57 protein-coding genes (1 of these 57 running past the window's edge) are annotated in these 54,437 nt (G+C 70.6%); 29 read left to right on the forward strand and 28 right to left on the reverse strand.

All coding sequences use genetic code 11. The features are described from left to right. The 4 genes from ACFOY2_RS52105 to ACFOY2_RS52120 form a co-directional block, all read right to left on the reverse strand. The coding region (locus tag ACFOY2_RS52105) for a heavy metal translocating P-type ATPase (protein ID WP_379535635.1) at positions 1-1,004 on the reverse strand (1,004 nt) is incomplete at its 3' end. Positions 1,005-1,034: 30 nt separating this feature from the next. Then, on the reverse strand, positions 1,035-1,991 hold the full coding sequence (locus ACFOY2_RS52110; RefSeq protein ID WP_379535636.1) for a hypothetical protein: 957 nt from the start codon (positions 1,989-1,991) through the stop codon (positions 1,035-1,037). Continuing rightward, positions 1,988-2,200, reverse strand: coding sequence for a heavy-metal-associated domain-containing protein (locus ACFOY2_RS52115; protein ID WP_379535637.1), 213 nt, complete (start codon positions 2,198-2,200; stop codon positions 1,988-1,990). Before ACFOY2_RS52115 ends, ACFOY2_RS52110 begins: the two co-directional genes overlap by 4 nt. 25 nt (positions 2,201-2,225) lie before the next feature. Continuing rightward, positions 2,226-2,507 carry a metal-sensitive transcriptional regulator gene (locus ACFOY2_RS52120; RefSeq protein WP_379535638.1) on the reverse strand — a complete coding sequence of 94 codons (282 nt, stop codon included), beginning with the start codon at positions 2,505-2,507 and terminating at the stop codon, positions 2,226-2,228. A gap of 274 nt (positions 2,508-2,781) precedes the next feature. Here ACFOY2_RS52120 and ACFOY2_RS52125 point away from each other — a divergent pair, with 274 nt between their 5' ends. The 6 genes from ACFOY2_RS52125 (at position 2,782) to ACFOY2_RS52150 (ending at position 10,208) form a co-directional block, all read left to right on the forward strand. After that, a complete protein-coding gene (locus ACFOY2_RS52125; RefSeq protein ID WP_379535639.1) occupies positions 2,782-4,386 on the forward strand; it encodes an ABC transporter substrate-binding protein in 1,605 nt (534 codons plus the stop codon). After that, positions 4,383-5,381: an ABC transporter permease gene (locus ACFOY2_RS52130; RefSeq protein ID WP_379535640.1), complete on the forward strand. Its 999-nt coding sequence runs from the start codon at positions 4,383-4,385 to the stop codon at positions 5,379-5,381. Before ACFOY2_RS52125 ends, ACFOY2_RS52130 begins: the two co-directional genes overlap by 4 nt. Beyond that, positions 5,381-6,229 carry an ABC transporter permease gene (locus tag ACFOY2_RS52135; RefSeq protein ID WP_379535694.1) on the forward strand — a complete coding sequence of 283 codons (849 nt, stop codon included), beginning with the start codon at positions 5,381-5,383 and terminating at the stop codon, positions 6,227-6,229. The genes ACFOY2_RS52130 and ACFOY2_RS52135 overlap by 1 nt, the downstream gene beginning before the upstream one ends. Next, complete coding sequence (locus ACFOY2_RS52140; protein WP_379535641.1) at positions 6,226-7,947, forward strand: ABC transporter ATP-binding protein; 1,722 nt, start codon at positions 6,226-6,228, stop codon at positions 7,945-7,947. Before ACFOY2_RS52135 ends, ACFOY2_RS52140 begins: the two co-directional genes overlap by 4 nt. Beyond that, on the forward strand, positions 7,947-8,699 hold the full coding sequence (locus ACFOY2_RS52145; protein ID WP_379535642.1) for a (2Fe-2S)-binding protein: 753 nt from the start codon (positions 7,947-7,949) through the stop codon (positions 8,697-8,699). The genes ACFOY2_RS52140 and ACFOY2_RS52145 overlap by 1 nt, the downstream gene beginning before the upstream one ends. A 90-nt stretch (positions 8,700-8,789) precedes the next feature. Continuing rightward, entirely contained in the window at positions 8,790-10,208 is a 1,419-nt protein-coding gene (locus tag ACFOY2_RS52150) for an MFS transporter (protein ID WP_379535643.1), read from the forward strand. 141 nt (positions 10,209-10,349) lie between these two features. Here the strand turns inward: ACFOY2_RS52150 and ACFOY2_RS52155 are convergent, their stop codons facing one another. Continuing rightward, on the reverse strand, positions 10,350-11,654 hold the full coding sequence (locus tag ACFOY2_RS52155; RefSeq protein WP_379535644.1) for an aminotransferase class V-fold PLP-dependent enzyme: 1,305 nt from the start codon (positions 11,652-11,654) through the stop codon (positions 10,350-10,352). Between the two features lie 207 nt (positions 11,655-11,861). On the opposite strand from ACFOY2_RS52155, the gene ACFOY2_RS52160 reads away from it, so the two are divergent. The 9 genes from ACFOY2_RS52160 (at position 11,862) to ACFOY2_RS52200 (ending at position 20,560) form a co-directional block, all read left to right on the forward strand. Beyond that, entirely contained in the window at positions 11,862-12,320 is a 459-nt protein-coding gene (locus ACFOY2_RS52160) for a hypothetical protein (protein ID WP_379535645.1), read from the forward strand. Positions 12,321-12,382: 62 nt separating this feature from the next. Next, on the forward strand, positions 12,383-13,471 hold the full coding sequence (locus ACFOY2_RS52165; protein WP_379535646.1) for a PLP-dependent cysteine synthase family protein: 1,089 nt from the start codon (positions 12,383-12,385) through the stop codon (positions 13,469-13,471). Continuing rightward, positions 13,468-14,709, forward strand: coding sequence for an MFS transporter (locus ACFOY2_RS52170; RefSeq protein WP_379535647.1), 1,242 nt, complete (start codon positions 13,468-13,470; stop codon positions 14,707-14,709). Before ACFOY2_RS52165 ends, ACFOY2_RS52170 begins: the two co-directional genes overlap by 4 nt. Before the next feature lie 37 nt (positions 14,710-14,746). Then, positions 14,747-15,106 carry a BlaI/MecI/CopY family transcriptional regulator gene (locus tag ACFOY2_RS52175; protein ID WP_379535648.1) on the forward strand — a complete coding sequence of 120 codons (360 nt, stop codon included), beginning with the start codon at positions 14,747-14,749 and terminating at the stop codon, positions 15,104-15,106. Continuing rightward, a complete protein-coding gene (locus ACFOY2_RS52180; RefSeq protein ID WP_379535649.1) occupies positions 15,103-16,029 on the forward strand; it encodes a M56 family metallopeptidase in 927 nt (308 codons plus the stop codon). The genes ACFOY2_RS52175 and ACFOY2_RS52180 overlap by 4 nt, the downstream gene beginning before the upstream one ends. Before the next feature lie 136 nt (positions 16,030-16,165). Beyond that, entirely contained in the window at positions 16,166-17,128 is a 963-nt protein-coding gene (locus ACFOY2_RS52185; RefSeq protein WP_379535650.1) for a coiled-coil domain-containing protein, read from the forward strand. A 149-nt stretch (positions 17,129-17,277) separates the two neighbouring features. Then, a complete protein-coding gene (locus ACFOY2_RS52190; RefSeq protein ID WP_379535651.1) occupies positions 17,278-19,236 on the forward strand; it encodes a cytochrome c oxidase assembly protein in 1,959 nt (652 codons plus the stop codon). 56 nt (positions 19,237-19,292) lie between these two features. Beyond that, the gene (locus ACFOY2_RS52195; RefSeq protein WP_379535652.1) at positions 19,293-19,973 is read left to right on the forward strand and encodes a DsbA family protein; all 681 of its coding nucleotides are present in this window, start codon (positions 19,293-19,295) and stop codon (positions 19,971-19,973) included. Beyond that, positions 19,970-20,560, forward strand: coding sequence for a vitamin K epoxide reductase family protein (locus tag ACFOY2_RS52200; RefSeq protein WP_379535653.1), 591 nt, complete (start codon positions 19,970-19,972; stop codon positions 20,558-20,560). The genes ACFOY2_RS52195 and ACFOY2_RS52200 overlap by 4 nt, the downstream gene beginning before the upstream one ends. A 67-nt stretch (positions 20,561-20,627) precedes the next feature. On the opposite strand, the gene ACFOY2_RS52205 is transcribed toward ACFOY2_RS52200, so the two are convergent. Both ACFOY2_RS52205 and ACFOY2_RS52210 read right to left on the reverse strand, forming a co-directional pair. Beyond that, positions 20,628-21,248, reverse strand: coding sequence for a DUF305 domain-containing protein (locus ACFOY2_RS52205; RefSeq protein WP_379535654.1), 621 nt, complete (start codon positions 21,246-21,248; stop codon positions 20,628-20,630). 55 nt (positions 21,249-21,303) lie between these two features. Beyond that, positions 21,304-21,693, reverse strand: a complete 390-nt coding sequence (locus ACFOY2_RS52210) for a DUF6153 family protein (RefSeq protein WP_379535655.1) — start codon at positions 21,691-21,693, stop codon at positions 21,304-21,306. A gap of 455 nt (positions 21,694-22,148) precedes the next feature. Between ACFOY2_RS52210 and ACFOY2_RS52215 the strand changes: the two genes are divergently transcribed. Further along, a complete protein-coding gene (locus ACFOY2_RS52215; RefSeq protein ID WP_379535656.1) occupies positions 22,149-23,813 on the forward strand; it encodes a VanW family protein in 1,665 nt (554 codons plus the stop codon). A 75-nt stretch (positions 23,814-23,888) separates the two neighbouring features. Here ACFOY2_RS52215 and ACFOY2_RS52220 read toward each other — a convergent pair whose 3' ends face one another. Further along, on the reverse strand, positions 23,889-24,320 hold the full coding sequence (locus tag ACFOY2_RS52220) for a VOC family protein (protein WP_379535657.1): 432 nt from the start codon (positions 24,318-24,320) through the stop codon (positions 23,889-23,891). An 89-nt stretch (positions 24,321-24,409) separates the two neighbouring features. Here ACFOY2_RS52220 and ACFOY2_RS52225 point away from each other — a divergent pair, with 89 nt between their 5' ends. Next, positions 24,410-25,078: a GntR family transcriptional regulator gene (locus ACFOY2_RS52225; RefSeq protein ID WP_379535658.1), complete on the forward strand. Its 669-nt coding sequence runs from the start codon at positions 24,410-24,412 to the stop codon at positions 25,076-25,078. Between the two features lie 285 nt (positions 25,079-25,363). Here ACFOY2_RS52225 and ACFOY2_RS52230 read toward each other — a convergent pair whose 3' ends face one another. The 8 genes from ACFOY2_RS52230 to ACFOY2_RS52265 all read right to left on the reverse strand — a co-directional run bounded on the left by ACFOY2_RS52230 (position 25,364) and on the right by ACFOY2_RS52265 (position 32,636). Next, positions 25,364-26,161: a carbon-nitrogen hydrolase family protein gene (locus ACFOY2_RS52230; protein WP_379535659.1), complete on the reverse strand. Its 798-nt coding sequence runs from the start codon at positions 26,159-26,161 to the stop codon at positions 25,364-25,366. A 17-nt stretch (positions 26,162-26,178) separates the two neighbouring features. After that, positions 26,179-26,826, reverse strand: coding sequence for an RraA family protein (locus ACFOY2_RS52235; RefSeq protein ID WP_379535660.1), 648 nt, complete (start codon positions 26,824-26,826; stop codon positions 26,179-26,181). A 25-nt stretch (positions 26,827-26,851) separates the two neighbouring features. Beyond that, positions 26,852-27,643: an ABC transporter permease gene (locus ACFOY2_RS52240; RefSeq protein ID WP_379535661.1), complete on the reverse strand. Its 792-nt coding sequence runs from the start codon at positions 27,641-27,643 to the stop codon at positions 26,852-26,854. A gap of 11 nt (positions 27,644-27,654) precedes the next feature. Continuing rightward, on the reverse strand, positions 27,655-28,515 hold the full coding sequence (locus ACFOY2_RS52245) for an ABC transporter permease (RefSeq protein WP_379535662.1): 861 nt from the start codon (positions 28,513-28,515) through the stop codon (positions 27,655-27,657). Continuing rightward, on the reverse strand, positions 28,512-29,564 hold the full coding sequence (locus ACFOY2_RS52250) for an ABC transporter ATP-binding protein (protein WP_379535663.1): 1,053 nt from the start codon (positions 29,562-29,564) through the stop codon (positions 28,512-28,514). Before ACFOY2_RS52250 ends, ACFOY2_RS52245 begins: the two co-directional genes overlap by 4 nt. A gap of 9 nt (positions 29,565-29,573) precedes the next feature. Then, positions 29,574-30,644, reverse strand: coding sequence for an ABC transporter substrate-binding protein (locus ACFOY2_RS52255; RefSeq protein WP_379535664.1), 1,071 nt, complete (start codon positions 30,642-30,644; stop codon positions 29,574-29,576). 8 nt (positions 30,645-30,652) lie between these two features. Continuing rightward, complete coding sequence (locus tag ACFOY2_RS52260; protein ID WP_379535665.1) at positions 30,653-31,336, reverse strand: GntR family transcriptional regulator; 684 nt, start codon at positions 31,334-31,336, stop codon at positions 30,653-30,655. A 139-nt stretch (positions 31,337-31,475) separates the two neighbouring features. Then, the gene (locus ACFOY2_RS52265) at positions 31,476-32,636 is read right to left on the reverse strand and encodes an acetamidase/formamidase family protein (RefSeq protein ID WP_379535666.1); all 1,161 of its coding nucleotides are present in this window, start codon (positions 32,634-32,636) and stop codon (positions 31,476-31,478) included. 241 nt (positions 32,637-32,877) lie between these two features. Between ACFOY2_RS52265 and ACFOY2_RS52270 the strand changes: the two genes are divergently transcribed. The 4 genes from ACFOY2_RS52270 to ACFOY2_RS52285 all read left to right on the forward strand — a co-directional run bounded on the left by ACFOY2_RS52270 (position 32,878) and on the right by ACFOY2_RS52285 (position 38,144). Beyond that, positions 32,878-34,146 carry a helix-turn-helix domain-containing protein gene (locus ACFOY2_RS52270; protein ID WP_379535667.1) on the forward strand — a complete coding sequence of 423 codons (1,269 nt, stop codon included), beginning with the start codon at positions 32,878-32,880 and terminating at the stop codon, positions 34,144-34,146. A 126-nt stretch (positions 34,147-34,272) separates the two neighbouring features. After that, positions 34,273-36,054 carry a bifunctional metallophosphatase/5'-nucleotidase gene (locus tag ACFOY2_RS52275; protein ID WP_379535668.1) on the forward strand — a complete coding sequence of 594 codons (1,782 nt, stop codon included), beginning with the start codon at positions 34,273-34,275 and terminating at the stop codon, positions 36,052-36,054. A 148-nt stretch (positions 36,055-36,202) separates the two neighbouring features. Further along, a complete protein-coding gene (locus tag ACFOY2_RS52280; protein WP_379535669.1) occupies positions 36,203-37,012 on the forward strand; it encodes an alpha/beta fold hydrolase in 810 nt (269 codons plus the stop codon). A 112-nt stretch (positions 37,013-37,124) separates the two neighbouring features. After that, a complete protein-coding gene (locus tag ACFOY2_RS52285; protein ID WP_379535670.1) occupies positions 37,125-38,144 on the forward strand; it encodes a DNA-binding protein in 1,020 nt (339 codons plus the stop codon). Here ACFOY2_RS52285 and ACFOY2_RS52290 read toward each other — a convergent pair. The 3 genes from ACFOY2_RS52290 to ACFOY2_RS52300 form a co-directional block, all read right to left on the reverse strand. Then, positions 38,122-38,913, reverse strand: a complete 792-nt coding sequence (locus ACFOY2_RS52290) for an alpha/beta fold hydrolase (RefSeq protein ID WP_379535671.1) — start codon at positions 38,911-38,913, stop codon at positions 38,122-38,124. The two genes, ACFOY2_RS52285 and ACFOY2_RS52290, sit on opposite strands and share 23 nt — an antisense overlap. A gap of 89 nt (positions 38,914-39,002) precedes the next feature. Beyond that, entirely contained in the window at positions 39,003-39,416 is a 414-nt protein-coding gene (locus ACFOY2_RS52295) for an ArsR/SmtB family transcription factor (protein ID WP_379535672.1), read from the reverse strand. 214 nt (positions 39,417-39,630) lie between these two features. Then, positions 39,631-40,038 carry a PaaI family thioesterase gene (locus tag ACFOY2_RS52300; RefSeq protein ID WP_379535673.1) on the reverse strand — a complete coding sequence of 136 codons (408 nt, stop codon included), beginning with the start codon at positions 40,036-40,038 and terminating at the stop codon, positions 39,631-39,633. Between the two features lie 164 nt (positions 40,039-40,202). On the opposite strand from ACFOY2_RS52300, the gene ACFOY2_RS52305 reads away from it, so the two are divergent. Continuing rightward, the gene (locus ACFOY2_RS52305; protein WP_379535674.1) at positions 40,203-41,348 is read left to right on the forward strand and encodes an aromatic ring-hydroxylating oxygenase subunit alpha; all 1,146 of its coding nucleotides are present in this window, start codon (positions 40,203-40,205) and stop codon (positions 41,346-41,348) included. A gap of 88 nt (positions 41,349-41,436) precedes the next feature. Here ACFOY2_RS52305 and ACFOY2_RS52310 read toward each other — a convergent pair whose 3' ends face one another. Next, entirely contained in the window at positions 41,437-42,417 is a 981-nt protein-coding gene (locus ACFOY2_RS52310) for a cation diffusion facilitator family transporter (protein ID WP_379535675.1), read from the reverse strand. Next, on the reverse strand, positions 42,414-42,542 hold the full coding sequence (locus ACFOY2_RS52315; RefSeq protein WP_379535676.1) for a hypothetical protein: 129 nt from the start codon (positions 42,540-42,542) through the stop codon (positions 42,414-42,416). The genes ACFOY2_RS52310 and ACFOY2_RS52315 overlap by 4 nt, the downstream gene beginning before the upstream one ends. A gap of 58 nt (positions 42,543-42,600) precedes the next feature. Here ACFOY2_RS52315 and ACFOY2_RS52320 point away from each other — a divergent pair, with 58 nt between their 5' ends. Together ACFOY2_RS52320 and ACFOY2_RS52325 are read left to right on the forward strand one after the other, a co-directional pair. Further along, the gene (locus ACFOY2_RS52320) at positions 42,601-42,819 is read left to right on the forward strand and encodes a hypothetical protein (protein ID WP_379535677.1); all 219 of its coding nucleotides are present in this window, start codon (positions 42,601-42,603) and stop codon (positions 42,817-42,819) included. Between the two features lie 40 nt (positions 42,820-42,859). Continuing rightward, positions 42,860-43,675, forward strand: a complete 816-nt coding sequence (locus tag ACFOY2_RS52325) for an SDR family NAD(P)-dependent oxidoreductase (protein WP_379535678.1) — start codon at positions 42,860-42,862, stop codon at positions 43,673-43,675. Here ACFOY2_RS52325 and ACFOY2_RS52330 read toward each other — a convergent pair whose 3' ends face one another. The 5 genes from ACFOY2_RS52330 to ACFOY2_RS52350 form a co-directional block, all read right to left on the reverse strand. Further along, a complete protein-coding gene (locus tag ACFOY2_RS52330; RefSeq protein ID WP_379535679.1) occupies positions 43,676-44,686 on the reverse strand; it encodes a 3-oxoacyl-ACP synthase III family protein in 1,011 nt (336 codons plus the stop codon). A gap of 158 nt (positions 44,687-44,844) precedes the next feature. Further along, entirely contained in the window at positions 44,845-46,152 is a 1,308-nt protein-coding gene (locus tag ACFOY2_RS52335; protein WP_379535680.1) for a cytochrome P450, read from the reverse strand. Positions 46,153-46,163: 11 nt separating this feature from the next. After that, on the reverse strand, positions 46,164-47,369 hold the full coding sequence (locus tag ACFOY2_RS52340) for a beta-ketoacyl-[acyl-carrier-protein] synthase family protein (RefSeq protein WP_379535681.1): 1,206 nt from the start codon (positions 47,367-47,369) through the stop codon (positions 46,164-46,166). Beyond that, complete coding sequence (locus ACFOY2_RS52345) at positions 47,366-47,599, reverse strand: acyl carrier protein (RefSeq protein ID WP_379535682.1); 234 nt, start codon at positions 47,597-47,599, stop codon at positions 47,366-47,368. The genes ACFOY2_RS52340 and ACFOY2_RS52345 overlap by 4 nt, the downstream gene beginning before the upstream one ends. Before the next feature lie 29 nt (positions 47,600-47,628). Beyond that, positions 47,629-48,861, reverse strand: coding sequence for a wax ester/triacylglycerol synthase domain-containing protein (locus ACFOY2_RS52350; RefSeq protein WP_379535683.1), 1,233 nt, complete (start codon positions 48,859-48,861; stop codon positions 47,629-47,631). A gap of 74 nt (positions 48,862-48,935) precedes the next feature. On the opposite strand from ACFOY2_RS52350, the gene ACFOY2_RS52355 reads away from it, so the two are divergent. Beyond that, positions 48,936-51,059: an MMPL family transporter gene (locus tag ACFOY2_RS52355; protein ID WP_379535684.1), complete on the forward strand. Its 2,124-nt coding sequence runs from the start codon at positions 48,936-48,938 to the stop codon at positions 51,057-51,059. Further along, positions 51,059-51,616 (forward strand): hypothetical protein, encoded by a 558-nt coding sequence (locus ACFOY2_RS52360; protein WP_379535685.1) that lies wholly within the window; start codon positions 51,059-51,061, stop codon positions 51,614-51,616. Before ACFOY2_RS52355 ends, ACFOY2_RS52360 begins: the two co-directional genes overlap by 1 nt. A gap of 41 nt (positions 51,617-51,657) precedes the next feature. Here ACFOY2_RS52360 and ACFOY2_RS52365 read toward each other — a convergent pair whose 3' ends face one another. Beyond that, entirely contained in the window at positions 51,658-51,858 is a 201-nt protein-coding gene (locus ACFOY2_RS52365; RefSeq protein WP_379535686.1) for a hypothetical protein, read from the reverse strand. An 18-nt stretch (positions 51,859-51,876) separates the two neighbouring features. After that, complete coding sequence (locus ACFOY2_RS52370) at positions 51,877-52,146, reverse strand: GlsB/YeaQ/YmgE family stress response membrane protein (RefSeq protein WP_379535687.1); 270 nt, start codon at positions 52,144-52,146, stop codon at positions 51,877-51,879. Between the two features lie 197 nt (positions 52,147-52,343). On the opposite strand from ACFOY2_RS52370, the gene tatA reads away from it, so the two are divergent. The 3 genes from tatA to mgtA form a co-directional block, all read left to right on the forward strand. Beyond that, a complete protein-coding gene (gene tatA, locus ACFOY2_RS52375) occupies positions 52,344-52,631 on the forward strand; it encodes a Sec-independent protein translocase subunit TatA (RefSeq protein WP_379535688.1) in 288 nt (95 codons plus the stop codon). 76 nt (positions 52,632-52,707) lie between these two features. After that, a complete protein-coding gene (locus tag ACFOY2_RS52380; RefSeq protein WP_379535689.1) occupies positions 52,708-53,055 on the forward strand; it encodes an ArsR/SmtB family transcription factor in 348 nt (115 codons plus the stop codon). Next, positions 53,039-54,437, forward strand: partial view of a magnesium-translocating P-type ATPase gene (mgtA, locus tag ACFOY2_RS52385; protein ID WP_379535690.1) — the 5' portion only. The gene runs 1,073 nt beyond the window's last position; the window shows 1,399 of its 2,472 coding nt (coding positions 1-1,399); its start codon is at positions 53,039-53,041; its stop codon lies beyond the right edge, outside the window. The genes ACFOY2_RS52380 and mgtA overlap by 17 nt, the downstream gene beginning before the upstream one ends.

Consider the following 54,437-nt stretch of genomic DNA (forward strand, 5'->3'; position numbering starts at 1 on the left):
ACCAGCTTGGCCATCTGGGCGAGCTGAGTGTCGGCACCCACCCGGGTCGCCTTCACGATCAACCGGCCGCCCGCGTTCACCGTCGCCCCGGTGACCGCGTCGCCCGGCTTGACCTCCACCGGCACGGACTCGCCGGTCAGCATCGAGGCGTCCACCGCCGAACTGCCCTCGGCTATCACCCCGTCGGTGGCGATCTTCTCACCGGGCCGGACCACGAAGGTGTCGCCGACCTTAAGCTGGTCGGTGGGGATGCGGCGGCCGTCGGCCAGCTCCACGTCCTTGGCCCCGAGTTCCAGCAACGCCCGCAACGCCGCGCCCGCGCGCCGCTTGGAGCGGGCCTCGAAGTAGCGGCCCGCCAGGATGAACGCCGTCACCGCCGCAGCGGTCTCGAGGTAGATGTTGCCCGAGCCGTCAGTGCGCTCGATGGTGAACGCGAACGGGTGGGTCATGCCCGGCGTGCCCGCGGTGCCGAAGAACAGCGCCCACAACGACCAGCCGAAGGCTGCCAGCGTGCCGCCCGAGATCAGCGTGTCCATGGTGGCGGCGCCGTGCCGCAGGTTCGTCCAGGCGGCCTTGTGGAACGGCCACCCGGCGTAGACGACCACGGGGGCGGTCAGCACCAGCGACAACCACTGCCAGTTGGTGAACTGCAACGGCGGGATCATCGCCATCGCCACCACCGGCACGCTCAACACGAGTGAGGTGATCAGCCGCTGCCGCAGCGGGCGCAACTCATCCTCCGGCTCAGCCCCGGAGCCGGCCTCGTTCTGGGCGGGCGGGGCGGGCAGTTCGGCGGTGTAGCCGGCCTTCTCCACCTCGCTGATCAACTGCTGGGGGTCCACCCCGTCGGGGAAGGTGACCTTCGCCTTCTCCGTCGCGTAGTTGACCGTGGCGGACACACCGTCGAGTTTGTTCAGCTTGCGCTCGATCCGGTTCGCGCACGACGCGCACGTCATACCGCCGATCGAGAGTTCAACAGCCCGGCCTTCCGTCAGAGAAGACATCACCACTCCTTTCCTTCGTCGTGCTGCGGATCAGTGCGAGTCGTTGTGACCGGCGCTGGGCTCGGCCGTCGGCTTGGGCTGTCCGGGACCGGCTTTGGCGGTGAAGTCCGCGGTGCGGACCTTGCCCTCGTGCTGGAAGTCCAGGAACAACCGGTAGTCGCCGCCGCTGGGCACTTCCGCGTAGAAGGTGATCTCCGGGCCCGCCGCCGTCTTGCCGTCTCCCGGCTCGCCGTCCGGATGCACGTGCAGGTAGGCCAGATCGCCGCCCCGCAGCGCGACCAGATGGCCGTAGGCGCCCAGATACGGCTGCAGATCGGTGACCGGCTTGCCGTCCTTGCTCACCGACAGCGTGAGTTTGCTGGACTGTCCCGGTACCAGATCGCCCTTCAACGCCACCTTATAGCCGTCCACGGTGCTCTCGCGGCCGGTCCCGGGCAGCGGCTTCGGCTTGTACTCGCCCGCCACCAGCAGGTCCGTGCCCAGCGTCAGGCCGCTTCCGCCGGCGGGCGCGAAGTCCGCGAACGCCCGGTACGCGCCCGGGTCCTGCAAGGTCAGTTTCACCGACCACACGCCGCCCCCGGCCTCGACCGGGTGCACGTGCTGGAAACTGCCCAGATCCCGCGACACCACGATGAAGTGCAGCTTCTTGTCATGCTGCACCTGGAAGTCGGTCACCGGCCGGCCGTCCGGGCCGGTGACCGTGAACCGGAAATCGGCGGGCTCGCCCGCCTTGAGCGTCGTCAACGGATTGAGGGTGTAGCCCTTCTCTGACACCTGAAGCCCCCCAGGGGTATCGTCCTTCGCCGCCGCAGCGGTCTCTTGATGGCCGCCGCCATGCTCCCCAGCGGTAGGCGTCGCATGGGTCGCACCGTGCGTCGGGGCCGGAGCGGGGGCGACCTCGCCCACCGCGTTCCCCACCCCCAGCGCGCCGCCGAACACCACGGCCAGCCCCGCCACGTAAGCGCCCAGCCTGGTCGCCGTGTTCATGACGGATTCACCACCTCGTAGCCGGCCTCCTCGACCGCGGCGGCGATCTTCGCCGCGTCGAGGGGGCCGTCACTGTCCACGGTCAGCAGGCCACTGGCCAGATCCACCTCCACCGAGGTGACCCCGGCGACCTCGCCGACCTCCTCCTTCACCGAACTCACGCAGTGCCCGCAGGTCATCCCGGCCACGGTGTAGGTCGCGGTAGCCATATCGATCAAACCCTTTCTGCCGATGTCAGGACCGCACGAGCCGCGCGATCGCGTCGGACGCCTCTTTCACCTTCATCTGCGCCTCAGGGCCGCCCTTCGCGGCGGCCTCCGCCACGCAGTGGGCCAGATGATCCTCAAGCAGCGAGATCGCCACCGACTGCAGCGCACTCGTCGCCGCCGACACCTGCGTCAGGATGTCGATGCAGTACTTGTCGTCCTCGACCATGCGCTGCAGGCCCCGCACCTGACCCTCGACCCGGCGCAACCGGCGCAGCTGATCCTGCTTGCTGCCGCTGTATCCGACCATCTCTCCCCCTTCCGACACCCTCAACGTACCATACCCCCCTACCGTATTCCAATCGCCTATTAGACCGGATAGTAGAGCGGGCCGGCACAGCGCCAAGAAGCCCGGCGGACCAAGCTCACGCCAGGCAATTACTCCAGGTCAGACCGGGGAGCGGAATCACGTTGTTTACATGATGAACCCTTGCATCTACGGGGCGGACCTATAGAGTCACGGGCAAACGCACGTCCTCCTCGATGGGGTGACCCTGAACCTCTCATACCCCCCGGAGGTTTTCTTGTACCACAGAATCCCGGCCGCTCTCCTCTCCCTGGCCCTCCTCACGGCATGCGGATCCAGCCCCAGCACAAAACCCTCGGCGGCGCCCGGCGCCAAGAGCGTCACCATCGCCATCTCCTCGGACGAGGGCACGCTCACGCCGTTCACCAACCAGACCGGCTATCCAGGCGACAACCTGGTCAAACTGATCTTCGACACCCTGGTTGTCGCACGCGGAGACGACGTCGCACCGCTCCTGGCCAAGGAGATCAGGACGTCTGACAACAAGACCTTCACGATGCCGGTCAGACCGGGCCTCACCTGGCACGACGGCAAGCCGCTCACCGCCGACGACGTGGTGTTCAGCGTCGAGTTCTACCGCGAGAACATGGAGGGCGACTCCGCGATCGACGTCCGCCCGGTCGAGAAGGTGAGCGCGAGCGGCGACACCGTCACCATGACGCTCAAGGCGCCCGACCCCGAATTCCCCCGCCGGATCCTGGCCGACATGGCGATCCTGCCCCGGCATCTGTGGGAGTCGGTGGAGAAGGTCAGCACGGCCGGGGCCGACAAGGCCGTGGGCAGCGGGCCGTACAAGCTGACGACGTACGACAACGCCCGCGGCTACACCCTCACCGCCAACCCCGCCTACGCCCTGGGCAAACCCAAGGTGGACACGGTCAAGGTGGCGGTGATCCCGGAGGAGTCCACGCAGTTCGCCGCCCTGCGGACCGGAGAGGTGCACATGTCGGCCCGCGTCGTGCCGCCGCAGCAGCTCGCGACGCTGGAGCGGCAGCCGGACGTCGGCGTGGTCAAGGGCACCGAGTTCGCCTCCACGCTGCTGGTGTTCAACACGACCAGGCCGCCGTTCGACCGCCCCGAGGTGCGGCGGGCGCTGGCCAAGGCCGTCGACACCGGTGACCTGGTCAAGACCGCGCTGCTCGGCCAGGGCACGCCGGGCGACCCGGGATTCATCCACGCGCAGTCGCCGATCAAGGGTGATCGGCTTGCGCCGGTCTTCGACGCCGAGGCGGCCAGGCGGGAACTCGACGCCCTGGGCGCCAAGCCGGGCCCCGACGGGATCCGGGTGCTGGACGGCGTGCCCATGTCGTACGAACTGCTGGTCCAGAGCTCCTCCACCGACCGGCTGCGCAGCGCCGAGTTGATCCGCGACATGCTCAAGAACGCGGGCGTCGCGGTGAAGGTCACCGCGCTCGACTCCGACTCGCTCGACGCCAAGGTGTGGCCCGACTACGACGTCCGCAAGGGACGCAACTACGACATGTCCATGTGGGGCTGGTCCGGCCCCGTCATGCTCAGCAGCGGCAGGATCGCCCAGCTCCTGGCCTCCGACCCGGACGACGGCAGCCTGAACGTCGTCGGCTTCAAGAACCCGGCCGTCGACGACATCATCGCCACCATGACCGCCGCCCCGACCATGGAGGCCAGGACGGAGGCCGCCAGGAAACTCCAGGCGCAGATCGTGGAGCAGATGCCGTTCCTCACCCTGTACTACCGCAACGGCGCCTACGCCTTCCGCAAGGACGTCTACAGCGGCTGGACCTGGCAGAACGGCGCCGGGGCGCTGAACAGGTTCTCCCTCGTCGACTACAAGCTCGGATGACGGCCGTACCAGCCGTCCGCCGCGGCTATCCCCGCTACATCGCCGGCAGGCTGGCTGAATATCTCACGGTGCTGATGGTCGCGCTCACGCTCAACTTCGCGCTGCCCCGCGCGCTGCCCGGCGGCCCGCTCAAGCTGTTCGGCAGCCCGGAGGCGCTGGCCAGGCTGACCGCCGACGAGCGGGCGCAGATCGCCACGGAGTACGGCTTCGGCCGGCCGCTGCACGAACAGTTCCTCGACTACCTGACCGGCGTGTTCACCCTGGACCTCGGCACCTCGCTGACGGACGGCCGCCCGGTCGCGCAGGCGCTGGCGGAGGCGCTGCCGTGGACGCTGCTCCTGGTGGGCACCAGCACTGTGGTCACCGCGGCGCTGGGGGTGACGCTGGGTGTCGCGGGCGCCCTGCGGCGCCGCCGGGGCAAGGGGTCGGGGCTGCTCGGCGCGGCCGTCGTCGCCGACTCGATCCCGCAGTTCTGGCTGGGCATGCTGCTGATCGTGCTGTTCGGGGTGAAGCTCCAACTGCTGCCCACCTACGGCGTCGCCGGGCCCGACGGGATGAGCGTCGGCGGCGTGCTCCAGCACTTGGTCCTGCCGGTGACGACGCTGACCGTGACCGGCATGGGCTATCTGTTCCTCTACACGCGCTCGTCCCTGCTCACCGTGCTGACCAGCGAGCCGGTGCAGCACGCGCACGCCCGCGGGGTTCCGCACGGCCGGCTCGTGCGCCGGCACGCTTTGCGCCCTGCGCTGCTGCCCGTGCACACGATCCTCATGCTGGAGATCGGTTTCCTGGCGGCCGGGGCGATCGTGGTCGAGACCGTCTTCGCCTATCCGGGGCTCGGGCGGCTCACGTTCGACGCGATCACCGCCCGCGACTACCCGCTCATGCAGGGCGCGTTCCTGGTGCTGACCGTGCTGGTGGTGGTCATGAACGCGCTGGCCGACGCGACGTACCCGCTGCTGGATCCGCGCGCCAGGACGGGAGGGCACTGGTGATGCTGCTCAAAGCCCCACGCAGAAAACTGCTCGGCAGGCAGGGCCTGATCGGCTGCGGCGGCCTGCTCGCCGTCGCGGCCGTCGCGCTGTACGGGCTCGCGCTGCCGGAGGAGGCCGGGCGGGAGCGGGTCGCGGAGCCGTACGCCGCTCCCAGGGCGGGGCTGCCGCTCGGCTCGGACGATCTCGGCCGGGACCTGCTCGACCAGCTCATCGTGGGCGCCGGCACGTCGCTGAGCCTGGCCTTCATCGTGGCCGTCGCCACGACGCTGCTCGCCGCGGTGATCGGCGGCGCCGCCGGGATCGGGCCGCGCTGGTTGTCGGTCACGCTGATGCGCGGGGCGGACGTGCTGCTGATCCTGCCCGAGCTCATCCTCTACATCCTGGCCGCGGCCTTCCTCGGCCAGTCGTTCGGCGTCAGGGCGGCCATCCTGGCGCTGATCCTGTGGCCGGTCCCCGCCCGGGTGCTGCGGGCCGGGGTGCTCACGGCCTGGTCGCGCGGCCATCTGGAGGTGTCGCGGGCCATGGGCGCCCCCGCCTGGTGGCTGCTGGCGCGGCACGGCACGTACCTCATCGGGCCGCTGCTCATTCCGGTCTTCGTGCGTACCGCCAAGGTCGCCATCGTCTACGACGCCACCCTGTCGTTCCTCGGGCTCGGCGATCCGACCTCGCCGAGCTGGGGCACCACGCTCTACTGGGTGCAGACCAACGGCGTCTTCCTGTCCGACGCCTGGTTGTGGTGGGCGCTGCCGCCGGGCGCCGCGATCATGTTCACCGTGCTCTGCCTCGCCCTCATCGGCGTCGCGGTGGAGGAACGGCTCAATCCGGCCCTGCGGGAGGCGGCCCGATGACGCTGAACGTCCGTGATCTGACCGTCCGCTACAACGCTCCGGCGGCGCTCTCACAGGTCAGCCTTGACATCGCCGACGGCGAGATCCTGGCGCTGGTCGGCGAGAGCGGCTGTGGCAAGACCACGCTGGCCCGTACGCTGCTCGGCCTGCTGCCCGCCACGGCGCGGGCGAGCGGGTCCGCGCTGCTGGGCGGGGACGAACTCGTCGGGCGCACCGACTGGGCAGGGGTGCGCGGCGCGCGCGTCGCCACCGTGCCGCAGGGCGCGATGAGCGGGCTCAGCCCCGTGCACCGGATCGGCGCCCAGCTCAAGGAGATGCTCCTCCTGCACGGTGGCACCGCGGACCCCACCGGCCTGCTCGACCGGGTCGGGCTCGCGCGGGCCATGCTCAGGTCCTATCCGCACGAGCTGTCCGGCGGCCAGCGCCAGCGGGTGGCCATCGCGCTCGCCCTGGCGGGCGAGCCGGAACTGCTCGTCGCGGACGAGCCCACCACCGGCCTGGACGCCATCACGCAGCGGCAGGTCCTCGCCCTCCTGGCCGGCCTCGGCACCAGCATGCTGATCGTCTCGCACGACCTGGCCGGACTGCGGCCCTACGCCGACAGGATCGCCGTCATGTACGCCGGTCGTCTCGCCGAGGTGCGCCCCGCCCGCGCGCTGTCCCCCGCAACCGCCCACCCGTACACGGCGGGGCTGCTCACCGCGACCCCGGTCGCCGACCGCGACGTCGCGTGGGGCAGCATCCCCGGCTCCGCCCCCGCCCTCGGCCACGCCACGTCCGGTTGCGCGTTCGCGGCGCGCTGCCCGCTCGCCGCCGACCGCTGCCATGAGGAGCGGCCCGCGCTGGTCGCGTTCGGGCAGGCGCAGATCGCCTGCCACCGTCACACCGAGCGGGACCGCCCGTCCTACCCGAACGTGCCCCGCGCCGACGGCCTGTCCGGGGACGTCGTCGTCTCCGCCGCCGGGATCCGGCACACCTACCGGAGCCGTTCGCGGGTGGTGGAGGCGCTGCGGGACGTCGATCTCGAGATCCGCGCGGGCGAGATCGTCGGGCTCGTGGGCGAGAGCGGATCAGGCAAGAGCACCCTCGCCCGGATCCTGCTCGGCCTCATCAGGCCGACCGCGGGCCAGGTCACCCTCGAAGGCAGGCGGCTGACGGCGGGCCGCGCCCTGCGGCTCCTGCGGCGCCGGATCGGCTTCGTCCACCAGGACCCCTACGACTCGCTCCACCCGGGCATGCGGGTCGCGGCCCTGGTGGCCGAGCCGATGGCGGTCGCGGGGGTGCCCCGCGGCGAGCGACAGGACCGGGCCCGTGAATCGCTGACCGCCGCCGGGCTGCCGGACGATCCCGAGTTCCTCGGCCGCTTCCCCGGTCAGCTCTCCGGCGGTCAGCGGCAGCGGGTCTCGATCGCCCGCGCGCTGGCCGGCGGCCCGGCGCTGCTCATCGCGGATGAGGCCACGTCCATGCTGGACGTCTCGACGCGGGCGGGCATCGCCACCACGCTCAGGGCCCTGGCCACCGGCCGCGGCCTGGCCGTCCTGCTCGTCACCCACGACCTGGGCGAGGCCGTGCAGTCGTGTGACCGCATCCTCGTCCTCCAGGCCGGGCAGGTCGTCGAGCACGGCCGTACGGACGACGTGGCCAGGGCTCCCGCGCACGCCTACACCACCCGCCTCCTTGAGGCGTCGGCATCTCTACCTGATAGGGGCTCGTTGTGATGGATGTGTTCTCCCGGCTGGAGTCGTTCGGGGAACGTTTCCGGTTGGAGCGCGGCCTGGCGCCGCGGGCGGACTGGATCGCCTGCGACCGGCTGCTCGACCCCTCCTCGGAGGAGTTGTCGCGGGTGCTGGAGGCCGAGCGCGTGGCCAGCGGCCAGAAGTCGGAGCACGCCACGGCGTTGACCGTCATGGCCGTGTACGCGGGCACGGTGACCGCGTCCGCGCTGCTGGCCTGGGCGCTCGACCGGGTGGTCGTGGACATGCGGGCGGGCAACGTCGCCATCCGGCTCTCCGAGCATCACGGGTTCGAGGCGGTGGCGCTGCGCGAGCCGCACGCGGTGGAGGCGCCCGTCGAGACGCTCGTCACATGGGTGCTCGACGGGCATCTCCTCCCCCTGGCGCGCGCCATGCGCACCCGTACCAGGGCCGGGCTGCGCCAGCTCTACGGCGGGGTGGCGCATGGGTGCGCGGCGGCGTTCTGCATCGCCAGCCGGCGCGGCGGCGACGCCGATCTGCTCGAAAGCGCCTACGGGGAGTTCCTGGCGGCGGCCACGGGCGGGCTGGAGAAGCTCGGCCAGGTGATCAGGTTGCGGGAGGGCGATCGCGAGGGGCTGTTCTACCTGCGTAACACGTGCTGCTTGTACTACACCTCGGACGAGGCCGTGAAGTGCTCGAGCTGCTGCCTGGACAGCGTCGAGGACCGCGTCACCGCCTACCGCCGCGTCCTGGCCGCCGGAGTGGTGCCCCACTGAACCCTTTGACATAAACCCTGGGGGGGTATATATCTTTTCCACTATACCCCCTGCGGGTATTTACATACCCTACCTAGGTAAGGTTTCGCCATGTCAGCACCATCCCCCCGGCGTTGGGCCGCTCTGGCCCTGATCGCCACCGCCCAGTTCATCGTGATCATGGACACGTCGATCATCGGCGTGGCCCTGCCCCGTATCCAGGCGGACCTCGGCTTCTCCCAGGAGAACCTGTCCTGGGTCTTCAACGCCTACGTCGTGGCCTTCGGCGGGCTGCTACTGCTCGGCGGCCGGTTGTCCGACCTGTTCGGCGCCCGCCGGCTGTTCGGCGCGGGCTGGTTCATCCTGCTCGCCGGCTCCCTGGTCGCCGGCGTCGCCCCCGAGGTGTGGGTGGAGCTGGCAGGGCGCGTCATTCAGGGCGCGGGCGCCGCGTTGATCGCCCCGTCCGCGCTCACCCTGCTCATGATGCTCTTCGGCCACGACCCCAAGGAGCTCACCAAGGCCATGGCCCTGTACGGGGCCGCCGCCCCGGCGGGCGGCACCGCGGGGGTGTTCCTCGGCGGCGTCATCACCGAGTACCTGAGCTGGCCATGGGTCTTCTACATCAACATCCCCATCGCCGTCGTCGCCCTGCTGGCCAACAAGTCCCTCATGCCCGACGCCCAGTCCCAGCGCGGCTCCGTGGACGTGACAGGCGCGCTGACCGTCACCGCCGGGCTCGGCGCGGCCGTGTACGCGATCGTCCGGGCGCCCGAGGCAGGCTGGGGTTCGGCGCAGACGTGGCTCGCCCTGGCAGGTGCCGTGGCCCTGCTCGGCGCGTTCGTCGCGGTCCAGGCCCGCCGGCGCGAGCCGCTCATGCGGCTGTCGATCCTCCGCACCCCGAACCTGGCCGCCGCCAACCTGGCGCAGCTCCTGCTCGGCGGGGCCTGGATCCCGATGTGGTTCTTCCTCAACCTCTACCTGCAGCAGGTCCTCGGCTACAGCGCCTTCCCCAGCGGTGCCGCCCTGGTGCCGATGACCGTGCTCGTCATGGTCGGCATGATCGTCCTCGCCCCCAGGGCCATGGCCCGGTTCGGGCCCAAGGCGATGATCGTCGCCGGCCTGGCCCTGCTCGCCGCCGGGATGGGCTGGCTGTCGCTGATCAGCCCCGAGGGCAGCTTCGTCGTGGACGTCCTGCCTGCCAGCCTCGTCGCCGCCCTGGGCATGTCGCTGGCCTTCATCCCCTCCCTCGGCACCGCCATCTCCTCGGCCCGGCCGCAGGAAGGCGGCCTCGCCTCCGGCATCGTCAACACCAGCTACCAGGTCGGCAGCGCGCTGGGGCTGGCCGCGATGACCGCCGTCGCCGCCGCCAACGGCGCCGGCCGGCTCGGTGACCTGCCCGCCCTCACCGACGGGTTCTCCGCCGCGTTCGTCGGCGCAGCCGCCATCGCCGTCGCCGGCGCGGTGCTGGCCGCGACGACGCTGCGCTCCCACAGGACGGAGGCCGAGCCCTCCGCGGTCCACAGCGCCTGAAGACAGAACCGCAGGAGAGCCCTCCGCCGTTCACAGCGGCTGAAGAAACGCGCTCGCCCGGCCCCGGAACCGTTCCGGGGCCGGGCGAGCGGCATGTCGGCCGAGGTCGTAGCCCACCGGCGTCCCACCTGGTCGGCGTCTTCAGGCGATGTCGCGCAGGGTGTCCACGAGCCTGTCGATGTCGGAGGCCGAGGTGAACAGGGCGGGTGTGACGCGGACGGCGTCGCCGCCGGACATGCCCGTCCTGGCGACGGTGAAGATGCGGTGGTCGCGCATGAGGCGGTCGGCGATGGCGGTGTTGTCGGCCTCCGTGGTCCGCCCGCGCAGGCGGAACGCGGTGATAGCGCCGTACATGCCCGGCTCGTCCGGAGTGAGCACGTCCATGCTCCCCGCGTCACGGAACCGCCCGACCCAGCGATCGCGCAGGTAGCACAGGCGGGCCTGCTTGGCGCGGGCGGTGAGCGACTCGTGGAAATCGAGGGCGGCGTCCACGGTGAGGAAGGGGGCCACGTTCATCGTGCCGGAGTGCACGCGGGAGCGGATGTCGGTCGCGGGGTAGGTCTCGTCGGCGTACAGGGGGTCGATGTCGGCCAGGCGATGCTCGCGTATCACGAGGAACCCGGCGCCCAGCGGCACGCCCATCCATTTGTGCAGGGAGAAGACGGCGAAGTCCGCGTCGAGGTCGGCGAGGGTGAAGTCGAGTTGCCCCCACGAGTGCGCGGCGTCCACGATCACGTCCACGCCCCGCTGCCGGGCCATGGCGACGATCTCGCGGACGGGCACGACCAGTCCTGTGCGATTGTTCATGTGGCTGAGCAGGAGCAGCCTGACCTTCGGGTGATCGCGCAGGGCGCGCTCGTAGGTGTCGAGCACCGCGCGGCGGGTGGCCGGCTCGGGCATGACGATGCGCACGACGTGGACGCCGCGCCGGGAGCGGAGCCAGTTCATGGCGTACTGGCCGCTGTGGTAGTCGAGGTCGGCGTACATGACGCCGTCGCCCGGGCGCAGCCGGCGGTAGCCGGTGATGAGGTTCTGCAGGGCCTCGGTGCCGCCGCGGGTGAGCGCGATCTCTTCCCTGGTGACGCCGAGCAGGCCGGCGATGCGGTCGCGGACCTTGTCGGCCTCGGCCTTGTACGCGGTGCGCAGCAGGTGGGAGCTCTGCTCGTTGAGCCGGTCGACGTTGTGGTGGTACGCCCGGCGCACGGGCTCCGGCATGATCCCGTAGTAGCCGTTCTCCAGGTTGACGAAGTCGGGGCTCACCCTGAACTGCCGGGCGACGGCGGCCCAGAAGTCCTCGTCGCGGGCCAGCCCTGCGGCGCTGACGCCGGCAGGCGCGGCCGGCACGGCGCCCGCGACCACGGGGCCGGCCGCCCCAGGGCCGGCGACCATGGGGGCGGCGGCCAGGGCGCCGAGGCCGGTGACAATCCTGCGTCTCGACAGGGTCATGGACGACACCACCTGAGTTCCAGCGGGATACGCGGATGCCCAGTGTCGCGGAAATCGCGCGCGGCATGGCGTTCATTTGGCCGTGTCGGCGAATGGCATGGAAAATCGACGATCGCCGCCAATCAGGCCGATGAACGACGGGAGCTTTACCGGAATCTTTGACTTCACCGGGCGCGTCCGGTGCCCTCGCGGGCATTATCAGCAGTGATGCTCACGACACGAACGACCCGTTTCAGCCGTCCGGCCCGTCGGCCGATGACGCATGCGGTGCTCGTGCTCGTGCTGCTCGTCTGCGCGGTGTTCACCCACGGCGGCGCGTGCGCGGCCGTGGAACTGTCCGAACCGACGGCCCACGGCGCCGGCCTGGGGGGCCGCGCCGCGCACAGCGCCGGCTCGGAGAGCGGCGCCGCACATGGCGTGAGCTCGGAGGATGACGCCGCGCACGGCGTGGGCTGTCTGCATCACGGGCTGCCCGTTCGTCATCAGCACGGCACCGAGCAGGACTGCTCGGCGATCAGCCCGGTCCACGTTCCGATGTGCGTGACCATGGCGGCGGCGTGCTCGCTCTCGGCGTCCGAGAGCACCGCCGAGGCTCCGGCGAGCCAGGCGCACCTGTCCCCGTTCGCCCCCTCCTGCCGGGAAAATCTCTGCGTGATGCGCCTATAGGACCGGCGACGCCACAAGTCGCCATAAGTCCATCTGACGCAATTCATTCGGGGATTTCACCAATGTCATCTCAGGTTACTGTCGCGCGCCCGCAAGAGGCGCCGATCACCGGTTACTCGTCGCTTTCCCTGGCTGTCGGAAATACACCGCTGGCCTATATTTCCGAGCCGTTCGTACCAGGCGGAGGAGGATTCTGGGCCAAGCTCGAAGGGTTCAACCCGGGCGGGATCAAGGACCGTCCCGCCCTGCACATGGTGCGTCAGGCGCGGGCGCGGGGCGAGCTGCGGCCCGGCGCCACGATCGTCGAGTCGACCAGCGGCACCCTGGGGCTCGGCCTGGCCCTGGCCGGCATCGCCTACGGCCACCCGGTGGTGCTGGTGAGCGATCCGGGGATGGAGCCGCTCATGTGCCGGCTGCTCACCTCGTACGGCGTCCGCCTGGAGATCGTCACCGAGCCGCACCCGGTCGGCGGCTGGCAGGAGGCCCGCAGGGAGCGGGTGCGACGCCTGCTCGCCGACGTCCCCGGCTCCTACTGTCCCGACCAGTACAACAACCCCGACAACGTGGACGCCTACGCCGGCCTGGCGCACGAACTGCTCGGCCGGCTGCCGCACATCGACACGCTGGTGTGCTCGGTCGGCACCGGCGGGCACAGCGCGGGCATCCACAACGTGCTGCGCCGCCACTTCCCCGGCCTGCGACTGGTCGGCGTCGACACCATCGGCTCGACCATCTTCGGCCAGCCCGCCCGCACGCGGCTGATGCGCGGCCTCGGCTCCAGCATCCACCCGCGCAACGTCTCCTACGACGCCTTCAGCGAGGTGCACTGGGTCAGTCCCGCCGAGGCGGTCTGGGCCTGCCGCACGCTGGCCGCCCGCCACTACGTCTCCGGCGGCTGGAGCACCGGCGCCGTCACCCTGGTGGCCCGCTGGCTGGCCCGCACCTGTCCCGGCGAGACCATCGTCGCCGTGTTCCCCGACGGGCCGTGGCGCTACTGGAACACCATCTTCGACGACGACTACTGCCAGGCTCACGACCTGCTGGGCACGGTCCCGGCCGAGGAGCCCGACCGGCTGTTCGCCCCGTCCGAGCGCGAGGTGCACCGCTGGACGCGCTGCGCCGACGTGCGCGACCCGCTGGCGGGCCGATGAGGGGCGTGCTTCGGGAGTTCCGCTCGTTCGAGCGGCCGATCCAGCTCCTGCAGATCAACCAGGCGGGCATCAACCTGGGCTTCTACATGCTCATGCCCTACCTCGCCCAGCATCTGTCGGCCGGGGCGGGGCTGGCGGTCTGGGCGATCGGGCTCGTCCTGGGGCTGCGCAACATGAGCCAGCAGGGCATGTTCCTGATCGGCGGCACGCTGGCGGACCGGGTCGGCTACAAGCCGATGATCATGCTCGGGTGCGCCCTGCGCACGGTCGGGTTCGCGTTGTTCGGGCTGACCACGGCGCTGCCGCTGCTGATCGTGGCGGCCGTGGTGACGGGCCTGGCGGGCGCGCTGTTCAATCCGGCCGCCCGCGCTTACCTGGCCTGTGAGGCGGGAGAGCGCAAGGTCGAGGCGTTCGCCGTGTTCAACGTCTTCTACCAGGGCGGCATCCTGCTCGGCCCGCTGGTCGGCATCGCGCTGCTGAAGTCGGGTTTCACCGCCGTCTGCCTGGCGGCCGCGGCGATCTTCGCGGTGCTGACCGTGCTCCAGGGTCTGTGGCTGCCCGCCAGGCGCGGGTCCGCGGGCAAGGAGCAGCCGGTGCTGCGTGACTGGCGGCAGGCGTTCGGGGATCGGGCCTTCGTCTCCTTCGCCGCTGCGATGATCGCCTCGTACGCGCTGTCGTACCAGATGTATCTGACGCTGCCGCTTGAGGTGCAGCGCCTGGGCGGCGGCGAGACGGGGGTGATGGCCCTTTACGCGATCTCCGCGGTGCTCGGCATCGCCGGACAGGTGCGCCTGACCGACTGGTGCGCGCTGCGGTGGAGCCGAGGTCAGGCGATCAGCCGCGGCCTGGCGCTGATGGGGGTCGCGTTCGTGCCTCCGGCCGCGACGGCCGCCCTGGCGCTCCCGCCGGTGTGGGCGATCGTGCCGGTGGTGGTGTGCACGTTGCTGCTCACGCTGGGCACGCTGGTCGCCTTCCCGTTCGAGATGGCCACCATCGCCGACATGGCGGGAGATCGGCTGATCGGCACCTATTACGGGCTGTACAACCTGCTGTCCGGTGTCGGCATCCTGGCCGGGAACCTGCTGTCGGGCGCCCTGGTCGACGTGGCCCGCTCATCCGGGCTCGCGGGGCTGCCGTGGGTGCTGCTGGCCGCCGCGGGGCTGGCCTCGGCGGCGGCCGTCGGACGGCTGGACCGGCGCGGCCGACTGGCTCCCGCGGCCCGGGCCGTCGCCGCATGAGGGCGGCGGTAGCCTTCTTCCAAAGCGGAGGAGGGCGATGGTGCAGCTCGGCAACCTGGAGCGCTCGGTCATGGATGCTCTGTGGCAGCATCCTGAGGGCATGTTCGCCCACGTCCTGGCGGCTGAGCTGCCGTCCCAGCCCGCGACCACGACGGTACTGACCGTGTTGATGCGACTGTCGAACAAGGGCATGGTCTCGCGTGAGCGCGTCGGACGGGCCCACCTCTACAAGGCCACCGCCGGCAAGGACGCGTTCGTCGCCGAGGCCATGCGCGCCGCCCTCGACGAGGCGGGTGACGTCGCGGCGGCCGTGCAGCGTTTCGTCGGAACGGTGACGCCGGAGGTGGCCGCCGCCCTGCGCGAGGCGCTGGGCGAGCGGCACGGGTCCGCGCCGTGATCGCCTGGCTGGTCGCGGCCGGGGTGGCGCTGCTGCCGGTGGCCCTGGGCGACCGGGCCGCCCGCAGGCTGGCCGGGGCGGCGTGGACGCACCGCTGCCCGCGCGCGGCGCTGGCTCTGTGGCAGGCGATCGGGCTGGCCGCCGGGCTCGGCGCGGTCGGTCTCGGGTTGGTGGGGGCCGTGGCGCCGCTGGCGGCGGTGTTCCCCCACGGGGTGCACACGCTGGTGCGCCAGATCATCGGCGGGCACGGCCTCCACGGGCTCGGGCCGGCGCACCTGCTGGCCCTGGCCTGGTCGGCGGGGCTGATGAGCTGGCTGCTCATCCACACCGCGCGCACCACCGCCAAGACCATCGGGGAACGACGGCGCCAGCGGCTGCTGGTCGACGTGGTCGCCGATCATTCGCCCGCGCACGACGCGTACGTGCTGCCCGTGGCCGAGCACGTCGCCTACTGCGTCCCCGGACGGCGGCGGCGGATCGTGCTCAGCCGCGGCACCCTGGACCTGCTGGCTCCCCAGGAGTTGCAGGCCGTGCTCGGGCACGAGCGCGCGCACGCCCGCGGCCACCACGATCTGGCTCTGCTCCCCTTCGTGGCGCTGGCGCACGCCTTCCCCTGGCCGGCCTGCGTCAGGACGGCGCGGCAGGCGGTCGTGGTGCTGGTGGAGATGATCGCCGACGATCACGCCCGCCGGGCGCACGGCGCGCTGCCGCTGGCCCGCGCCCTGGTTCGGATGGCGGCCCCGGAGCCGGCCTCCGGCGCGCTCTGCCTGGCCGACACCGGAGTCGTCGAACGCCTGCAACGGCTGCTCACCGAACGCCGCGCGCCCCGCTGGGTGCCCGCCGCCGCCTACTCGACGGCGGGCCTGCTGCTCGGCGGGCCGGTGGCGGTGCTGATCGCGCCGCTGGTGTGCATCACCCTCTGAGCAGCTGACGCAACAGTTAATGCGCGGACGGTACGCCAGAGCGATCGTCGCGGGAACCGCCCCCGAGCGCCGTCCCGCCCCGTAGACTCCCCCATACTTCTACGACACGTAGAAGAAGTTGGGAGAAGGGACACGCGTGACGGCTGGATGGATGAGGTTCGTGTGCGTCACGGCGGCTCTCATGACGGCCGCGCTCACCGCGACACCGGCGACCGCCGAGCCCAAACCCACCGCGAAGCAGTTGCGCGAGGAGTTGAACCGGCTGCGCAAGGACTTCGACGGCGCGGCGGCCGGATACAACGCCAACCGGGTCGCCCTGGCCGCGGCCCAGCGCGCGGAGCGGACGGCCACGGCCCGGCTGAAGAGCGCGGAAAGCGCCCACGACGCCGTCCGTGAGGAGCTGGTCAGGCTGGTGGCGCTCAGCTACCAGAGCCCGCCGATGAACCAGACCGTGCCGCAGGACCTCCAGGAGCCGGGCTCCGCCCTGCACGGAGCCGCGATCCTGCAGCAGCTTGCCCAGACCCAGCAGGCGATCATCGGCCGGTACGCCGCCGCGCGCCAAGAGCGTCAGCGGGCCCAGGAGGCGGCCACCGCGAAGACACGCGAGCTACGCGACCGGAGTGACCGGCTGCGCGCGGAACGCCAGAAGGCCGACAAGCTCATCGACCAGATCACCGAAAAGATCGACCGTTTGATGGTCGCTCCGGGCGTACGCAGATCCGACGGGTCCTGGACGCCCGAGCTGCCGTCGGGCCCCGACAACATCACCCCGCGCACCCGCCTGGTGCGCGACCAGGTCAAACAGCGCTTCAAACTGCCCAGCATCGGCTGCTACCGCTCCCTGCAGGACGGCGGCGAGCACCCGCAGGGCCGCGCCTGCGACTTCATGATCACAACAGGCGGCAGGCTGCCCTCCCCCGCCCAGGCCACGACGGGCGACGCACTGGCCGCCTGGGCCATCAAGAACGCGAACCGCCTGGGCATCAAGTACGTGATCTTCAACCAGCGGATCTGGCAGGGGTCGGGCTGGAAGGCCATGTCCAACCGCGGCGGAATCACCGCCAACCATCAGGACCACGTGCACATCTCCATGCGGTAGCCACCTCTTGTGGCCTCTATATTCGACGCGACGTAGAAGTTCACGGTGGGAGGTACTCCGATGGGCGGCCCCGGTCCCGACCAGGTCAGCGGCGACAGCCCACCGGCAAAGAGCCCAGCAAGTAACGGCAGTGGAGGAAAGAGCACAATATGACCGCGCGTACCGGCCGCCTGTTCCTCGCGGCGGCGGGCGCCGCCGCGGCCGCCCTGACGATCGCCATGCTGGCGGGCGGCGCGGCCGTCACGGCCGTGATCGCCGGGCTCCCCGACGCCGGGGCGCTCACCCGCTGGGGGCTGCCGGCCGCCAAGCTCGGCGCGGACCTGTCCGCGGTGGCGACGGTGGGCCTGCTCCTCATGGCCGCCTTCCTGCTCCCCTCCGCCAAGGGGCTGTTGTCCGCCGAGGCGAGCCGATACGCGCGCATGGCGTCGTGGGCGGCGCTGGCGTGGGCCGTGACGACCGCTCTGACCATGGTGTTCACGCTGTCGGACCTCCTGGCGGTGCCGGCGGCGGGCCTGTCCGGCACGGCGGTGCTCAGCTTCCTCACCAGCGTGCCGCAGGGCACCACGCTGCTGCTGGTCCTGATCCTGGCCGCCTGCGTCGCCGGGTTCGGCAGGGAGGTGGTGAGCGCGTACAGCGCCGCGGGCCTGCTCGGGCTGGCCCTGCTCGCGCTGCTGCCGCCGGTGCTGAGCGGCCACTCGGCCAGCTCGCCGAATCACTCGATGGCGATCACCGGGCTGGGGCTTCACCTGGTGGTGCTGGCGCTGTGGGTCGGCGGCCTGCTCTCCGTCACCGTGCACGCGCTGCGCGGCCACCCCGATCTGCCGCTCGTGGCGGGGCGCTTCTCCCGGCTGGCGCCGTGGTGCCTGGCCGGCGTAGCGGTCAGCGGGCTGGCCAGTGCCGCGGCCCGGCTGACCGAGATCGGGCAGCTCGTGACCTCCTCGTACGGATGGCTCGTCCTGGCCAAGACCGCCGCCCTCGGCGTGCTGGCCGGAATCGGCTGGCTGCACCGCCGCCGCACGCTCGCCGCCCTGCGGGACGGCAGGCCGCGCGCGTTCGTACGACTGGCGGCCGGCGAGGTGGTCGTCATGGCGGCGGTGATCGGGCTGGCGGTGGCGCTGTCGCGGACCTCGCCGCCGGTGGTCGTGCTTCCCGTCGATCCCGTACGCGACCTGCTGGGGTACGCGATGCCGCCCGAGCTCACCGCGTCCCGGCTGACGTCCCTGTGGCGACTCGACCTCTTCTTCGCCCTGCTGGCGCTCGCCGGGGCCGCCGGATACGCGGCCGGTGTCGTCCGGCTGCGCCGCCGGGGCGATTCCTGGCCGCTGGGCCGCTCGATCGCGTGGGCCGCCGGGATCGTCCTCATCGTGGTCCTCACGCAGAGCGGGATCGCGACGTACGCGCCGGTGCTGTTCAGCATGCACATGATCCAGCACATGGGCCTGGCCATGCTGGCCCCGATCTTCCTGGTGCTGGGCGCGCCGGTGACGCTCGCGCTCAGGGCGCTCAAGCCGGCCGCGCGGCGCGGTGACCGCGGCCCTCGGGAGTGGATCACGGCGGTGCTGCACAGCCGCTTCGCCGAGATCGTCTCGCATCCGGCCGTCGCGATGGTCATCTTCATCAGCGGCTCCTACGCGCTGTACTACACCTCGCTGTTCGAGAACGCCATGCGCCAGCCGGTCGGCCACATCCTCATGAACACGCACTTCCTGCTGTCCGGCGTGCTGTTCTTCTGGGTGGTCATCGGGGTGGACCCGGCGCCGCGCCGCCTGCCCCACATCGCCAAGCTCGGCACCCTCATGATGACCATGCCGTTCCACGCGTTCTTCGGCATCTCGATGATGATGATGGGCAAGTCGATCGCCTCGTCCTGGTACGAGCAGCTCGCCCGCCCATGGGGCGCCGACGTGCTCCAGGACCAGAACGTCGCCGGGGGCATGGCCTGGGCGTTCGGCGAGATCCCGACCATGATCGTGGTGATCACCATCGCCGTCCAGTGGGCGCTCAGCGACCACCGCCAGTCCCGGCGGATCGACCGCCGAGGCGATGGGGAGCTGGATGCCTACAACGAGTACCTGACCCGCCTGAACAGGCGAGCTCACGACCAGTAAGCTTCTACACAAGGTAGAAACACTTGTTCGCCTGCCACCGTCCCGAAGAGCGGAAGATGACGACGAACCTCAAGATAAGCCTCGGCATCGGCGCGGTCATCGCCGTGATCGTCGCCCTGATCGTGGCGGCGGTCGCGATGACCGGCCAGAACACGCCCGCCGCCGCGCCGGCGACCGCCTCCGGCCCGCCCACCGTGCCGTCGGAGTTCCTGGTACGGGAGGACAGCCACCGGCTCTCGACCGCCTCCGACGACAAGGTCACGCTGGTGGAGTTCCTCGACTTCGAGTGCGAGGCCTGCGGCGCGGTCTTCCCGCACATGGAGCGCGTCAAGGCCGAGTACGCCGGGCGGATCAACCTGGTCGTCCGCTACTTCCCCATGCCCGGCCACCGCAACGCCGACCTCGCCGCGCGCGTCGCCGAGGCCGCGGCGCGGCAGGACAAGTTCGAGGCGATGTACCTGCGGCTGTTCCAGACACAAAAGCAATGGGGCGAGGCGAGCGAGTCCAAGGAGAAGTACTTCCTCGACCTGGCCGAAGAGGCCGGCCTGGACATGACCGCCTTCAAGCGCGACCTCGACGCCGCAGAGACGGCCGAGCGGGTCAAGAAGGACCAGGGCGACGGCCTGGCGCTGGGCGTTCAGGGCACGCCGACGATCTTCTTCAACGGCGCGCCACTGGACGTCGAGCCCAGCTACGAAAACCTCAAGGCGAAGATCGACGCGGCTCTGCGGTCATGACGGCGGGTTCCATCGCCGGCCGTTCGCTGCCGTACGTGCTCCTCGCCTGCGGCGGCCTCGGTTTCCTTGCGGCCTTCGTGCTCACGCTCGAGCGGCTCGAACTGGCCGCGGACGACTCCTACGTGCCCACCTGCAGTATCAACCCGATCGTCAGTTGCGGCTCGGTCATGAAGAGCGAGCAGTCCTCCCTCTTCGGCTTCCCCAACCCGCTGATCGGCATCGCCGCCTTCGCCGTGCTGCTCACCGTCGGCATGGCGCTGCTGGCGGGGGCCCGGTTGCGTCCCTGGTTCTGGCACGGCCTGCAGATCGGCGCGCTGCTGGGCGTCGTCTTCGTCCATTGGCTGATCTTCCAGTCGCTGTACCGGATCGGCGCGCTGTGCCCCTACTGCATGGTCGTCTGGGTCGTCACGGTCGTCGTGTTCTGGTACGTCAGTCTGGCCAACGTCGAGGCCGGCCGCATCAGGCTCCCCGAGAGGCTGGGGCGCGTGGCGGTCCGGTACCACACGGTCGTGGTGATGCTCTGGGTGCTCATCGTCGCCGGGCTCATCGTGGCGCGGTTCTGGACGAACTTCTCCATGATGATCTGAACAGATCAACTACGCCGCATAGCAGGGCCGCCGGGCGCCCGGGATGGGCGCCCGGCGGCATGCGGGATCAGAGGCGGTCGATGATCTTCCGCATCTGATCGATCTCACCCTGCTGCGCCGTCTCGATGGTCTTGGCCAGTTCCTTGGCCTCAGGGTTCGTGCCCTGCGCCTGCTCGGTCTTGGCCATCTGGATGGCGCCCTCGTGGTGGGCGATCATCAGCCGCGCGAACTGTTCGTCGAACGCGGCGCCCTTGGCGTCCTCCAGCTTCTTCATGTCCTCGGCGGACATCATCCCGGGCATGCCGTGATCCATCCCCTGCATGTCACCGGCGGGCTTGCCCCACTCCTTGAGCCAGCCCCGCAGGGTCTCGATCTCCGGGTCCTGGGCGGCCTTGATCTTGGTGGCGAGCTCCTTGACCTCGGGGTCGGCGGCCCGCGTGGCGGCCAGGTCGGCCATCTCGACGGCCTGCTGGTGGTGCGGGATCATCATCTGCGCGAACATCACGTCCGCGTCGTTGAACGATGCCCCCGGCTGCGCGGTCGCCGGCGCCGTGGCGGCACTGGAGGTGGGCTTTTCGTGTCCGGTCATCGAGTCGCCGCCACCACCGCAGGCGGTGAGCAGGACGAGCGCGCCGGTTCCTGCGGCCACGGCGGCCGAGAGTCGCTTGCTGAGGGTTCGGGTGAACATGTGTAGCTCCTGGTTTCGGATGTCGTGCATGGGCGTGATCGCAAGAGCGATCGGCCTATATGCGCAGCACCGAAACGCGAGCCAGCCGAAGCGCGATGAGCCGGGGCGGCGGTCGGGGGACCCGCCCCGGATGCAGCCCGGCCCCGGCAGGCGACTCCCCGTCACGCCACGCCCGCGCGAGCAGCGCGACCAGGAACAGCACCAGCAAGGAGGTCAGCACGGCCAGGCATACGGCGCCCGGGTCGAGATCGGGCAACTCCCCCCGAGCGCTCCCCACGACATGCTGGCCCATCTGGGCCGAGGGCATCGAGACCGTCGCCGTGCCGCCGTGCTCACCGGGGCCGCCGTGAGAGGCGAGGTGGCCCAGGGTGTGCATGCCGCACACGCCGACCACGAGCAGCACGAGCAGCGCCCACCGCAAAAAGCGGCACCACCGTTCGACCACTCGCCCATCCCTCGCACTCATATGTCCTGCCCAGGATAGTAGAGGCGCCCTCCGCCCGAGCACTCGGCCACTCGGCAATCCGGGGAAGAGATCCTTCTACCTGGTCATACGGAACCGTTGAAATTCGGAAATCCGAACTACAACTCATAGTAGGAACCAGTCGCGTCCCTTCGGTGGGCCGGGAACCGCCGCGTCACCGGCACCGACGTGGGGCCACGATCCCGTTGTGGGCGGCCGAGCAGGGGCATCGCCGGCGCTCAGCGCGATGAACACAAGCCACAATCGCGACATTTCGCGCGGATACTACGACACCTAGTAAAGTCTGCCATTATGCGCGATTCACTCCTTCGCGTCGCGGCCGGCGCTTCGCCCCTCGCCGTGCCGGCCTGCGGACAGCCAAGGCCCTCCGAGCCCCGCGTCGGCTCCCCGGCCGCGATCTTCCATCCCGGGGCGTCATGAGGGTTCCCCGTTCGCGGCGGTGGATGTTCATCCCGGCCGGCGTCATCCTCGCCGCGGTGCTCGCCTACACCGTGCCCGCCATCGCGCTCGGCGGAAAGGTCCCGCCCGGCACCCAGGTCGACGGCGTGGACATCGGCGGCCTGCAGCCAGAGGCCGCCAGGGCCCGTCTCGAACAGGAGCTGAACGAGCGGGTACGGCAGCCGATGACGCTGATCGCGGCCGGCAAGCGCAAGAAGCTCACCCCGGCCGAGCTCGGGTTCGGTTTCGACGCCGGGGCCACGATCGAGGCCGCGATGGCCGGCGCGACCACGCCCACGGGCATCGCCCGCTCGCTCTTCGGCAGCCGCCGGCTCGCGCCGACGATCACCGTGGACGAGCAGCGGCTGACCGCCGGGCTCACCGCCCTGGCCAAGTCCGTGGACAGGAAGCCGACTGAGGGCGGCATCCGGTACAAGGGGCTGGAGCCGCAGGCCAAGCTGCCCAAGGCGGGCCGCGCCCTCGACCTCGAGGCGGCGGCGCGGTCCGTGCGCACGGCGTTCGCGGCCGGTGGCGCCTCCGCCGAAGTGGACGTGCGGGTGAAGCCGCCCGCGCTGACCGCCGAGGTCGTCCGCGAGGCCGTCTCGACCACCGCGCGCACGGCGGTCGCCTCGCCCGTCACGCTCGCCAGCGGCGGCAAGAAAGCCACCGTCACCAGGGAGCAACTGGCCGCCGGTCTCCGCTTCGTCTCCGACGGCAAGGGCGGGCTGCGCCCGTCGTTCGCCTCCTCCGAGGTCCCTGCGGAGCTGGCCAAGACGCTGGTGACGACCCCGCCGAAGGACGCCTCGTTCAAGATTGTCGGCGGCAAGCCGAGGGTCGTCCCGTCCCGCCCGGGTCGCGGCGTCGAGGTCAAGGCGCTCGGCCCGGCGCTCGCCAAGGCCGCCGTGGCGGACGGCCGCCGCGTCGACCTGCCCGCCGCGGAGCGTCAGCCCCGGGTGACCACGGCCGCGGCCAAGAAGATGGGCGTCAAGGAGAAGGTCGGCTCGTTCACCAGCCAGTTCCCGTGTTGCGCCCCGCGCGTGACGAACATCCACCGCATCGCCGAGATCGTGGACGGGTACGTCGTGCGGCCCGGCGAGACGTTCTCGCTCAACGACGTGGTCGGCAAGCGCGACAAGGCGCGCGGCTTCGTCGAGGCGCCGATGATCCTCAACAACCGGTTCGTCAACGACGTCGGCGGCGGGGTCTCGCAGTTCGCCACGACCATGTTCAACGCGGTCTTCTTCGGCGGCTTCGAGGACGTCCAGCATCGGGCGCACCAGTTCTACATCTCCCGCTATCCGGCCGGGCGGGAGTCCACGGTCTCCTTCCCGCAGCCGGACTTCCGCTGGCGCAACGACTCCTCGCACGGCGTGCTGATCAAGACCTCGTATACGTCGACCTCGGTCACCGTCGACTTCTGGAGCACCAAGCGGTACGAGATCGAGTCGCAGAGCTCCGAGCGCTACAACGTCAAACCCATCAAGAGCATCAAGGACTCCGGGGACGAGTGCATCCCCATGGAGGGCGTGGAGGGCTTCACCATCGACGTGTGGCGCATCTTCAAGAAGGACGGGGAGGTCGTGCGCAAGCAGCGTTTCAACACCGTCTACGACCCGGAGCCCCGCCTCACCTGCGAAAAATAACGTGATTTGTCCGCGGAGCCCAAGGCGGACGCGTCCGACGGGTTCCAGCCCGCCGGACGCGCCCCACCGCAGGGATCAGACGGCGAAGACCTGGGAGTCGTCGGCGAACGCCTTGAACTCCAGGGCGTTGCCCGCCGGGTCGAGCAGGAACATCGTCCACTGCTCCCCCGCCTGCCCCTCGAAGCGCACGTACGGCTCGATGACGAACTCGACGCCCGCCGCGCGCAACCGGTCGGCGAGCTTGTGGAACTCGGGGATCGTCAGGATCAGGCCGAAGTGCGGCACCGGGACGTCGTGCCCGTCGACCGGGTTGTGGATGCGCCGCGTGCGTTCCCGCGCCAGGTGCGTGACGAACTGGTGGCCGTGCAGGCTCCAGTCCACCCAGGTGTCGGAGCTGCGGCCCTGCTCCAGGCCCAGCACCTCGCCGTAGAAGCGGCGCGCGGCGGCGAGGTCGTCGACCGGCATGGCCAGGTGGAACCGGGGGATCGGGGAGTCGAGAACGGTCATGAGGGGGCATTCCTCTCTCTAGCGATGTATGAATGTTAACAATTAGACAAGATGCACGACAGAGGGCGCGGTCATGAGAGGCTGGAGCCATGAGTGAACAGGGCAGGGTGGCACCGGCCCGCCGCCGGGGTCTCGCCGACGAAGTCGCCGACCGTATCAGGGAGGCCATCTTCGCCGGCACCTACGGCCCCGGGGCGCCGTTGCGGGAAGTGGAGCTGTCCGGCGCGCTCGACGTCAGCCGCGGCCCCGTACGCGAGGCGTTGTTGCGGCTGGAACGCGAGGGCCTGGTCCGCAGCGAATGGCACCGCGGCGCCACCGTCACCACGCTCTCCCCCGATGACGTCGCCGAGCTCGACAGCCTGCGCGCCGCGCTGGAACACCTCGCCGTCCAGCAGGTCGTCGCCCACGCCTCCGACGACGACGTCGCGGCCGTCGAGAAGGCGGCCGACCTGATGGACCGGGCCGAGGACGCGCACGAGATGGTCCGCCGCGACATCGCCTTCCACGACGCCGTCTACGCCGCCGCCCGGCACCGGCGTCTGGAGGAGGCGTGGCGGGCCATCCGCTCCCAGGTGCACCTGTTCCTGCTGACCCGGGTCGGCCTCGCCGCCGCGGGCTACCTGTCGCACATCCCCGAGGAGCACCGCGAACTGGCCGCCGCCCTGCGCGCCCGCGACACCGGACGCGCCCTGGAACTCTTCGCCACCCACCGCCGCCACGCTTTCGACGTGCTCACCGGCCCCGCCGCCACGCAGTGACCGGACGCCCGCCGGTCGCTCGCAGGCTTCTCACGCGGCAGCCGGATCCGGGCTGCCCCGCATCGGTTGTAGATCCACCAGGCTGAGTAACCTGCGGCATCGGCAGCAACGACATCCTGCACACCACCGCGCGCCGTCGCGGCCTGGGGGTCGCCGAACTGTCCGCCCACTTCACACCACCGTGGACGGACAAGTTCGCCGCCGACCTCTTCCACCCCAGCGTGGCCGGCTACCGCGACTGGAGCGAGGCCCTGTTCACCGTTCTGGAAGCCCGAACCCGCTGACTCAGCGGGCCGAGACGGTGAACCTGCGGTTGGCCAGGCTCGGGTTCTTGGCGCGTACCTGGTCCACGCGGTCGGCGGTCACGGTGGCCGAGGCGATGCCCGGCGCTTCCCCCGCCGACGCGGCGATCACGCCCATCGGGTCGATGATCATGCTCTGCCCGGTGCAGGACGGCCCCGTCTGGCCGGAGACGACCAGGTAGGAGGTGTTCTCGATGGCGCGGGCGCGGGCCAGCGTGGTCCAGTGGTCCTCCTTGGCCGGGCCGACCACCCACGCCGCGGGCACGATGATCGCGTTGGCGCCGGCGTCGACCAGCAGCCGGGCGATCTCGGGGAACCTCAGGTCGTAGCAGGTCATGACGCCGAAGGTGAGGCCGCCGAGCTTGAAGGTGAGCGGCACGAAGTCGGCGGGCTTGATGCGGTCCGACTCCCGGTAGCCGAAGGCGTCGTACAGGTGCACCTTGCGGTACACGCCGACCAGCTCGCCGCCGGCGTCGGCCGCGATCACCGTGTTGGAGGCGCGCCGGTCGTCCTGGAGCCGCTCGGTCATGCCCGCGACGACGGCGATCCCCAGCCGCTTGGCGGCCTCGCGGACGCCGGAGGCGAACGGGCCGTCCAGCGACTCCACCGCGCCGGAGATGTCCGCGGTCGGGTCGGGGTTGGAGTACATGCTGTTCTCGGGCAGCACGACGAGTTCGAGCCCGTCGGCGGCGGCCCGCTCGATCAGCTCGATCGCGGTGGCGAGGTTGGCCTGCTTGTCGGTGGTGGCGTCGAACTGCGCGACGCCGATCTTGATGCTCATCAACGGCTCCAATCGATTCAGAGGTAGTGCTTGGCCGCGCCGGAGAAGTCCGAGATCCGCGCGCCCGCGGCGATCTTCTCGCGGGTCGGGATCTCGGCGTCCTCCTTCCGCTTGAGCACGGCGGCCAGGTCCAGCGCTTCGGCCGGATCGATGATCGCGATGCCGTCGGAGTCGGCGAACACGACGTCGCCCGGCTTGACCACCACGCCGCCGACCGAGACCGGCACGTTGATGGCGCCCTCGATGCCGGCGATCCTCGTGGTCAGGGCGGAGATGCCGCGCGAGTAGGCGGGGAAGCCGTACCCGGACATCTCCTCGATGTCGTTGATCTGGCCGTCGATGACCGCGCCGACGGCGCCCCTGGTCTTGGCCGTGAACGACACCAGCCCGCCGAAGCAGGACCTCTGCTCGTCGCCGCTCTGCTCGACCACGAGGACGTCACCGGGGCGCAGATCGTCCACGGCCACGTGGACGGCGGTGGAGTCCAGGTGCGGCAGCCGCACCGTCACGGCGGTGCCGACGAACTTGAGCGGCCGGACGTTGGGCGTCAGACCCCGGGGGAAGCCGTAGTCACGCAGGTGGCCCAGCGTGGAGGTGCAGACCTGGCTCAGTGCCTCGACGATCCGTGGATCGATCGAGGGCGCGGAAGGATGGCGGATGAACATGGAACACTGCTCCAGATAGGTGTTGCTAGCGAAGGACCTTCTTCAGACCGGCGACTCGTTCGATGACCACCACGAACACGATGCTGATGGCGATCAGGACGACGGACAGGGCCGCGATCTGGGGGTCGGTCCGTTCCTCCACGTAGTGGAAGATCTCGACGGGCAGGGTGGTGGCCTGGGGGCCCACCACGAAGAGCGAGATCACCGCTTCGTCGAAGGAGATCAGGAAGGCGATCACGCCGCCGGCCAGGACGCCGGGCGCGATGAGGGGCAGCGTCACGCGGCGGAAGGTGCGCCAGGGCGATGCTCCGAGCGTGCGCGCGGCCTCCACGCACGACCTGTTCATGGTCATCAGGCTCATCGAGGTGGTCCTGATCACGTACGGGACGGTGATCGCCAGGTGGGCCACGATCAGCCCGCCGTACGTCCCGGTGATGCGCATGGGGGCGAGCACCAGCAGCAGCGCCAGGCCGAGCACGATCGCGGGCACCATCAGCGGTGAGAGGAAGAAACCCGACAGCACCCCGCGGAAGGGGAACTCGTGCCAGGTCAGCGCCACGGCGGCGGGCACCCCGATCAGCAGCGCGAGCAGCGCCACCCCGGCGGCCACGACCGCGCTGACCTGGAAGCCGTGGATGAACTCCGCGTTCTCCGCCAGGCGCGCGTACCACTGGAAGCTGAACCCCTGCGGCGGGAAGGCCATCGTCGACTGGGTGTCGAAGGAGATGACCACCACGATGAGGATGGGCGCCAGCAGGAACAGGTACAGCAGCGTCACCAGGATCCGGGTGGGCCAGCCTCTGAGTTTCGATGTCATATCCGGCCTCCCTACTGCGCCTCGATGCGCCGAAGTGCCCTCTGGTAGAGGACGATGACGATGGCGAAGAGCCCGAGCAGGATGAAGGCCATCGCGGCGGCGAACGGCCAGTTGAGCGTCTCGGTCGCCTGGTCGTAGATCTCGGTGGCGAGGTAGAAGACCTTGCCGCCGCCCACCAGCCTGGGCGTGACGAACGCGCTGATGGTCAGCACGAACACCAGCAGCGCCCCGGTGAGCACGCCGGGCATGCTCAGCGGCCACACGATGCGCCAGAACGTGCGCCACCGGTTGGCGCCCAGGCTCTGCGCCGCGTGCTCCAGCTCGGGGTTGAACCGGCCGAAGCCCGCCAGCAGGGCCAGGATCATGTACGGCATCATGATCTCGACGAGCGCCACGTAGACGCCGAGCTTGTTGTTGATCAACGCCAGTGGCCCGTCGATCAGCCCGGTCGCCAGCAGGGCCTGGTTGACCACGCCCTGGTTGCCCAGCAGCACCAGCCAGCCGTACGTCCGCACGACGGAGCTGGTCAGCAGCGGCGCCACGGCCAGCGCGATCAGCACGCCCTTGAACCTGGACTCGGTGCGCACCAGGAACAGCGCGATCGGATACGACACGACGAGCGTCAGCACCGTGACGCCGAGCCCGAGGATCGTGGTCTCCCAGACCATGTCCCAGTAGTAGGAGTCGCCCAGGAACTGCGCGTAGGAGTCGAAGGTGAACGTCTCCTCGATCAGCCCCGAGGAGTCTCCCCTGTTGAAGCTCATCCGCAGCAGCCACAGCAGCGGCAGCAGGAACGACACGGCCATGCCGATGAGCCCGGGTACGGTCAGGCCCAGCACCGTCAGCCGGTTCGATCGGGTCGTCCCGGTCATTTCAGCACCAGGGCGTCCTCGGCCCGCCAGGACAGCCGCACGCGCGCGCCCTGCTCCAGCCGGCCGTCCCTGCCGGCCACGGACTGGACCGACACCGTGGAGTCGCCGACCCGCACGCCGTACTCGATGGAGTCGCCGACGTAGACGACCGTCTCGACCGTGCCGTGCGCGTCGTCGTCGGCGGCGCTGATCCGCAGCCGGTGCGGACGGACCAGGACGGTCGCCGCGCCCGGTGCGCCGTGGTCGTCGATGGCGTGCATCGGGCCGAGCCCGGCCACCTGGAGCTCGGCGACGCCGCCGGAGGTGCGCTTGATCTCGCACTCGAACAGGTTGGCGCGGCCGATGAACCCGGCCACGAACTTGTTGGCCGGGTGCTCGTAGATCTCCTCCGGCGTGCCGACCTGCTCCACCACGCCCTCCGACATGACCACGATCCGGTCGGACACGGCCAGCGCCTCGTCCTGGTCGTGGGTGACGAACACGGTGGTGATGCCGAGCTTGCGCTGGATGGCGCGGATCTCCTCGCGCATCGTGTCACGCAGCTTGGCGTCCAGGTTCGACAGCGGCTCGTCGAGCAGCAGCACGGACGGCTCGATGACCAGGGCCCTGGCCAGGGCGACCCGCTGCTGCTGGCCGCCGGACAGCTGCTTGATGCGCCGGCTTTTCAGGTGGCCGAGCCTGACCAGGTCGAGCGCCTCCTCGACGCGCCGCCTGGCCTCGGACTTGGTCACGCGGCGCATCTCCAGGCCGAAGGCCACGTTGCGTTCGACGTCCAGGTGCGGGAACAGGGCGTAGTTCTGGAAGACCAGCCCCATGCCGCGCTGGTGCACCGGGGCCCTGGTCAGCTCGCCGCCGTCCAGGTGGATCTGGCCGGAGGTGGGCTCGATCAGGCCCGCGATCATCCTCAGGGTGGTGGTCTTGCCGCAACCGGACGGGCCCAGCAGGGAGATGAACTCGCCCTTGTCGATGTCCAGCGTGAAGTCGGCGACGCTGGGCCGATCGGTGCCCGGATACTTCTTGACGATGTTGGAGAGCTGGAGGAATGCCATGCCGTCCCCTCAGCCGGCCAGAATCTGGCGTCGCCAGAGCTGCGTCCAGGCGTCGCGGTTGGCCGCCACCTGCGACCAGTCGACGTCGAGGATCTTCGCGGACTTCTTCGGGTCGAGCGAGGTGCGGGCGAGCGCCTCGTCGCTGGGCTTGGCCTTGGTGTTGGTGGGCGCGTAGAACATCGTGTCGGTGAAGGAGGCCTGCGCCTCCGGGCTGAGCGCGTAGTTGAGGAACGTCTGCGCGGCGGCCGGCGAGGGCGAGTCCTTCACCAGGTTGATGGTGTTGATCTGGAAGATCGTGTCCTCGTCCGGGATGGCGGCCTTCATCTTGCCCTGGCTCTGGTCCTGGTAGTACTGGGCGCGCGCGTTCCAGCCGATGGCCAGCGCGGCCGTGTTGGACTGCACGAGGGTGTACTGGTCGGGCTGCGGATCCCAGGTCTGCACGTTGGGCGCGAGCTGCTTGAGCCGCGCCACGCCCGCGTCGACCGACTTGGTGTAGTCGCCGCCGCCCTTCTGGTTCTCGACGAGCATGAGCGCGGTGCCCTGGATGTCAGGCTGAGCGGGGACGACGACCTTTCCCTTGTATTTGGGGTCCCACAGGCTCTCCCACTTGGTGGGCGCGGGGCTGACCGAGTCGTTGTAGATCAGCACGAGGCTGTCGAAGGTGAGCGCGGGGCCGAAGTTGCCCTCGACCTTGCCACGCGGGTCTATGTCGGCCATGTTGGGCACTTTGGCGGGGTCGAGCGCCGCGAAGAGCTGCGACTTGTTGGCGGTGCCCGAGGTGGAGATGTCCATGATGGACACGTCGGTGTCGGGGGTGTTCCTGGCGGCGCGGAGCGAGGCGAGGTTCTCCGCCGAGTTGGCGGAGCCGACGTACTTGACCTGGATCTTCGGATATTTCTTCTTGAACGGCTCGATGACGGCCTTCTGGAAGTTGTCCTCGAACACTCCCGAATAACCCTTGACCGTGATGGTTCCCGAGTCCGCCGAGTCGTTGGCGTTGGTGGCGGTGCCGTTGCCACATCCTGCGACCGTTACCAGGGCAAGAGCGAGCATGCCCCCGGCCAACGAGGTCTTTCTCATGGTATTTCCTAGGGAGGGGTGATCGGCGTTGGCTTGTAGGTGCTGGTGTCCAGCTTCTGGAGCTCCATCTGCCGGGCGTACGACGTGTCGATGTGCTGGCTGACCAGCGACGCCGCCTTGTCCGCATCGCGCTCCACGAGGGCGGCCTTGACGGCCCGATGACCCTCGTTGACGGTCTCCATGCCGAGCCTGCTGTGCGCCAAATACCAGATCCGCAAGGATCCGCAGTTCAGCTTGTTCACCGACTCGGCCAGGAACCGGTTGTCCGTCGACTTCGCGATCTCCAGGTGGAACTCATGGTCGTACTCCACGGCCTCGTACGGATGGCCCTCGGCGATCTCCTCGTCGATGCGGTCGCAAATCCAGTCGAGCCGATCGAGCTGCGCCGATGTGACTCGCCGTGCGGCCAGACGCGCCACCGGCTCCTCCAGGAGGTGGCGCGCCTCGTACAACCTGGACAGATCTCTGAGCTTGATCCCGCGCACATACGGGGTGCGGTGTGGCGGGTAGGTGATGAACTGCTCGTCGGCCAGCCGTTTGAGCGCCTCCCTTATGGGGGTGCGCCCATAGCCATAGCGCGTCAGCAACATTGCGTCGTCCAACGGCGCGTCTTCGGCGAGGTCACCTACGACGATCGCGCGCCTGAGCGCGAAATACGCCTGCTCGGTCTTGGTTCGTCCAGGGGGGGTCATGGAGTGTTGTATACCTTCGATATATTTGAGGTACATCGAAAATATGAGACTGTTGGGACAAAGGTCAAGGGGTTGTCGCCATCGTTTTACTCGACGGCCACCCGCCTACCCTGCGAAAACCCCCGCAGTCGCTCCCCTGTCAGCGGGGCAGGATGTCGCGCTCGAAGATGTCGACCGGCAGGTAGAGCGTGACGGTCGGGTTCGGGATCGTGACGATGCAGCTGATGCGGATCTGGACGGGCGCGACGCTCAGGATCACGTACGCCTGCTCGCCGCTGTACCCCAGCCCCATCAGGTAGTCCACGGCCCGGAACACCGCCTCGCGCGCGGCGTGACCGGCGTCCTGGTAGCCCTGCTCCTCATCGTCGAAACAGAACCCGTTGAAGCCGAGATAGCGGTCGGCGCCGAACTGCGCGACCAGCGGCGCGGGCCGGACCAGCGGGGTGGTGATGCGGTGACGGGCCATGCCGTCCTCGATGACGTGCAGCCGCAGCCAGGTGCGGCCGTCCATCTCCATGGCGTTGAAGCTGCACTCGCCGTCCCCCGCCGACAGATGGTGGTCGCCGAGCGACAGCAGCCCGCCCGCCACGAACACCGGGAAGTAGACCATGGACCCCGGGCCGAGCTGGTTGATGTCCATGTTGCCGCCGTTCTCCCGAGGCGGCTGGGTGCGGGCCGCCACCCGCGCGGCCCGCTCGCCGAGGCCACGCAGCAGCGCGTTGCGCGGGTCGGGGGCGAAGGCCCTGCCGTCGGCGTACAACGGCTGTTCGCGCTCATGCCAGCGGCGCATCAGCTCATGGGACGGCGCCACCCCGATCGTCCCGACGTGCGGCTGAGCGGGGATGCGCACACCGGGCACCTCGGGCGACTCGGCGATGCCGCCCCTGGCGTGCCAGGTCGAGCGGTAGCCGTCAGGGAAGATCTCACCGAGCAGGCCCGGCGTGCCCGGCAGGATGTTGGAGAAGGCGATGCCGCTCAGCGGCTCGACGCCCAGCACCTCCGCCACCAGCACATCGCCAGGACGGACGCCGTTGACGCGCACCGGGCCGGTGAGCGGATGCATGCGCGACAGGTCGACGCGCCGCAACTCCTCCAGGTCGCCGTCGTCGTGGATCTGGTAGTCGTCGTAGGCGGCCGACTCCAGGATCACCTCACCGCCCGGATCCACCTCGACGGCGGGCGGGATGTCAGGGTGCCAGCGGTTGTGGCCGATCTCGGGCTGGGCCGCGAGAGGGACGCCGACCTTGCAGGTCAGGCGGGGCACGTCCAGGTAGCGGTCACTGAAGCGGGAAACGTTCATGATCCTCCCTGGTGCGGGGCGGCGGGCGACTGGCCGCCGACCTCGCGCGTCAGGCGCTCGCCGGCGGCCGACACCCAGGGACGGGGAAAGCGGGCACGCATCACGATTGGTCATCTCCCTGCTCAGAGCTCGTTCCGACGGTAGGCGGCAGGACGCGCTCGACGCATCGGACCAGAGCCGAGACCACGCCCGTGCCGCTTCTCCATCTGTCGCAGAAGAAGGCGCGGGGAAGGAATCGTGCATGCCTGACGAGATGGTGCAAGACCTGCTCGACGACCTCGCCGGACAGCTCGGGCACGGGCTGTTCGTCGACTCCGTGGACGGACGGCTGATCGCCTACAGCAGCCAGGACACCCACCCCGATCCCGCCCGTGTCGCCGCGATCCTGGCACGCCGGGTCGCGCCCGAGATCCGCCGATGGCAGAACCGGCACGGCATCGCCCGCGCCACCGCCCCCGTCCGGCTGCCCGCCAACCCCGGCCTCGGCTTACGCGGCCGGCTGTGCGTCCCCATCAGGCACGGCGAGCGGCGCCTCGGCTACCTGTGGCTGCCCGACGAGGCGCTCGGAACGGCCGCGCTGGAGGCGGTCGCCGAGGCCGCCGCCGAACTGGCCCGCCTCCTCGCCGGCCGCACCGACGAGCGGGAGAATCTGCTACGCCGCCTGCTCGCACCCGATCGGCCCGGCACCGGCGCCCGCGACCGGCTGGCCGACCTCGACCCGTCGCTGCTCGGCAGCCAGGTCCTCGTCTGCGCCGCCGTCCCGATCAGCCGCGGGCGCGAGCGCGTCCCCGCCCTGTCCGCCGCCGAGTTCCGCCGCCTCGCTACGGCCCTGCCGCGAGAACACCCAGAGTGCGTCGGCTGCTTCGTCACCGCCACCCACGTGGCCGCGGTATCCCGGCACCACGATCCCACCGCCCCGGCCCGGCACACCGATCCCAACACCGTGAACCGGCACGGCGATCCCGACGCAGCGTCCCGGCACCACGATCCCGACGCGCTGGCCCGATACGGGGATCGTGACACGCTGTTCGGGCGCAACGACCCCGCCGCCTTGGACCGGGCACTGCGCGTGACCGTTCGCCGTCCCTTCGCCGTCGGCGTCGGTGACCCCGCCGGCTTCGACGTCGAGGCCGTACGCCAGGCGTACAAGCAGGCCAGGGCCGCGGCGGAGGCGGCCGCGCTGGACCCGGCGCTGCCTCGGATCCTGCACTGGTCCGGCGCGGGCCCGTACCGCATGCTGGCGGAGACGCGGCCCGACCCCGTGCTCGCCCCGCTGGAGCGCACCGGCCTGCTGCCCACCCTGGAGACCTACCTCGACCTGGGCTGCGACGTCCGGCGCACGGCGGCCTCGTTGCACCTGCACCGCACCACCGTCTACTACCGGCTCGACCGGATAGCCGCCCTTCTCGGCGCCGACCTGCGCGACGGGCTGGTGCGCTCGCACCTCCACCTGGCGCTCAAGGCCCGCCGGCTCGACCGCGCCCGCGTCAACGGCCCCAGAGCGACCTGAACGACGGGCGCGCGCTGCCCTCCCCTTCTTCCGCTCTTCACTTGCCCGGTGATCGACGGCCCGCCGGCCGTCATCCGGCGATGGTCGAATGCCGCGGCCAACAAGCGAGAGCAAGTGAAGGTATCCATGCAGCACAGCAGCATCCGGCGCTGGGCGACGGCCTCGGCGGCCCTGGCCCTTTCCGCGGTCACGGTCATGCAGGCCGGCGTCGCCGAGGCCGCGCAGGCCCCCGTGGACGTCCAACTCCTGTCCATCACGGACTTCCACGGCTACCTGACACCGATGAACGACACCGCGAACGGCACGGTGAAGGACGCCGAGGGCAAGACCATCGTGGTGGGCGGCGCCCCGTACATCGCCACGCACCTGAAGAACCTGCGGCAGGGCCACGAGAACTCGATCACCTTCACCACGGGCGACGACTTCAGCGGCTGGCCCGCCGAAGTGGCCTACCACCAGGACGAGCCCACCATCGAGTTCCTGAACGCGATCGGCGTGCAGTTCTCCGCGGTGGGCAACCACGAGCTCGACCGGTCCCTGGAATTCCTGCGCGACCACATGGGCAAGGGCCGCTGCTTCGGCGAGGTCGACGTGGACAGTTGCTTCACCGACTCGACCGGCCGCCGCTTCCACGGCGCCGACTACCCGTTCTCCTCCGCGAACATCACCCGCAAGGGCTCCACCAAGCCGATCTTCCAGCCGTACGTCATCAAGCAGGTCAAGGTGGCCGGCGGCAAGAACGTGCGGATCGGGTTCATCAACCTGACGACGCCGACCACGGTCACCGGCTCGACGTCCTACCAGCCGGAGCTGGACAACCTGCCGCTGGTGGAGACCGCGAACAAGTACGCGGCCGAGCTGAAGCGCCGGGGCGTCGAGGCGATCGTGGCCAACGTGCACGAGGGCGGGTCCGCGGGAGACGTTTACGACCGGTGCGGCAACCCGTCGGGGCCGGTCTTCGACTTCGCCAGGCAGGCCTCCCCCGACATCGACGCGATCGTCACCGGCCACTGGCACGCGCTGTTCAACAACTGCGTGATCCAGGACCCGGCGGGCAACCCCCGGCCCGTGGTGGAGGCGGCCAACCACGGCCGGCTGATCAACGAGATGAACCTCAAGATCGACCCGCGTACGGGTGACGTCATCCGCTCCGCCACCACCTCGGTGAACCACCCGGTCACCAGGGACGTGACCCCCGACCCCGCGATGACGCGGCTCGTGGACCACTGGAAGGGCCGTTCGGCGCAGACGTACGCGCGCCCGATCGGCAAGATCAGCGGGGACATCACCAGGACCCGCGAGTCCGACGGCGAGAGCACGCTGGGCAACCTGCTCGCCGACGTGCAGTACGCGGACGCCAAGCAGGCCGGGCGCGGCCCCGTCGACCTGTCCCTGGTGGCCACGGCGCCGCTGAAGGGCTCCAACAGCCTGCGCGGCGACCTGCGCTTCGCCAAGGGAACCAACGCGGCCGACGCCGACGGAACCGTCCTGTTCGGGGAGGCCTGGGCCGCCTACGGCTACGCCAACCCCGTGCTCACCGTCTCCCTCACCGGGCAGCAGATCGAGCAGACGCTGGAGCAGCAGTGGCGGACGCAGGCCGACGGAAGCGTGCGGTTCAGCCCGCTGGCCGTCTCGGCCGGCGTGCGCTACTCCTATGACGCCTCGCGGCCGGTCGGCGACCGGGTCGACCCCGCCGCCGTGCTGATCGACGGCACCCCGCTGGACGCCAGCAAGACCTACCGGGTGGCCGCCCTGGCGTACACGCTGATCGGCGCGGACGGCTTCGACGCGCTGACCGGCTTCACCGACGCGGTGCGCAACTCGCGCGACTACGACGCCCTGCGCGCCTACTTCCAGGCCGAGGAGACGGTCGCACCGCCCGCCCTCGACCGGGTCACCGCACTCTGAAACCCCCTGGCCCCGCCGGCCGGATGATGACCGGCGGGGCCTGTGCCACCCGCGCCGGGCGCCTCAACCGCGTCCGAGGAGGTGGCGTTCAGGGGATCGCCGGGCCAGACTCCGAAGGGATCCCCCGGCATGTGAGAGAGAGACCTCCTTGAACATCACCGCTCCGCCGCGCTTCGGGTACGCCGACTCGCCCTTCGGCCAGCTCCACTACGCCGAGCAGGGCACGGGCCATCCCCTGCTGCTCCTGCACCAGACCCCCAGATCGTGGGACGAGTTCCGCGAGCTGATCCCCCTGCTGGCCCCGCACCGGCGCGTCCTGGCCATGGACATGCTCGGATTCGGCGCCAGCGCCAAGCCCCCGGCGCCGCACACGATCGAACTGTTCGCGGCCGGCGCCCTGGCGCTGCTCGACGCCCTGGACATCGAGCGGGCCGACGTGCTCGGCCACCACACCGGCGGCGCGGTCGGCATCGAGATGGCGGCGGCGGCGCCGGAGCGGGTGGGCCTGCTGGTCCTGTCGTCGGCGCCGTGGACGGACGCCCGATACCGGGCCTCCCACGCGGACGGCCCCGGGGTGGACGAGGCCGTGCCGTCCCCCGACGGCGAACATCTGGTCAGGTTGTGGGGGCTGCGGCGGCCGTACTATCCGAACCCGGTCACGGGCCTGCTGGACCGGTTCACGCACGACGCCCTCGCGCCCGGAGTCGATCCCGCCGAAGGCCACCGGGCGTGCGCGCGTTACCGCATGGAGGACAGGATCGGCCTGGTGAAAGCACCCGTGCTGCTGCTGACCGGCTCGCAGGACCCGTTCGCGTTCCCGGCGATGACCCCGCTCCGTGAGCATCTCACGGCGGCGAGCGTACGGTCGGCGGTCATCGACGGCGGCACGATCCCGCTCATGGAACACATGCCCGCGCAGGTCGCCGACGCCGTCGCGGCGTTCCTGACGGACGGCTGATCAGGCAAGCGACATACCCCCGGGGGAGTATCCGGGACTGTCTCCCGCCGCATGACGACATGGCCGCACCCCGACCGCGATGCTCTGAGTCCCCTGACGAAAGGCATCGCTCATGTCACCGACCCTGATCCGGCACGTCACCCCCGTGGCGCCGAACCGCGCCCGCGGCGTCGTAGCCGAGGTCTACGCGCAGGTCAACGCCGAGTTCTCCAGCATCGGACCGGCGGTGATGATGATGTCGCCGTCCCCGGAGCTGACGGCGGCCGGTTGGTCGCTGATGCGCGAGGCGCAACTGGCGGGCGACGTGCCGCCGGTGGACAAGGCCGTCGTGGCGTTGGGCGCCGCCCAGGCCAACAACCTGGACTACGACGTGCGGGCGTTCCTGGCGGTGCTGCGACTGCTGGGCCGCCCCGACCTCGCCGACGCCGCCGAGCGCGGCGAGGCGCCCGCCGACGAACCCCTCGCGGCCCTGCTGGCCTGGGCCGCGTCCACCGGCGTCACGGGCAAGGAGCCCCTCGCCGCGCCCTTCGCCCGGACGGCCGCCGCCGAGTTCGTCGGCACGCTCCTGTTCACCCACTTCATCGACAGGGTGGCCGCCGCCATGCTGCCCACCGGGCTGACGCCGGGCACCCTCGACCCCGCCGACGAGCCGCCGTTCGAAGGCGCCCCCGTCCTGCGCGACCTCGGCCAGGACCTGCGCCCCGGCGCCACCCTGCCGCTGCTGGACGGCCTGCCCTCCCAGGTCCCGCCGGCGTGGGCGGGCGACGGGCCGATCGGCACGGCGTACGCGACCCTGGCCGCCACCGCCGCCCAGGGCGCCGGCCTGCTCAGCACGGCGGCGGCCGAGACGACGGCCCGGGTCATCGCCGCCCATCGCGGCCGGCTGCGGCCCGCGGGCGACTGGCTGGAGGAGCCCTTGGCGGACCTGCCGGAGGGGGATCGTCCAGGGGCGCGGGTCGCCGTCCTGGCCGGGCTGGCGCCGCAGTCCCTCACCGACGAGCACGTCGCCGCCTGGCGCGCCACCGACCGCCGTTTCAGCGACCACTGCACGGTCTACCTGCTGGCCTACGGCGCGATGACCGCCGTCACCCACATCGAGGCCGACGCCGTCACCGGGCTTCGGCTTCGGTGAGGAAGTCGGCGACCAAAGTGCTCGCCAGCGGACGGAACTCCTCGAAGTAGGCGTGGCGGGCGCCGGGGAAGACGTGCGCCCTGGCGTCGGGGATGCGCTCGGCCAGCAGCGCCGCGTTCGCCACCGGCGCCAGGACGTCGTCGTCGCCGTGCAGGACGAGCGTGGGCGCGGCGATCCGCGGCAGAACCTGCCAGGCATCATGCTCGTTGCTGGCCCGAAGGTGCCCGCGCACGGCGTGCGGCGGCATCGCCGGGTCACCGAGCGTGGTGTAGGGGCCGGGATTGTCGGCCCGCCACTTCGGCGTGTACATCATGTCCGCCAGCGCCTCGGCCGCGCCTGGCCCGGCGAGCACCCGCCGCACGTCGTTCGTGCGCTCGACACCGTGCTCGCCTCCCGGTGAGGTGCAGCCGAGGACCAGGCGGCGCACGCGGTGCGGATGGCGGGCCGCCACCCACTGTGCCACCCGGCCGCCCATCGAGGTGCCGTAGACGTCGGCCCGCTCGACGCCGAGCTCGTCCAGGACGGCGATCACGTCGTCGGCGAACCCCTGCGTGGAGTAGGGCCCGTCGGGTTTGTCGCTGGCGCCGGTGCCCCGGTAGTCCATGGTGATCGTGCTGTGAGTGGCGTGGAAGTCGCCGCGGACGCGGTCCCACCACAGGTGGTTGTTCGCCTGCCCGGCCAGGAGCACGAGCGCCCGGCCGTCGCCGCGCCGCTGGTAGGCCAGGCGGGCGCCGTCCTCGGCGCGAGCGTGGCCGTGCTGCTCTGTCATCTGCCTTCCCCGGGGACGGCCTTTACGGTCATGCCCCAAGTCAAGCACTCCCTGTCCCCTGAAACGACGCCGATGCCTCTACGCGCCGGTCAGGTGGTTTCGTCGCGTTCGGGATGGATGGCCTCGGTGTGCTCGGTGTGGGCGAGAGCCAGGTCGAGCAGCATCCGCACGTGAGGGTCCTCCAGACGGTAGTAGGCCATCCTGCCCGAACGGCGCGCGGCCACGATGCGGTGCGCCCGCAGCAGTCGCAACGCGTGCGAAACGGCTGATTCGCTCTGGCCGGTGACCGCGGCCAGGTCGCACACGCACAGTTCGCCGTCCAGCAGGGCGACCAGGAGCCGCAGCCGGTTCGGGTCTGACAGCAGGCCGAAGATGTCCGCGGTGTCGGTGAGGTCTTCGGCGGCCGGCATCCGCTCGCGTACGGCGATCACCCGGTCGGCGTCCACGACCTTGACGGTGCAGCCGTCCAACGCCAACATGCCCTCATCTGAAGAAGCGTTCATGTGGGGAAGATAGGGCGTCGGACGGCTGACCTGTCAAGTAAGTCCACTTTTATCCGGAGATGCCATTGATGAGGCGATCAATCTCCTTCAGCAGCTTCACATGGTCTCACCCGAACCCGACGGAGACCCGTGACTCCGCCTTTACAATGTAGATCAACACCGTAGAACTGGCCAACCTCGGGCTTGACGAGTGATCAGCTTGGCGCCGTCTACCTCATGAACCCGAGGGGACCACGGTCCCCTGGGCGATCGCGCACAACTTTTCCTGGCCGTCGGTGACGACGTAGATCTCGCACTGGCAGACCGCCTGCCGCTTCCCGACGCTCTTCGCGGAGGACCGGCCGACGAGCACGTCGCCGACCGCCGGCTTCAGGTAATTGATCTTAAATTCGGACGTCAACGCGTTCCCGCCGAGCGCCAGCCCGCCGGCGAACGTGATGGAATTGTCGGCGATATAGCTGATCACGCCGCCGTGCACGAATCCGTGCTGCTGTTTCAGGTTGTCGGCGATGGGAATTCTTATTTCCGCGCTGGTGGCGCCCATTTCGGTGAGCTGCGCCCCGATGAACTGGCTGAACGGCTGCGAATCGAATACGCCGCGCGCGAACTCCTGCAAGTCCATTCGTACTCCTATGAGTGGGGACTCGGTCGCGGATCGAGGTCGCGTACGGGAAATCTATTGACGACGACCGACGAGCCGTGGTTCAATCCCCAAGATCATACACTACCAGCCGCACCGGTCGGTAGCCGTTCGACCGCATGGGGTGCGGGCGCCGGGGGGATCCGATGAAGCAGCAAGAACAGATCGACGTCATGAGAAGACTGTTCGCCTTACGGGAACAGGACCGCAATGAAGAAATGCTCGGCAAGGTGGTCCGGGTTCCCGTCGAAAACTATACGTCACCGGAGATCCTCGACCGCGAAATGGCGAAGATCTTTCGGACCCACCCCATTGTGGCCGGTCATGTTACAAACGTTCGCGAACCCGGCTCCTACCTGCTGAGCGACTGGAACAAGATTCCTTACGTCGTCGTCCGCGACAGGCAGGGAAAGCTGCGGGGTTTTCTCAACCAGTGCCGCCACCGTGGCGCCCGGCTGGTGTCGGGCGATGAGAAGCAGCTCAAGGCGTTCGTGTGCCCGTTCCACAACTGGGTGTACGACCTGGACGGCTCCCTGAGGTCGGTCACCCGGGAGTACAACTTCCCCGACCTGGACCGCGGCGAATACGGGCTGAAGGAACTCCCGGTCGTCGAAGCGGGCGGGCTCGTCTGGATTCACCCGGCGGCCGACGCCGAGGTCGACCTCGAATCGTATCTCGGGCCCATGCTGGACGACCTGGTCGATTTCGAGGTCGACAAACTCGTGCGGTACCGCAAGACCAAGGTGGTCAAGGAGGCCAACTGGAAACTCCTGATCAAAACCTATCTGGAGGGCTACCACGTCCCCTACTTGCATCGCACTACCCTGTCGAAGATGTTCAGAAAAGGTGTGCTCTCCCATTCTGAACACGGCCCGCACATCCGGATGATCGCCGCCAGGTCGAACATCGAAGAGGCCTCGGAAACCGATCCCGAGTCGTGGCGTATCCTCGAGTACGCATCGGTGTACTACGTTCTTTTCCCGAACACGTTCTTCATCATGCATCCGGACTACGTGTCGATCAACATTTTCTATCCGGAGGGCCCGGACCGGACGATCTGGACCCACGAAATGCTGTATCGCGAGCCGGACTTCGAAGGCGAACGCGGTCAGGAGGGCCTCGCCAAGCGTTTCGAGTTCACCAACGACGCCGTTTTCGACCAGGAGGACTTCGCCGTCGCGGAAAACGTCCAGGAGGGTCTCCTGTACGGCGCCAACGAGTTTCACACCCTGGGACTGGAGGAGGGATTGCTCGCCATGTTCCAGGGAAGCGTCGATGACCGCCTGATCTGACGCGACCGCCCCCGCCGTCGGGCCTGGGCGTGAACTCGCCGGCCGTGCCCAGGACCGATCACCCGGGCGCGGCCGGTCAACGAGCCCCTCAGCGATGGGCCAGCAGGGGTGCGTGGTGATCGGTCCCCTCGGGGCCGTCGGGGTCGGCGTGCACGGTGGCGGCCCTCAGCCGGGGCAGGTCGTGGATCAGCCGGTGTTCGGCCTCCACCGCCACGGCGTGCGCCTCTACCAGCGAGAGCCCGTGGTCGACCTGGATGTCCACTTCGGCGCGCATGGCGTGGCCGATCCAGCGCAGCCGTACCGATCCCACCCGCTTGATGCCGGGCACGGCGGCCAGGGCCTGTTCTGCCTGCTCGACGAGGGCGGGGTCGACGGCGTCCATCAGCCGGTGGTAGATCTCGCGGGCGGCGTCACGCAGCACGAAGCAGATGGCGACGGTGATCAGCAGACCGACGATCGGGTCGGCGATGGGGTAACCCAGCGCCGCGCCGCCCGCTCCGAAGAGCACGGCCAGCGAGGTGAAGCCGTCGGTACGCGCGTGCAACCCGTCGGCCACGAGGGCGGCCGAGCCGATCTCACGGCCGACCTTGATCCGGTAGCGGGCCACGAGTTCGTTGCCCAGAAAACCGATGAAACCGGCGCCGGCCACCCAGGCGAGCGCCTCCACGTTCTGCGGGTCGATGAGGCGCTTGACCGCCTCGTAACCCGCCAACCCCGCCGAAGCGGCGATGAGCAGCACGATGACGATCCCCGCCAGATCCTCCGCCCGGCCGTACCCGTAGGTGAAGCGGCGGGTCGCCGCGCGCCTGCCGATCCAGAACGCGATCGCCAGCGGGACCGCGGTCAGCGCGTCGGCGAAGTTGTGCAGGGTGTCGCCCAGCAGCGCCACCGAGCCGGAGAAGGCGACGATGACCGCCTGCGCCACGGCGGTGACCATGAGCGCGGCGAAGGAGATGGCCAGCACCCGCATGCCGCGACTGCTGGATTCGAGCGCCGCGTCGGTTTTGTCGGCGCTGTCGTGACTGTGCGGGGTGATCGCGTGCTTGATTCTGTCCAGCGCGCGTTTCATCCCACGCCCGCGACCACGCCCGTGCCCAGGATCGTGCGGGTGCCCGTGTCCGCGCCCAGGGCCGTGCGGGTGCCCGTGTCCGTCCCCAGGGGCGTGCCCGTGCTCCTGCCCGTGACCGTGCCCATATCCCGACATATCAGCCCTTCCTTGTCCGACCGGACCTCCCCCCAAGGATATGTAGTCATGTGCGCACGCGACAACGAATCACGTGCCACCTATACGCAGGTCACTCCCCTTCGCACTCTGGACCTCACGCCCCAGCACCGCCCGCGGCACGACCCCCGCGACCTGTTCGGCGCCATGATCCCGGACGCCGGCTTCGAGGTGGACAGCGAGGGCGATCTCCCCTACCTGCTGTACTACGTCCGCGCGACCCACCCCGACGGCCTATCCTCTAGGTAATCGGACAACCACTCATCGTGTTCGCCGAAGGGGTGCCGTCATGCGACTGGCAGGGACGACCGCACTGATCACCGGCGCCAGTGGCGGCATCGGCCGGGCGATCGCCCGTGCGCTGGCCGCCCGGCGGGTTCGGGTGCTGCTCGCGGGCCGCGACAGAGCAGCGTTGTCGGCGCTGGCCGAGGAGGTGGGCGGCCGGATCATCACCGCCGACCTCGGCGAACGCGACGGCGTGATCGAGATGATGAAGCAGGCCGGGCCCGTCGACATCGTGGTGGCCAACGCCGGCGTCTTCGCGCCCGCCCTGGTGACCCACCACCCGCTCGACGTGATCGACACCTGCCTCGACGTCAATCTGCGCGCCCCCATGGTGATGGCCCGGCTGGCGGCGGAAGAGATGATCGCGGCCGGGCGCGGCCACATCGTCTTCATGAGCTCGGTCGGGGGGACGGTGCCGATCGCGCGGGCGGCGCTCTACAACGCCACCAAGTACGGCCTGCGGGGCTTCGCCCATGCCGTCCGGGCTGATCTGGCCCCGTACGGCGTCGGGGTGTCGGTCATCTGCCCGTCGGTGATCCGCGACGCGGGCATGATCACCCGCTCTCCGGTGCGGCCGCCCGCGTGGGTGCCCGCGAGGGTGTGGTCGCGCAGTCCCGAGCAGGTGGCCCAGGCCGTGTGCCGGGCCGTCCGCCACGACATCGCCGAGATCATGGTCGCCCCCTGGCCCATCAGGTTCGTGGCCGGGTTGTCCGGCCTGTCACCGGCTCTGGCCGTGCGCCTGCAGCGGCTCGTCGGCGCCGACCGCATCGCGCACGGCGTGGCCGACGGGCTCGTCCGCCGCGGAACCTCCACCCTCTGATCACCAGCGCACGAGCATGGTGGCGGCACTGACGCCGCTGGCCAACCCGACCAGGGCCACCAGGTCGCCGCGGCGCAGCCGGCCGGCCTGGGCCGCCTGCGCCAGTTGGGCCGCCAGCGTGCACGCCACGAGGTTGCCGTGCTCGGCGACGGTGATCTCGACTTTGTCGGCGGGGATGCCGAACCGATTGCAGAAGGTGCCCACCGACGACATCGAGGCCTGGTGGACGCAGATGGCAGCCAGGTCCTGCCAGGTGAGCCCGTTCTCGATGAGTGGCGCGCTGATGTGGGCGGGGTCGAGTCTGAGGACGGCGGCGGCCAGGCGGAAGAAGTCGACCGCGAAGGGCCCGGTGTGGTAGCCGCCGCCCTCCGTCCGGGTGATGGGGACGATGGCGGCGTCGAAGCCGGTGGAGTCGGCGCAGGCGCGGTGGGCGATGATGCCGGGTTCGGCGGCGGCCTCGACGAGCAGGGCCGCGCCGGAGTCGGAGACGGTGTAGGACGGGATGGCGGCCTCGAACGCCGCGGCGGAGGGAAGGTGCCAGGTCATGGCGGGGGTGGCGATCTCGCCGCAGGTGACGAGGATGGTGCGGTAGCGGCCGGCGGCGATCAGCGCCTCGGCGAGTTCGAGGGCGACCAGCAGGCTGTTGCAGGCGTTGCGCACGTCGAACACCGGGCAGGTCAGGCCGACTTTGGCCGCCACGAGGTGGGCGGTGGCCGGCTCGACGGCGTCGACCGTCACCCCCGCGTACATGACGAGGTCCACCTGCGACGTCGAGTGCCCGCTCTGGGCCAGCACGTCGTGGGCGGCGGCCGCGGCCAGGTCGGAGGCCTGCTGCCCGGGTGCGGCCACGTGCCGGTACGCCACGCCGGTGGTGCGCTCGATCAGGCCGCGCGGGATGCGCACGCCGGGGTTGCGCTCGGCCAGGCGCTCTTCGAGTTCGCCCGTGCCGAGCAGCGTGCCGGGCAGATGGACGGCGACGGCGGCCAGACGGGCGTGACGGCGCGCGGTCATGAACCCTCCTTCGTCGGGCCCATGTTTCCCTGCTCACTGATGACCTCGACAAGCTCGGTCATGAACCCTCCTTCGTCGGGCCCATGTTTCCCTGCTCACTGATGACCTCGACAAGCTCGGTCATGAGACCCCCTTCTTGATGACCTCGACAAGCTCGCTCACGAGCCCTCCTGATGAGTCGGCCGGCTGGCGGCGGTGATGCGGCAGCCGTGGCTGGGGTAGTTGCTGACGAGCGCGCGGTGGACGCCCTCCTCGGGAGGCCCGGCGGCGCTGAGGATCAGGCGGCGGGCGATGACCTGCAGGAAGGTGGAGATCTGCAGGATCGCGAGGGTTCTGCCCGCGCAGATCTTGGGGCCGATCCCGAACGGCAGCCAGCTGAAGGGCGAAGGCCGTGTGCGCAGGAAACGTTCGGGGCGGAAGACGTACGGGTCGCTGAAGTGGCCGGGGTGGTGGTGCAGCGCCATCAGGGGCACCAGCAGACTGGTGCCGGGCCGCAGGCGGTAGCCGCCCACGGTCACGGTGTGGCCGGTCACGCCCAGCGGAACGATGGAGGTCGGCGGACGCTGCCGCAGCGCCTCGCAGGCGACCGCGGCGGCGTAGTCCTGCCCGGTGCCGGCGATGGCCTCGCCGGTCAGGCGGTCGAGTGCGGACGGGTGGCGCACCAGGCGTTCGACGGCCCAGGCCAGGCCGAGCGCCGGGGCGATGAACCCGGCCACCAGCACGCTGATGGCCTGGTCGTGCAGCGCGGCGTCGGTGAGCGCGGCCCCGTCGGCGGTGCGGGCGCGCATCAACTGCCCGAGGATGTCCCGGCCGTCCTCCTCGCGGCGGTGCCGGCGCGCGATCTCGTCGTGGATCAGCCGCCCGCAGCGCAGGCGGGCGGCGTGGAAGGCGGGCCACACCCGGGTCGCGCCCAGGCCCCGCAGCACGAACCTCACGCTGGCCTGCTGCGACCCCCCGATGTCCAGCAGGTCGCGCACGGGAGCCTGCCAGCGGTCCATGCGCTGGTCGGTAAGGCCGAACATGGCCCGCAACATGGCGCGCAGCAGCGCGTCCCTGGCGTGAGGGAGCAGTTCGAAGGGGGTGCCGGTGGGCAGCCCGTCCACCATGCGCTCGGCGATGGCGATCGCGTCCTCGCGGTGCCGGTCGACGGCGGCGCCGCCCAGGACGGGCAGCATGAGCTTGCGGACGCGGTGATGGTCGGGCCCGTGCAGGGCGAAGATGGAGCGCGGCCCCCAGACGACGGCGGTCGGCCGGGGCTTGAACGGGCGCAGTCCCCCTGCCGACAGGACGCCGCCGATCAGGTCGGGGTCGCACAGCAGCGCCGTCCGCCCGATGCCCGGCACCCACAGCGCGAACGCCGGGCCGTAGTGGTCGAAGGCCCGCCGGAACGTCCGTTCGCTGTCGCGGGCGTAGGCACGCCAGAGGAGCGGGGTCAGCCAGCCCGGCCCTGGAACGGCATCGTGCACGGTTTGCTCCTTCACGCCCGATGGAAGACGAGTACGGTGTTCTGCCCGCCGAAGGCGGAGGAGGAGCTGACGGCGCTGCTCATGCGCGCGGCACGGGCCTGTCCTGCGACAACGTCGAGGTCGATGCCGGGGTCCTGGGCGTCGAGGTTGGCGGTCGGCGGGATGACCTGGTGACGCAGCGACAAAGCGGTGCAGGCCGCCTCGATCGCCGCAGAGGCGCCGACGGCGTGCCCGATCGTCCCTTTGAGTGAGGTCACCGGGGGCGGGTCGGTGAAGACCTGGTGCAGCGCCCTGTGCTCTGCGGCGTCGTTGAGGCGGGTGCCGGTGCCGTGCGCGTTGACGTGGCCGACGTCGCCGGGGCCCAGGCCGGCCTCGCGCAGCGCGGCCGTCATCGCCGTGGCGAGGCCGTCGCCGTCGGGGTGCGGGGCGGCGAAGTGGTGGCTGTCGCAGGTGGAGGCGGACCCGGCCAAGTAGGCGTACGGCTGGACGCCTCGGGCTCGGGCGTGGAGGTCGCGTTCGAGGATGAGGACGGCGGCGCCCTCGCTGAGCACGAAGCCGTCCCGTTCGGCGTGGAAGGGGCGGCAGGCCCCGGCGGGGTCGTCGCGGCGCGTCGAGAGGGCGCCCATGCGGTGGAAGCAGGCGGCGGGGATGCGGGAGCGAACCGATTCGCTGCCGCCGGTGATGACGATGTCGCAGGTGCCGGAGCGGATCAGGTCGCGGGCGACGCTGATCGCGGTGGCGCCGGAGGCGCATGCGGTGGAGACGGTGAAGTTCGGGCCGCGCGCGCCGAGGGCCAGCGCGATCTCCGCGGGAACCATGTTCGAGATGCTGCGGGTGATCGCCATGGGCGACATCAGGGTGAGGCGTCCGGCACGCAGGTGCTCGAATTCGGCCAGGTAACGTTCCATGCTGCCGGTGCCGGTGCCGGTCACCACGCCGACGCGGTCAGGTTGCCAGTCGCCGGGGTCCAGGCGGGCGTCGGCGACGGCTTCGCGGGCGGCGGCCAGCGCGGCGACGGTGAAGCGGTCCAGCCGCCATCGGCCACGGGGCGGCACGAGGATGTCGTAGTCGGGGATGCGGCAGGAGAAGTCGACGGGCAGGCCGTCCAGGTCCGGGTCGCGGGTGGCGGTGGGCCGGCCGGTCAGCAGGCGCTGCCAGGTGGCGCCGGCGCCGATGCCCGCGGGGGTGACGAGGCCGAGGCCGCTGACCGCGATCACGCCGCACCCTCGATCATGTCGGCCGCCTCGGCCAGCGTGGTGTTCGGGACGATGTCGGACAGGTTCATCCGGGGGCCGAGTTCCGTCCGGACGATGACGGACAGCTCCACCAGGGCGAGCGAGTCGATGCCGAGGTCGGCGAAGCTGCGTGACGGGCTGATCTCGGCCGGGTCCAGGCCGAAGGTCTGCGCCAGTTCCTTGGCGATCAGGTCATAGGTCGTCGTGGACATCAGGTGGTCCCTTCGTTCGGTGTCGGGGTTCAGACGGCGTCGCGCAGGTCCTCGAAGGCGGCGCGCAGCAGGTGGGGGACGTCCTCCGCCCGCGGGATGCCGGCGTCGAGGACGGATACGACGTTGACGGTGTCGCGCAGGTGCGTGAACTGGACCGCCATGGACATGAACGACGGCCTGGGCAGGAGCGCGAAGCCGTCCCTGGCCTCCGGCGGCAGGACACTGCTGCCGGGCATGAAGGTGAAGGTGGGCACGTTGTCGAAGCGACGTCGCACGCACGCCCACGCGAGCGGCAGCAGCGCCCTGGGCAGCGTCGGAACCCCCGCCTGCCGCCGTACGGCGCACGCGACGCGTTCCGGCGTGAACTGCGCCATGATCAGCCGCAGCCGCCGCGCCGGTGAGGGTTCCGCGCAGGGCAACGTGACGGGCACCGCGCCGACGTGGTTGCCGAGCCCGTCGGGATGGCCGCGCCGGTGCAGGCTGATCGGCACGCCGACCGTGAGGCCGCGCCGGTGCAGGCGGCTCAGTGGCGGGTTCCAGTACTGCGGCTGCCACGTGCGCAGGGCGCCCGCCAGCACGGCCAGGTCGACCTGCGTGGATCCGGCCCCGGTCGCGGCGGCGATCCGCCGGTAGTGCGCGGCGGGCAGCGCGGTGACCCGCCGCAGGGTGGCCGGCGGGGCGGTGCGGCCTCGGGCCGGGCGCCAGCGCGGCTGCGGGCGCGCGAGCTGGGCCAGGGACCACAGGACATGCCAGGTGCTCGTCAGCGCCGACCAGGCCGGCGGGCTCGGCCACGGCTTCGGCGCGGGAAGGGTCCTTCCGTTCATCAGGGCCTGCAGGCACATCAGGACGCTCACCCCGTCCTGGAAGGCGTGGTGGCTGCGGTAGCACAGGACGTGCTCGTCGTCGCGGTGGCCGTGCAGCACCTGGAGGTCCCACAGCGGACGTTCCCTCGGCAGCGGCTGTTCCCACAGGTCGAGCAGCGCGTCGTCGAGAGTGCGCCCGGCCTGCGCACGGACGTATCCAAGATGCTGGTCGGGGTCGAATGCCGGATCGGGTTCCCAGCGCGTGCGTGCCAGCCGGTAGGTCAGCACCGGCGCCCTGACGGCCCCTTCCGCCAGAAACCGCCGCAGCCGCTCGCGATCCGGCGCGGGGCCCGGCATGACCGCCGCACAGCCCGTCACTATCTGTGACGGGCGCTCCATCCTTTCGCCGCCGTACCACATGATCTGATCGAGGTAAGCGAGGGGAACGGCGCAGGTCACGGGCTGGTCCTCGCCGCCAAGATTACTTATTGGATTTGCCACGTCACTCTATGTAGCAGATCATGGCGTGGATCATGCGTGAAACAAGCACATCCCCGTCCCCCGCGGCCAGGCTCGCAGCCTGGGCGATCCGCCACGCGACACCGGTCATCTCCCTCTGGGTGATCTTCGGTGTGACGGCGGCGCTCCTGCTGCCCTCGCTGCTGTCCGCCATGCGTCCGCCGCAGGCCCGGCTGCCCGGCTCGGCTTCGGCCCACGCGGCGGCGTTGATCGAGCGCGGCTTCCCCGAATGGGGCAGCGAACAGATGCTGCTGGCCTTCAGCTCCGCCACGCTGCGCGCCGACGACCCCGCCTACCTGGACGCGGTCTCCGTGACCGTGCGCGCGCTGGCCACGCGTCCTGAAGTCACCCTCGTCGACGCGCTGCCGGCGCTGGCCGGCCAGGATCCGCGCCACCTGTACGCCCTGGTGGCCGTCACAGGCGACACCCGGCGGCACCTGCCCGGCCAGCGCCAGCTCGCCGAGCAGACCGTGTGGCACGCCTCCGCGGGAGACGTGCGCGTGCACCTGGCCGGTGTCACGCCGGCGTTCGCCGAGCTGGTCAGAGCGGACGAGGCCGATCTGCGTCGCATCGAGCTCGTCACCGCGCCCTTGGTGCTGGCCCTGCTGGTGGCGGGGCTCGGCGTCGCGGGCGCGGCGCTGATCACGCTGGCCGTGGCCGTGGCGGCCGTGCTGGCCGGTGTGGGCCTGTTCGCCGCGGCCGCGCCGCTGTTGCCGGTGGACTCGACCCTGCTGATCGTCACCGTCACGGTCTGCCTCGGCCTGGGCGTCGACTACGCCGTGCTCATCGTGCTGCGTCACCGGCACCACCGCGCGGGCGGCCGCGCTCCCGTCGAGGCCGCCCTGCGTGCGGCCGCCACCGCCGGCACCACGGTGAGCTGGTGCGCGCTGGCCGTCATGGGCACCGCCGCGTGCCTGCTCGTCATCCCCGAACCTGTCACCCGCCACATGGCCGTCGCCGTCGTCGTGGCCGCCGCCGTCACCCTGGCCGCCGCCCTGACGCTGCTGCCCTGCCTGCTGGTGCGCTGCGACCGCGTGCTCGGCTGGGGGCCTCTGCCCTGGCACCGCGAGCGCGGCGGCGCCGGATGGGTGCGCTGGGGGCGGCATCTGACGCGGCGGCCCTGGCCGTACGCGATCGGGATCAGCGCGCTCCTGCTCCTGGCGGCCACGCCCGCGCTGGACCTGCACCTGGGCATCCGCTACGACCGCGCCGCCCTGGCCGGCACCGACGTCGGCCAGGCCCTGGCCCAGATGGAGCGCGACCGCCTGGGCGGGGCGACCTTCGTGGCGCTGCCGCACCCGTCAGGCGGCCCGCCGGTCGATGTCGCCGCCCTGGTCGAGCGGCTGCGGGCCGATCCCCTTGTCGCGGACGCCAACAGTCTCGACAACGGGCGCGACCTCACCCTGGTCATCGTCGTCGAACGGCCCGCGCCCGACAGCGCGGAAGCCGCCGCCCTGCTCGGCCGCATCCGCGGCGAGGCCGCCCGGCTGCTGCCGCCCGGACAGCCGGTCCACACCGCGGGCGCCACGAGCCTGCTGCACGATGCGGCCACCATCGCCGCGACGAGCCTGTGGCAGGTCATCGCGCTGGCCCTGGCCTGCTCGTTCGTGCTGCTGGCAATCATGTTCCGCAGTCTGCTGATCCCCCTCAAGGCCGTCTGCGTGAACCTGCTGGCCATCGCCGCCGCCCTCGGGCTGCTCGCCCTGGCCTGCTCCCTGCTCGGCACCGAGGTCAACCCGCTCATCCCGCTGCTGGTCTTCACCGTCGTCTTCGGACTGTCGCTGGACTACGAGGTGTTCCTGGTGCACCGCATCGCCGAGCACTATCGCAGGACCGGCGACCACGACGCCGCCATCGTCGAGGGGCTGCGTCACACCGCGCGGCCCATCACCCTGGCCGCCGCCGTGCTGGCGACCACGTTCGCCGGCCTGCTGCTCAGCCACCGGCACGACCTGCGGCAGGCGGGGTTCGCCGTCGCGGTCGCCGTCGTGCTGGACGCCACCCTGATCCGCGTCGCGCTCGTGCCCGCGCTCATGCGGCTGTTCGGCCACCGCAACTGGTGGCCTGCCACGTGCCGCCTGCGCATGTCGTCATGCGTGGGTAAGTCCCGCCGGTTTCAGACCGTACAGGAGGAATAATGCAGACTTTCGTAAGATTCGCCGCGGCCGTGGTCGTGGCCGCCGCGCTGACCGGCGGCGTCCCTGCGGCCCAGGCCGCGACCCGCCGATCCGTCACGCAGCTGACCTGCGCCGTCACCATCCTCCAGAGCCGGCCGCTGACCTTCCAGCCGCCCGTCACGCTGCGCCCGCGTGCCATCACCGCCCGCGGAACGCTCGTCCTGAGCTCCTGCTCCTCCGCGCTGCGCACGCCGGCGCGGGTGCGCGGGGGCGTCGCCCGCGTCTACGGGCGTGCCACGGCGAGCTGCAGCGGCGTGCGCGACCTGCGCGTACGCACCACCGTCACCTGGTACGACTCCCGGCGGCGGACGGTCGGCACCTCCACCGTCGCCCTGGCGGCCGACACCGTCGCCCGGTTCAACCCCGGGGACGCGCTCATGGGAGGCAGGATCACCTCGGGCCTGCTGGCGGGCGCCCGCGTCCACGGCTCCACGACGCCCACAGGACCGACCGTCTCGTGCGCCCTACGGGGCGTCAGGAGCGTCCACGGCACCGGCAAGGTATGGGCCCGGCGGTAGTCCCGCGACGCGCGCGGTGTGCCCGCCGGACACACCGCGCTTCACTTCTTTCGCCGCCTGCTCCTCAGGCTGAACACCAGGAGACTCACCAGGAGGGAGACGACGCTGGACAAGCCGAACCCCAGGGCGTGCTCCAGATCCCACCGCAGAACGAACGAGACCAGCGCCATAGCCCCCGCGTAGAGCGCCAGCAGCACGACTGCGATCAGCAGGAGTAACGCCGCCCGGCCGATTCTTCTCATGGGCTCCTTTGGCGGGGCTCAGTCTTTGCGCTTACCGTACAGCCCCTCGGCCACAGACACCCCCAGTGCGGCGAGGGCGATCTGGATGGCGAGTTCGATCCAGTCGATCCCGCGCGTGTCGGCGACGCCGAACACACCGGCGATGGCCGTCCCGATGAGCGCGGCCACGATGCCGATCACGATGGTCAGCCAGATCGGCAGGTGCTGACGGCCCGGGATGACGAGCCGTCCCAGGGCGCCGATCACGATGCCGATGATGATCGCGGTGATGATCCCGGTGATTTCCAAGGTGCAGCTCCCGCTGTCGTCGCCATCCAGAAAACGATCTTTTTCTGTACGCGCGGTTGCCTGCAGAGCAACGCTTGCACAGTTGCGTAAACAGGCTAGCAACGAAGATCACCACACGCCAAGGCATACCCCCGAATTGCCGACTTGCGCATCTGCGCAATAATGGCTCAGGTCCACCGCGATTGAAAGGACGTGACATGTCGCAATTGGGCTGGGGCGAGATCCTGATCATCGCCGTGGTGTTCGTCCTCCTCTTCGGAGCCAAGAAACTGCCGGACACGGCCCGCTCGTTCGGCCGTTCGCTACGCATCTTCAAGGCAGAAACCTCGAAGCTGCGCGATGACGACGACGACCTTCCCGCCGCGCAGCCGTCGCTGGAAGAGCAGGCCCGCCGGCTGGAGGAGCAGGCGGCCCGGCTGCGTGCCGGCGCCCAGGCGGACAAGCCGGCACCCCCGGCGGACAGGCCGGCACCCCCGGGAAACTAGGCGACCCTTCCGGCCGCGCGCCCGCACCGGCGGCACCGGCCTAAACTTGGCCTCGGTCCGCATGGAGGGAGAGCCGATGTCAGCCGCCCAGATGAGCGACCCGCCGGCCGATGCGCTGGCCGAGGCGGCGGCCGCGTTCGGGTTGCTCGCCTCGCCGTCGCGCCTGCACATCGTGTGGGTCCTGGCCCAGGGCGAGTGCGACGTCACGTCGCTGGCCGAACGGGTCGGCAGCGCCCTGCCCGCCGTCAGCCAGCACCTGACCAAGCTCAAGCTCGCGGGCCTGGTCCGCTCCCGGCGCGAGGGGCGGCGCGTGGTCTACCTGATCGACGATCCGGACATCGTCGCCACGGTCCATGGATGGGTCGGGCGCCTGAGCAAGGGCGCGGCCGAACAGGGAGAGCTCCTCCGTGGTATGGGCGCCTGAGGCGCCGGCCACCGGATCGAGCAGGCTGGAGCTGCTGCGGCGGCTCGACACCGGCCCGCGCGGCCTGCTCGAGTCCGAGGCGGAAGCCCGCCTGCGCCTCCACGGCGAGAACACCCTCCCGCTCCGGCGTCCCCTCTCCTGGCCGCGCCGGCTGGCCCGCAGCCTGCGCGACCCGTTCACGATGGTCCTGCTCGGGCTGGGCCTGATCTCCGCGCTGATCACGTCGTGGGGCACGGCGGGGGTCATCATCGTCTTGGTCGCCGTGAGCTGCGCGTTGCGCTCCAACGGCGAGTACCGCGCCGACCGGTCGACCGCGGCGCTGCGCGCGCTGGTCACGACCACGGCGACCGTACGCCGCCGCCCCTCGCCGGACGCGGCCCCGCGCGAGCGGGAGATCCCGGCCGACCAGCTCGTCCCCGGCGACGTGGTCAAGCTGGGGCCCGGCGATCTGGTGCCCGCCGACGTGCGGCTCCTGCGCGCAAGCGGATTCACCGTCCACCAGGCGGCGCTGACGGGCGAGTCGGCGCCGGTGCCCAAGGAGGCCCCCGACCAGCCCGACGGCCACGGCCACGGCCACCTGTGCTGGCAGGGCAGCGGGGTGGCCTCCGGCACCGCGTTGGCGGTCGTGCTGACCACGGGGGCCGGCACCTTGTTCGCGGGCGCCTACCGGGCGCGCCGGCCGGCCTCGGCGTTCGACCGGTCGGTCAACGACCTGTCCTGGACGCTGGTCCGGCTCACGCTGGTGATCCCGCCGATCGCGCTGGTCCTCAACGCGTTGCTGCGCGGACACGCGCTGGAGGCGCTGCCGTTCGCGGTGGCGGTGGCCGTCGGGCTGACGCCGGAGATGCTGCCCGTCGTGGTGACGACCGCGCTGGCCCGCGGGTCGGCGCAGCTCGCCCGCGCCGGTGTGATCGTCAAACGGCTGCCCGCGCTGCACGACCTGGGCGCGGCCGACGTGCTGTGCCTGGACAAGACCGGCACTTTGACGTGTGACCGTCCCGTGGTGGACGGCTCGTTCGCGCCGGACGGCCGCCGCGACCCCGAGGTGCTGCGCTGGGCGGCCCTGAACGCCTTCTGGACGCTGCACCTGAGCGACCCGCCCGTACCCGACGTCCTGGACGAGGCGGTGCTCGCGGGCGCGCCCGACCTCGGGGACGCCGAGGGCGTGGAGGCCTGGCCGTTCCATCCGGTCCGGCGCGTCTCCCGCGTCCTGGTCCGCGACGGCGGCACCGAGGTGATGGTGATCAAGGGCGCGGTCGAGGCCGTGCTGGAGCTGTGCGGCCAGGTCCCCGAGGGCGCGCGGGAGACGGCCGAGCGACTGGCCGGGCGCGGGCTGCGCGTGCTCGCCGTCGCCCTGCGCCACGGCGACGAGCCGGCGCCGG

Origin of the sequence: Nonomuraea purpurea, from assembly GCF_042650645.1 — a bacterium.
In the GTDB taxonomy this organism is placed as follows: domain Bacteria; phylum Actinomycetota; class Actinomycetes; order Streptosporangiales; family Streptosporangiaceae; genus Nonomuraea; species Nonomuraea purpurea.

Excerpts from the sequence above, each read along its gene's own strand:
- ACFOY2_RS52355 (WP_379535684.1), top strand. The coding sequence starts at position 48,936 with ATGCGTGAAACAAGCACATCCCCGTCCCCCGCGGCCAGGCTCGCAGCC.
- ACFOY2_RS52120 (WP_379535638.1), bottom strand. The coding sequence starts at position 2,507 with ATGGTCGGATACAGCGGCAGCAAGCAGGATCAGCTGCGCCGGTTGCGC.
- ACFOY2_RS52290 (WP_379535671.1), bottom strand. The coding sequence starts at position 38,913 with ATGACAGAGCAGCACGGCCACGCTCGCGCCGAGGACGGCGCCCGCCTG.
- ACFOY2_RS52115 (WP_379535637.1), bottom strand. The coding sequence starts at position 2,200 with ATGGCTACCGCGACCTACACCGTGGCCGGGATGACCTGCGGGCACTGC.
- ACFOY2_RS52200 (WP_379535653.1), top strand. The coding sequence starts at position 19,970 with ATGACGGCGGGTTCCATCGCCGGCCGTTCGCTGCCGTACGTGCTCCTC.
- ACFOY2_RS52275 (WP_379535668.1), top strand. The coding sequence starts at position 34,273 with ATGCAGCACAGCAGCATCCGGCGCTGGGCGACGGCCTCGGCGGCCCTG.
- ACFOY2_RS52140 (WP_379535641.1), top strand. The coding sequence starts at position 6,226 with ATGACGCTGAACGTCCGTGATCTGACCGTCCGCTACAACGCTCCGGCG.
- ACFOY2_RS52270 (WP_379535667.1), top strand. The coding sequence starts at position 32,878 with ATGCCTGACGAGATGGTGCAAGACCTGCTCGACGACCTCGCCGGACAG.
- ACFOY2_RS52175 (WP_379535648.1), top strand. The coding sequence starts at position 14,747 with ATGGTGCAGCTCGGCAACCTGGAGCGCTCGGTCATGGATGCTCTGTGG.
- ACFOY2_RS52315 (WP_379535676.1), bottom strand. The coding sequence starts at position 42,542 with ATGGGCACGGTCACGGGCAGGAGCACGGGCACGCCCCTGGGGACGGAC.
- ACFOY2_RS52285 (WP_379535670.1), top strand. The coding sequence starts at position 37,125 with ATGTCACCGACCCTGATCCGGCACGTCACCCCCGTGGCGCCGAACCGC.
- ACFOY2_RS52135 (WP_379535694.1), top strand. The coding sequence starts at position 5,381 with ATGCTGCTCAAAGCCCCACGCAGAAAACTGCTCGGCAGGCAGGGCCTG.
- ACFOY2_RS52250 (WP_379535663.1), bottom strand. The coding sequence starts at position 29,564 with ATGGCATTCCTCCAGCTCTCCAACATCGTCAAGAAGTATCCGGGCACC.
- ACFOY2_RS52205 (WP_379535654.1), bottom strand. The coding sequence starts at position 21,248 with ATGTTCACCCGAACCCTCAGCAAGCGACTCTCGGCCGCCGTGGCCGCA.
- ACFOY2_RS52380 (WP_379535689.1), top strand. The coding sequence starts at position 52,708 with ATGTCAGCCGCCCAGATGAGCGACCCGCCGGCCGATGCGCTGGCCGAG.
- ACFOY2_RS52320 (WP_379535677.1), top strand. The coding sequence starts at position 42,601 with ATGTGCGCACGCGACAACGAATCACGTGCCACCTATACGCAGGTCACT.
- tatA (WP_379535688.1), top strand. The coding sequence starts at position 52,344 with ATGTCGCAATTGGGCTGGGGCGAGATCCTGATCATCGCCGTGGTGTTC.
- ACFOY2_RS52170 (WP_379535647.1), top strand. The coding sequence starts at position 13,468 with ATGAGGGGCGTGCTTCGGGAGTTCCGCTCGTTCGAGCGGCCGATCCAG.
- ACFOY2_RS52195 (WP_379535652.1), top strand. The coding sequence starts at position 19,293 with ATGACGACGAACCTCAAGATAAGCCTCGGCATCGGCGCGGTCATCGCC.
- ACFOY2_RS52225 (WP_379535658.1), top strand. The coding sequence starts at position 24,410 with ATGAGTGAACAGGGCAGGGTGGCACCGGCCCGCCGCCGGGGTCTCGCC.
- ACFOY2_RS52235 (WP_379535660.1), bottom strand. The coding sequence starts at position 26,826 with ATGTTCATCCGCCATCCTTCCGCGCCCTCGATCGATCCACGGATCGTC.
- ACFOY2_RS52160 (WP_379535645.1), top strand. The coding sequence starts at position 11,862 with ATGCTCACGACACGAACGACCCGTTTCAGCCGTCCGGCCCGTCGGCCG.
- ACFOY2_RS52230 (WP_379535659.1), bottom strand. The coding sequence starts at position 26,161 with ATGAGCATCAAGATCGGCGTCGCGCAGTTCGACGCCACCACCGACAAG.
- ACFOY2_RS52345 (WP_379535682.1), bottom strand. The coding sequence starts at position 47,599 with ATGTCCACGACGACCTATGACCTGATCGCCAAGGAACTGGCGCAGACC.
- ACFOY2_RS52150 (WP_379535643.1), top strand. The coding sequence starts at position 8,790 with ATGTCAGCACCATCCCCCCGGCGTTGGGCCGCTCTGGCCCTGATCGCC.
- ACFOY2_RS52145 (WP_379535642.1), top strand. The coding sequence starts at position 7,947 with ATGGATGTGTTCTCCCGGCTGGAGTCGTTCGGGGAACGTTTCCGGTTG.
- ACFOY2_RS52305 (WP_379535674.1), top strand. The coding sequence starts at position 40,203 with ATGAAGCAGCAAGAACAGATCGACGTCATGAGAAGACTGTTCGCCTTA.
- ACFOY2_RS52220 (WP_379535657.1), bottom strand. The coding sequence starts at position 24,320 with ATGACCGTTCTCGACTCCCCGATCCCCCGGTTCCACCTGGCCATGCCG.
- ACFOY2_RS52255 (WP_379535664.1), bottom strand. The coding sequence starts at position 30,644 with ATGAGAAAGACCTCGTTGGCCGGGGGCATGCTCGCTCTTGCCCTGGTA.
- ACFOY2_RS52190 (WP_379535651.1), top strand. The coding sequence starts at position 17,278 with ATGACCGCGCGTACCGGCCGCCTGTTCCTCGCGGCGGCGGGCGCCGCC.
- ACFOY2_RS52240 (WP_379535661.1), bottom strand. The coding sequence starts at position 27,643 with ATGACATCGAAACTCAGAGGCTGGCCCACCCGGATCCTGGTGACGCTG.
- ACFOY2_RS52130 (WP_379535640.1), top strand. The coding sequence starts at position 4,383 with ATGACGGCCGTACCAGCCGTCCGCCGCGGCTATCCCCGCTACATCGCC.
- ACFOY2_RS52165 (WP_379535646.1), top strand. The coding sequence starts at position 12,383 with ATGTCATCTCAGGTTACTGTCGCGCGCCCGCAAGAGGCGCCGATCACC.
- ACFOY2_RS52110 (WP_379535636.1), bottom strand. The coding sequence starts at position 1,991 with ATGAACACGGCGACCAGGCTGGGCGCTTACGTGGCGGGGCTGGCCGTG.
- ACFOY2_RS52215 (WP_379535656.1), top strand. The coding sequence starts at position 22,149 with ATGAGGGTTCCCCGTTCGCGGCGGTGGATGTTCATCCCGGCCGGCGTC.
- ACFOY2_RS52360 (WP_379535685.1), top strand. The coding sequence starts at position 51,059 with ATGCAGACTTTCGTAAGATTCGCCGCGGCCGTGGTCGTGGCCGCCGCG.
- ACFOY2_RS52300 (WP_379535673.1), bottom strand. The coding sequence starts at position 40,038 with ATGGACTTGCAGGAGTTCGCGCGCGGCGTATTCGATTCGCAGCCGTTC.
- ACFOY2_RS52260 (WP_379535665.1), bottom strand. The coding sequence starts at position 31,336 with ATGACCCCCCCTGGACGAACCAAGACCGAGCAGGCGTATTTCGCGCTC.
- ACFOY2_RS52365 (WP_379535686.1), bottom strand. The coding sequence starts at position 51,858 with ATGAGAAGAATCGGCCGGGCGGCGTTACTCCTGCTGATCGCAGTCGTG.
- ACFOY2_RS52295 (WP_379535672.1), bottom strand. The coding sequence starts at position 39,416 with ATGAACGCTTCTTCAGATGAGGGCATGTTGGCGTTGGACGGCTGCACC.
- ACFOY2_RS52155 (WP_379535644.1), bottom strand. The coding sequence starts at position 11,654 with ATGACCCTGTCGAGACGCAGGATTGTCACCGGCCTCGGCGCCCTGGCC.
- ACFOY2_RS52265 (WP_379535666.1), bottom strand. The coding sequence starts at position 32,636 with ATGAACGTTTCCCGCTTCAGTGACCGCTACCTGGACGTGCCCCGCCTG.
- ACFOY2_RS52245 (WP_379535662.1), bottom strand. The coding sequence starts at position 28,515 with ATGACCGGGACGACCCGATCGAACCGGCTGACGGTGCTGGGCCTGACC.
- ACFOY2_RS52310 (WP_379535675.1), bottom strand. The coding sequence starts at position 42,417 with ATGAAACGCGCGCTGGACAGAATCAAGCACGCGATCACCCCGCACAGT.
- ACFOY2_RS52330 (WP_379535679.1), bottom strand. The coding sequence starts at position 44,686 with ATGACCGCGCGCCGTCACGCCCGTCTGGCCGCCGTCGCCGTCCATCTG.
- ACFOY2_RS52325 (WP_379535678.1), top strand. The coding sequence starts at position 42,860 with ATGCGACTGGCAGGGACGACCGCACTGATCACCGGCGCCAGTGGCGGC.